Annotated in this window: 41 protein-coding genes (1 of these 41 running past the window's edge); 9 read left to right on the forward strand and 32 right to left on the reverse strand. The window is 68.1% G+C overall.

Annotated elements, in window-relative coordinates:
* The 3 genes in view from D3654_RS10395 to D3654_RS10405 are tightly spaced (at most 59 nt apart) and all read left to right on the forward strand, a layout consistent with a single transcriptional unit that may run on beyond the window.
* Positions 1-498 carry the 3' portion of an aldo/keto reductase gene (locus D3654_RS10395; protein ID WP_120521422.1) on the forward strand. It extends 381 nt beyond the left edge of the window, so the window shows 498 of its 879 coding nt (coding positions 382-879); its start codon lies off the left edge, out of view; its stop codon occupies positions 496-498.
* A gap of 59 nt (positions 499-557) precedes the next feature.
* Entirely contained in the window at positions 558-1,502 is a 945-nt protein-coding gene (locus D3654_RS10400; RefSeq protein ID WP_120521423.1) for an alpha/beta fold hydrolase, read from the forward strand.
* Positions 1,499-2,584: a glycosyltransferase family 4 protein gene (locus D3654_RS10405; RefSeq protein ID WP_120521424.1), complete on the forward strand. Its 1,086-nt coding sequence runs from the start codon at positions 1,499-1,501 to the stop codon at positions 2,582-2,584. Before D3654_RS10400 ends, D3654_RS10405 begins: the two co-directional genes overlap by 4 nt.
* Positions 2,585-2,593: 9 nt before the next feature.
* Here D3654_RS10405 and D3654_RS10410 read toward each other — a convergent pair whose 3' ends face one another.
* From D3654_RS10410 to pyrR, 13 genes are all read right to left on the reverse strand, one after another.
* Positions 2,594-4,723, reverse strand: coding sequence for a primosomal protein N' (locus D3654_RS10410; RefSeq protein WP_205571781.1), 2,130 nt, complete (start codon positions 4,721-4,723; stop codon positions 2,594-2,596).
* A 99-nt stretch (positions 4,724-4,822) separates the two neighbouring features.
* Positions 4,823-6,049: a methionine adenosyltransferase gene (metK, locus tag D3654_RS10415; RefSeq protein ID WP_120521425.1), complete on the reverse strand. Its 1,227-nt coding sequence runs from the start codon at positions 6,047-6,049 to the stop codon at positions 4,823-4,825.
* A 75-nt stretch (positions 6,050-6,124) separates the two neighbouring features.
* On the reverse strand, positions 6,125-7,387 hold the full coding sequence (coaBC, locus tag D3654_RS10420) for a bifunctional phosphopantothenoylcysteine decarboxylase/phosphopantothenate--cysteine ligase CoaBC (protein ID WP_120521426.1): 1,263 nt from the start codon (positions 7,385-7,387) through the stop codon (positions 6,125-6,127).
* Positions 7,388-7,413: 26 nt separating this feature from the next.
* On the reverse strand, positions 7,414-7,674 hold the full coding sequence (gene rpoZ, locus D3654_RS10425; protein WP_074591496.1) for a DNA-directed RNA polymerase subunit omega: 261 nt from the start codon (positions 7,672-7,674) through the stop codon (positions 7,414-7,416).
* Between the two features lie 39 nt (positions 7,675-7,713).
* On the reverse strand, positions 7,714-8,286 hold the full coding sequence (gene gmk / locus D3654_RS10430; protein WP_120521427.1) for a guanylate kinase: 573 nt from the start codon (positions 8,284-8,286) through the stop codon (positions 7,714-7,716).
* A gap of 21 nt (positions 8,287-8,307) precedes the next feature.
* On the reverse strand, positions 8,308-8,634 hold the full coding sequence (gene mihF, locus D3654_RS10435) for an integration host factor, actinobacterial type (RefSeq protein ID WP_205571778.1): 327 nt from the start codon (positions 8,632-8,634) through the stop codon (positions 8,308-8,310).
* Between the two features lie 163 nt (positions 8,635-8,797).
* Complete coding sequence (gene pyrF, locus D3654_RS10440; RefSeq protein WP_120521429.1) at positions 8,798-9,664, reverse strand: orotidine-5'-phosphate decarboxylase; 867 nt, start codon at positions 9,662-9,664, stop codon at positions 8,798-8,800.
* The gene (gene carB / locus D3654_RS10445; RefSeq protein ID WP_120521430.1) at positions 9,657-12,965 is read right to left on the reverse strand and encodes a carbamoyl-phosphate synthase large subunit; all 3,309 of its coding nucleotides are present in this window, start codon (positions 12,963-12,965) and stop codon (positions 9,657-9,659) included. Before carB ends, pyrF begins: the two co-directional genes overlap by 8 nt.
* A complete protein-coding gene (gene carA / locus D3654_RS10450; RefSeq protein ID WP_120521431.1) occupies positions 12,965-14,209 on the reverse strand; it encodes a glutamine-hydrolyzing carbamoyl-phosphate synthase small subunit in 1,245 nt (414 codons plus the stop codon). Before carA ends, carB begins: the two co-directional genes overlap by 1 nt.
* A gap of 4 nt (positions 14,210-14,213) precedes the next feature.
* Positions 14,214-14,732 (reverse strand): PH-like domain-containing protein, encoded by a 519-nt coding sequence (locus D3654_RS10455; protein WP_120521432.1) that lies wholly within the window; start codon positions 14,730-14,732, stop codon positions 14,214-14,216.
* Entirely contained in the window at positions 14,732-16,081 is a 1,350-nt protein-coding gene (locus tag D3654_RS10460) for a dihydroorotase (RefSeq protein WP_120521433.1), read from the reverse strand. Before D3654_RS10460 ends, D3654_RS10455 begins: the two co-directional genes overlap by 1 nt.
* A complete protein-coding gene (locus D3654_RS10465) occupies positions 16,081-17,106 on the reverse strand; it encodes an aspartate carbamoyltransferase catalytic subunit (protein ID WP_120521434.1) in 1,026 nt (341 codons plus the stop codon). The genes D3654_RS10460 and D3654_RS10465 overlap by 1 nt, the downstream gene beginning before the upstream one ends.
* Positions 17,103-17,684, reverse strand: coding sequence for a bifunctional pyr operon transcriptional regulator/uracil phosphoribosyltransferase PyrR (pyrR, locus tag D3654_RS10470; RefSeq protein WP_120521435.1), 582 nt, complete (start codon positions 17,682-17,684; stop codon positions 17,103-17,105). Before pyrR ends, D3654_RS10465 begins: the two co-directional genes overlap by 4 nt.
* A gap of 189 nt (positions 17,685-17,873) precedes the next feature.
* On the opposite strand from pyrR, the gene D3654_RS10475 reads away from it, so the two are divergent.
* Positions 17,874-19,127, forward strand: coding sequence for a PrsW family intramembrane metalloprotease (locus tag D3654_RS10475; RefSeq protein ID WP_120521436.1), 1,254 nt, complete (start codon positions 17,874-17,876; stop codon positions 19,125-19,127).
* A gap of 127 nt (positions 19,128-19,254) precedes the next feature.
* Here D3654_RS10475 and nusB read toward each other — a convergent pair whose 3' ends face one another.
* The 14 genes from nusB to D3654_RS10545 form a co-directional block, all read right to left on the reverse strand.
* The gene (gene nusB / locus D3654_RS10480) at positions 19,255-19,665 is read right to left on the reverse strand and encodes a transcription antitermination factor NusB (protein WP_074591478.1); all 411 of its coding nucleotides are present in this window, start codon (positions 19,663-19,665) and stop codon (positions 19,255-19,257) included.
* The gene (gene efp / locus D3654_RS10485; RefSeq protein ID WP_074591477.1) at positions 19,665-20,228 is read right to left on the reverse strand and encodes an elongation factor P; all 564 of its coding nucleotides are present in this window, start codon (positions 20,226-20,228) and stop codon (positions 19,665-19,667) included. The genes nusB and efp overlap by 1 nt, the downstream gene beginning before the upstream one ends.
* Before the next feature lie 161 nt (positions 20,229-20,389).
* On the reverse strand, positions 20,390-20,911 hold the full coding sequence (locus D3654_RS10490) for a tetratricopeptide repeat protein (RefSeq protein ID WP_120521437.1): 522 nt from the start codon (positions 20,909-20,911) through the stop codon (positions 20,390-20,392).
* Positions 20,908-21,999, reverse strand: a complete 1,092-nt coding sequence (aroB, locus tag D3654_RS10495; RefSeq protein ID WP_120521438.1) for a 3-dehydroquinate synthase — start codon at positions 21,997-21,999, stop codon at positions 20,908-20,910. The genes D3654_RS10490 and aroB overlap by 4 nt, the downstream gene beginning before the upstream one ends.
* Positions 21,996-22,514 (reverse strand): shikimate kinase, encoded by a 519-nt coding sequence (locus D3654_RS10500; RefSeq protein WP_120521456.1) that lies wholly within the window; start codon positions 22,512-22,514, stop codon positions 21,996-21,998. The genes aroB and D3654_RS10500 overlap by 4 nt, the downstream gene beginning before the upstream one ends.
* Positions 22,515-22,561: 47 nt before the next feature.
* A complete protein-coding gene (gene aroC, locus D3654_RS10505) occupies positions 22,562-23,761 on the reverse strand; it encodes a chorismate synthase (protein ID WP_120521439.1) in 1,200 nt (399 codons plus the stop codon).
* A 29-nt stretch (positions 23,762-23,790) separates the two neighbouring features.
* Entirely contained in the window at positions 23,791-24,645 is an 855-nt protein-coding gene (locus D3654_RS10510; protein ID WP_120521440.1) for a shikimate dehydrogenase, read from the reverse strand.
* Positions 24,642-26,426 (reverse strand): endolytic transglycosylase MltG, encoded by a 1,785-nt coding sequence (gene mltG / locus D3654_RS10515; RefSeq protein ID WP_205571783.1) that lies wholly within the window; start codon positions 26,424-26,426, stop codon positions 24,642-24,644. The genes D3654_RS10510 and mltG overlap by 4 nt, the downstream gene beginning before the upstream one ends.
* A complete protein-coding gene (gene ruvX / locus D3654_RS10520; protein ID WP_120521457.1) occupies positions 26,407-27,012 on the reverse strand; it encodes a Holliday junction resolvase RuvX in 606 nt (201 codons plus the stop codon). The genes mltG and ruvX overlap by 20 nt, the downstream gene beginning before the upstream one ends.
* Before the next feature lie 11 nt (positions 27,013-27,023).
* Complete coding sequence (alaS, locus tag D3654_RS10525) at positions 27,024-29,702, reverse strand: alanine--tRNA ligase (RefSeq protein ID WP_120521442.1); 2,679 nt, start codon at positions 29,700-29,702, stop codon at positions 27,024-27,026.
* Positions 29,703-29,811: 109 nt separating this feature from the next.
* On the reverse strand, positions 29,812-30,042 hold the full coding sequence (locus tag D3654_RS10530) for a DUF6167 family protein (protein WP_280960107.1): 231 nt from the start codon (positions 30,040-30,042) through the stop codon (positions 29,812-29,814).
* A 35-nt stretch (positions 30,043-30,077) separates the two neighbouring features.
* Positions 30,078-30,452, reverse strand: a complete 375-nt coding sequence (locus D3654_RS10535) for a DUF948 domain-containing protein (protein ID WP_120521444.1) — start codon at positions 30,450-30,452, stop codon at positions 30,078-30,080.
* Positions 30,453-30,597: 145 nt separating this feature from the next.
* Positions 30,598-31,224, reverse strand: a complete 627-nt coding sequence (gene rpsD / locus D3654_RS10540; RefSeq protein ID WP_074590894.1) for a 30S ribosomal protein S4 — start codon at positions 31,222-31,224, stop codon at positions 30,598-30,600.
* 228 nt (positions 31,225-31,452) lie between these two features.
* A complete protein-coding gene (locus D3654_RS10545; protein ID WP_120521445.1) occupies positions 31,453-32,913 on the reverse strand; it encodes a replication-associated recombination protein A in 1,461 nt (486 codons plus the stop codon).
* A gap of 43 nt (positions 32,914-32,956) precedes the next feature.
* Between D3654_RS10545 and D3654_RS10550 the strand changes: the two genes are divergently transcribed.
* Both D3654_RS10550 and D3654_RS20475 read left to right on the forward strand, forming a co-directional pair.
* Positions 32,957-33,616 carry an acVLRF1 family peptidyl-tRNA hydrolase gene (locus tag D3654_RS10550; RefSeq protein ID WP_120521458.1) on the forward strand — a complete coding sequence of 220 codons (660 nt, stop codon included), beginning with the start codon at positions 32,957-32,959 and terminating at the stop codon, positions 33,614-33,616.
* Positions 33,617-33,736: 120 nt separating this feature from the next.
* Positions 33,737-36,022 (forward strand): beta propeller repeat protein, encoded by a 2,286-nt coding sequence (locus D3654_RS20475; RefSeq protein ID WP_162943705.1) that lies wholly within the window; start codon positions 33,737-33,739, stop codon positions 36,020-36,022.
* 29 nt (positions 36,023-36,051) lie between these two features.
* Here D3654_RS20475 and D3654_RS10560 read toward each other — a convergent pair whose 3' ends face one another.
* From D3654_RS10560 to hisS, 4 genes are all read right to left on the reverse strand, one after another.
* Positions 36,052-36,837 carry a GNAT family N-acetyltransferase gene (locus D3654_RS10560; RefSeq protein WP_425359404.1) on the reverse strand — a complete coding sequence of 262 codons (786 nt, stop codon included), beginning with the start codon at positions 36,835-36,837 and terminating at the stop codon, positions 36,052-36,054.
* 80 nt (positions 36,838-36,917) lie between these two features.
* A complete protein-coding gene (aspS, locus tag D3654_RS10565) occupies positions 36,918-38,699 on the reverse strand; it encodes an aspartate--tRNA ligase (RefSeq protein ID WP_120521447.1) in 1,782 nt (593 codons plus the stop codon).
* 91 nt (positions 38,700-38,790) lie between these two features.
* Positions 38,791-40,071 carry an APC family permease gene (locus D3654_RS10570; protein ID WP_120521448.1) on the reverse strand — a complete coding sequence of 427 codons (1,281 nt, stop codon included), beginning with the start codon at positions 40,069-40,071 and terminating at the stop codon, positions 38,791-38,793.
* 13 nt (positions 40,072-40,084) lie between these two features.
* Positions 40,085-41,428 carry a histidine--tRNA ligase gene (gene hisS, locus D3654_RS10575; protein ID WP_120521449.1) on the reverse strand — a complete coding sequence of 448 codons (1,344 nt, stop codon included), beginning with the start codon at positions 41,426-41,428 and terminating at the stop codon, positions 40,085-40,087.
* A 205-nt stretch (positions 41,429-41,633) separates the two neighbouring features.
* On the opposite strand from hisS, the gene D3654_RS10580 reads away from it, so the two are divergent.
* The 3 genes from D3654_RS10580 to D3654_RS10590 all read left to right on the forward strand — a co-directional run bounded on the left by D3654_RS10580 (position 41,634) and on the right by D3654_RS10590 (position 44,645).
* Entirely contained in the window at positions 41,634-42,431 is a 798-nt protein-coding gene (locus D3654_RS10580) for a peptidylprolyl isomerase (RefSeq protein WP_120521450.1), read from the forward strand.
* Positions 42,432-42,495: 64 nt separating this feature from the next.
* A complete protein-coding gene (locus D3654_RS10585; RefSeq protein ID WP_120521451.1) occupies positions 42,496-43,947 on the forward strand; it encodes a DUF349 domain-containing protein in 1,452 nt (483 codons plus the stop codon).
* A 95-nt stretch (positions 43,948-44,042) separates the two neighbouring features.
* Complete coding sequence (locus tag D3654_RS10590; protein ID WP_120521452.1) at positions 44,043-44,645, forward strand: hypothetical protein; 603 nt, start codon at positions 44,043-44,045, stop codon at positions 44,643-44,645.
* Between the two features lie 14 nt (positions 44,646-44,659).
* Here D3654_RS10590 and D3654_RS10595 read toward each other — a convergent pair whose 3' ends face one another.
* On the reverse strand, positions 44,660-47,053 hold the full coding sequence (locus tag D3654_RS10595; RefSeq protein ID WP_120521453.1) for a RelA/SpoT family protein: 2,394 nt from the start codon (positions 47,051-47,053) through the stop codon (positions 44,660-44,662).
* Positions 47,054-47,170: the final 117 nt, after the last annotated feature.

A 47,170-nucleotide genomic window follows, 5' to 3' on the forward strand; every position in this document is an offset into this window, starting at 1 on the left:
TGGCCGTGCGCCGGCCGCGGGCTGTTCCAGGAAAGCTACAAGGCCATGGAGACCCTCTACCGCGAGGGCCGTGTCCGGGCCATCGGCGTTTCCAACTTCCAGGCCGCGCACCTGGAGACCCTCATGTCGTCCGCGGAAGTGGTTCCGGCGGTCAACCAGATCGAACTCCACCCGTGGCTGCAGCAGGGCAAACTCCGGGCCCTTCACGAGCAGCTGGGCATCCGCACCGAGGCCTGGAGCCCGCTCGGCCGCGGCCACGTGCTGGCGGACCCGGCCATCCTGGCGCTCGCCGAAAAGCACGGCAGGACGCCGGCCCAGATCGTGATCCGCTGGCACCTGCAGCTGGGCAACATCGTCATCCCCAAGGCGAGTTCCGGTTCCCGCATCGAGGAAAACTTCAGAGTGTTCGACTTCGAGCTGCCCGCCGAAGACATGGACGGCCTGGCCTCCCTCGAACGCCACCACCGCACGGGCTCGCACCCGGACAACGTCAACTAAGAGCGCCGCCCATGAAGAGCGCTGCCAACTAGACCCCCAGCCGACTTAGGATCCTACGCATGGAACAACTGGACACCGGCCGCTCCGGCCCCGCACCGGACCCGCAGGCGGCGTTCTTCAGCCCGTCCCTCGCCGGACGGACCCGCGCCTCGGACCTGGAGCTCGACGGCGGCACTGTCGCCTACTGGTCCTACGAACCGGTCCGCGCCACACCCGCCACCCGCACGATCCTGGTGATCCACGGGTTCCGCGGCGACCACCACGGGCTGCTGCGCGTGGTCGACATGCTGCCGGAGATGCGCATCGTTGTTCCGGACCTTCCTGGGTTCGGCAGTTCCGACGCCTTCGCCCGGGACGAGCACACCGTGGAGCGCTACGGGAAGTTCATCTCCGACTTCATGGCCGCCCTCGGCCTCGGACGCGACACTGTGCTGTTGGGGCATTCCTTCGGCTCCATCATCGCCAGCCATTTCGTCGCGGCGCACCCCGGCGCCGTCACTCCCCTGGTGCTGATCAACCCCATCGCCCTCCCCGCGCTGGAGGGCCCCAAGGGCCTGATGACCAAGCTCGCCGTGTTCTACTACCAGCTGTCCGCACGGCTGCCGCGGCGGCTGGGCCTGGCCCTGCTGCGGAACCGGCTGATCGTGCGCGTCATGAGCGAAACCATGGCCAAGACCCGCGACAAGCCGCTGCGCGGATTCGTGCACGCCCAGCACGATGCCTACTTCTCCGCCTTCGCGGACCGGAACAGCCTGCTCGAATCGTTCAAGGCCTCGGTGTCCAGCCACGTGGCCGAGGCGGCGCCCCGGCTGCGGCTGCCGGTCCTGCTCATCGCCGGCGAAAAGGACGAGATTGCCACCCTGCCCGCGCAGCACAAGCTGCTGGAAGCGCTGCCGGACGGCCGCCTCGTGGTGATTCCCGGCGTCGGGCACCTGATCCACTACGAGACGCCGGAACCCGCAGCCGCCGCCATCCGCACCTTCCTGGAGGAACATCCCGCGTGAAAATCGTCATCGACGCCCGGTTTACCCGGACCGACCACCACGACGGGATCAGCCGCTACGGCTCAAGCCTCATCGCGGCCACCGCGAAGATCGCCGACGTGACCATGCTGATCAGCGATACGCGCCAGCTGGCCTTGCTGCCGGACGTGCCCCATGTGCTCGTCAACAGCCCGCTCTCGCCGATGGAGCTCTTCGTGGCCCGGGAGGTCAACAAGCTCGGGGCAGACGTGGTGGTGTGCCCCATGCAGACCATGGGCACCCTGGGCCGTAAGTACGGGCTCGTCCTGACCCTGCACGACCTCATCTACTACGAGCACCCCGCTCCCCCGGGCTTCCTGCCCGCGCCAGTGCGGCTGCTGTGGCGGCTCTACCACAAAGCCTTCTGGCCACAGCGGGTCCTGCTGAACCGGGCCGACGTCGTGGCCACCATCAGCCACACCACCGAAGCCCTCATGGCCAAGTACCGCCTGACGAGGCGGCCGGTGCGGATCGTCGGGAACGCACCGCAGCCGGGCCAGCAGCCGCGGGACCCGGAGGCCGGTGCCGACAAGTCGCTGCTCTACATGGGCTCGTTCATGCCGTACAAGAACGTGGACACCATGATCCGAGGCATGGCCGGCCTTCCCGGATTCACCCTGCACCTGCTCAGCCGGATCACCCCGCAGCGCCGTGCCGAACTCGAGGCCCTGGTGCCCGCCGGGGCGGACGTCCGCTTCCACAACGGCGTCACGGACGGGGAATACAGCGACCTGCTTGCCAAGGCGACCGCCTTGGTGAGCCTGTCCCGCGCCGAAGGCTACGGACTTCCCCTGGTCGAGGCCATGGCCCTGGGCACCCCCGTGATCGCCAGCGACATCCCGATCTTCCGGGAAGTGGGCTCCGACGCCGCCAGCTATGTGGACCCGGATTCGCCCGCCGCGTTCACGGCCGCGGTGCAGGAACTGCAGGGCGCGCAGTTCTGGCAGAAGCGCTCGCGCCGTTCGGTGGAGCGGGCAGCTGACTTCAGCTGGGAGGATTCGGCCCGGCAGTTGCTCGCCGTGGCGGAAGAAGTCGTGGCCCTGCGGGGCCGGAAGCGGCGCTGAGCGCTTCGGTTACAGCACGTCCACGCCGTCGAGCCTGAGCTGCACGGGGCCCGCGGTCCGCTTCGCCGCACTCGCGGCCTTCACGGCGCGCATCTCCTTGGTGGCCTGCGCCGCCTGGCCGTAGGGAATGAACAGCAGGGTGCGGACGTCGGCCTCCTCGGGCTGGCTTCCCTGCCGGGCGGCCGACACCGAGAGCGGGGACGGCCCGACGGCGCGCAGCTCCAGCGAGCGGCCGAGGGCACCGGTGAAATGCACGACGTCGGCGCGCGGCCCGGTCACGGAAGCGACGCGTACCGCGGGCGGCAGTTTCAGTTCCTGGCGCAGGGCCAGTTCCCGGGCGGCGAAGCCGGCAGGGTCCCAGCGCAGCAGGGCACCGGTGGCCGTGCTGTCGTCAGCGGTGACCACCACCAGCCCGCCGTCGGACGCCGGACGGACCAGGGCGGCCGCGTTGAACCAGCGCCGCACGGTGTCCTCCCCGGCGCGCAGGTTTTCACGCCGGAGCAATGAAGCGCCGTCCAGGAGCAGTGCCGCCGCGTAGCCGGCGTCGGCCACGGGTTCGGCGCCGATCGTGGCAACCACCAGCGCAGGCGCTGTTCCGACCCTGGCCTTCACTTGGTCTCCCGACGACGTGATGACCGTCTTCCCCGGAAAGGCGCGGCCGAGTTCCTCGGCAGTCCGCAGCACCCCGGCGGCACCGCGCCGCAGCCGCCGTCCGCCGCAGTGCCTGCAGTGCCATTCGGGCGCAGGAGTGGAGCACCAGCGGCATTGCGGCGGCGAGGAAGGCCCCGTGACGGCGAGGGGCCCCTGGCAATTGGTGCAGCGCGCCGGTTCCCGGCAGTCCTCGCACACCAGCGACGGGGCGTAACCGGCACGCGCCACCTGCACCAGCACCGGTCCGCGTTCCAGCCCTTCCTTCGCGGCGCGCCACGCCGCTCCGGGCAGCCTGGCGATGCGGGCCAGGGGGTCCCGCTCCTGTTCGAAGCTGTCGGCGGTGTTCAGGACGCGCGGGGTCCTGCTGCGGACCACAGGCCGCGGGGCTTCGACCGGCACTGCCCAGCCGGTGCCGACCAGACGCTGCAGTTCGGTGCTCCGGCTGTGCGCGGCCATGAGGCAGGCCGCTGATTCCTGTTCGCTGCGCAGCAACAGGACCTCGCGGCTGTGGGCGTAGGGTGCGCGCTGGTCGATGTGGAGGTCGTCGCCGTCGTCCCAGCACACCACGAGGCCGAGGTCCTGCACGGGCGCGTACGCCGCCGAGCGGGTGCCGACAGCCACTCCCGCGTCGCCGCGGAGCAGCCTCAGGTAGCTCCGGTAGCGCGGCGTCTGGCCGTCCTCGGCGGTGAGCCGCGCGACATCCGCGGCGGGGAGGACCTCCAGGAGGGCCTGCTCCATGCGGTCAAGGTCCCGGTGGTCCGGAACGACGACGACCGCGCCCCGCCCCGAGGACCGCACGGCGGCGACGGCCGCCGCTACCAGGCGGGGCCAGCCGTCCGGGCCGTAGCCCTGCACGGCCGTGAGGACGGCGTGCGGGGATCCGCCAGCCGCTAGGTGCTGGAGGAAGGCGGTGCCGTTGCCGTAGGAGGCCCAGCTTCCGGCGGTATCGCGCCGGATGGCCGTGATTTGTTCCCCTTCTGTGCCCGATTTCGGGGCGTCGTGGAGTTCGTCCCCGGCGAGATAGCCCTTCTCTAGGCCGGCAACGCGGGGCGGGATGGCGGTGCGCAGCACATCGCTGAGCGTTCCGGCGTACCGGCCGGCGACGGCGGACGCGAGGGCCAGCAGGGACGGGCCCAGCACCGGGACCTCCGAAACCACTTTAAGCAGGGGAACGAGCGCCGGTCCGCCCGGGTCGTATCCCTTCCGCTCGAGGATGTAGCCGCTGAGTTCCTGGCCGTTGAAGCGCACCTTGACGCGGACGCCGGGCAGCGCGGAATCCGCCAGTTTGGCGGGCACGCTGTAGTCGAAGGGCCTGTCCAGGTGCGGCAACGGAGATTCAATCAGCACCGCGGCCACGGGATCCACCGCTGCCGGCTCGGGGCCGCCCGCGGCGGACTGTGCGGGGAATCCCTGCAGCAGGGAGGGCTGGCGTGCCGACGCCGCAGCGGAAGGGTTCCCGGCCAGGGGGAACAATCCGTCCTCGCCCATCGTGGTCACCCCCTGTCCTCCGGCTCCGGCCCTTGCTTTGCTGGCACCAGCAAAGCAAGGGGCACTGACATTTTCAGTGCAGCGTCGCCGGCGGCCGGGTCAGGCGTTGAAGAATTCCTTCAACTCCGCCACGCGGTCCAGGCGTTCCCAGGTGAAGTCCGGCTCGTCCCGGCCGAAGTGGCCGTGGGCGGCGGTCTTGGTGTAGATCGGACGCTTCAGGTCGAGGGCGTCGATGATCGCGCGGGGGCGCAGGTCGAAGATCTCGGCGATGGCTTCGCTGATGCGGGCCGGATCGACGGTTTCGGTGCCGAAGGTCTCCACATAGGTTCCCACCGGGCGCGCCTGGCCGATCGCGTAGGCGATCTGGATCTCGGCGCGCCGGGCCAGGCCCGCGGCCACCACGTTCTTGGCGACCCAGCGCATGGCGTAGGCGGCCGAACGGTCCACCTTCGACGGGTCCTTGCCGGAGAAGGCGCCGCCGCCGTGGCGGGAGAAGCCGCCGTAGGTGTCCACGATGATCTTGCGGCCGGTGAGGCCGGCGTCGCCCACCGGGCCGCCGATCACGAAGGCGCCGGCCGGGTTGAGGATGTTCAGGGCACGGGACGTGTCCAGCTCGGAAGCTTCCAACACCGGCTTGATGACGTGCTCGGCAAGGTCGGCGCGCAGGAGTTCGAGCTTGGTTCCCTCGGCATGCTGGCTGGAGATGACCACCGTTTCGACCGAGACGGGACGGTCGCCGTCGTACCCGACGGTCACCTGGGTCTTGCCGTCCGGCCGCAGGTACGCCAATTCGCCGCTCTTGCGGACGTCGGTGAGCCGCTCGGAGAGGCGGTGGGCCAGCCAGATCGGGGTGGGCATGTAGGAGTGGGTTTCATCGCTGGCGTAGCCGAACATGATGCCCTGGTCGCCGGCACCCTGGAGGTCGTAGTCGTCCTCCTGGCGGCCTTCGCGGGCTTCGAGCGAGTTGAAGACGCCGCCGGCGATGTCGTTGGACTGCTGGCCGATGGACACCGACACGCCGCAGCGGGCGCCGTCGAAGCCGTTGGCCGAGGAGTCGTAGCCGATGCCCAGGATGGTCTCGCGGACGATCTGCGGGATTTCGACGTAGGCGTCGGTGGTGACTTCACCGGCAACATGCACCAGGCCCGTGGTGGCCATGGTTTCCACCGCGACGCGGGACTCCGGGTCGGCGGCAAGGAGGGCGTCGAGGATCGCGTCGCTGATCTGGTCGCAGATCTTGTCCGGGTGCCCTTCGGTGACTGACTCTGAGGTGAAGAGCCGGAGCTTGGACGGATTTCCGTGGGCGTGGTGCAGGGGTAAAGTCACGTGACTACCTTACTTGGTTGAGGGACAACGGCCGGTGCCGTGTGTCCCCGTGCTAAGGATGCTGCCGATGCGGCGTCAGCCGGCGGGCGAAACGCGGTCGAGCTCGGCGGCGATCCGGTCAATGACGGCGGCGGCGACGTCGGCCTTGGACCCGGCGGCCGACTGCGGCACGGCGCCATGCCCGGAGAGGATCACCACGGAGGTCTCATCCTGGCCGAAGACCCGGCCGATGCCGACGTGGTTCACCACCAGCAGGTCGCAGCCCTTGCGGGCGAGCTTGGCGCGGGCGTGTTCCAGGACGTCGCCATCGGCGTCGCCCGTCTCCGCGGCGAAGCCGACGATGAGCTGGCTGCCGTGCGTCCCGCCGGCGTGGGCACTGCCGCGTTGTTCGACAAGTTCGCGGAGGATGTCGGGGTTCCGCACGAGCCGGACCAGCGGTGCGTCCTGGTCGTCCTTCTTCTTGATTTTCGTGTCAGATACCTCGGCGGGCCGGAAGTCAGCCACAGCCGCGGCCATGATCACGACGTCGGACTCCGGCGCGGCGGCCAGCGCCGCCTCCCGCAGTTCGAGCGCCGATTCGACGCGGACCAGCTCCACGCCCGACGGCGGTTCGACGTCCATGTGGGCGGCCAGGAACCGTACCCGGGCGCCGGCGTCGAGGGCGGCCTGGGCGAGGGCAGCGCCCTGCTTGCCCGAAGAGCGGTTGCCCAGGAAGCGCACGGGATCGAGGGCTTCGCGGGTGCCGCCTGCGGTGATGGTGACGGTGCGTCCGGCAAGGGGCCCGGGCGTTAACGGGGAAACAGCGACCGCAGCGGCGCCGGCCAGGGCCAGCGCGGCGTCGAAGATCGCTTCAGGTTCCGGCAGCCGGCCGGGGCCGGAGTCGGCGCCGGTCAGGCGCCCGACGGCGGGTTCCAGCACGGTGGCGCCGCGGCTGCGCAGGGTTTCCACGTTGGCCCGGGTTGCCGGGTGCTGCCACATTTCACTGTGCATGGCGGGGGCGAAAAGCACCGGGCCATGCGCCATGAGGAGCGTGTTGGTGAGCAGGTCGCCGGCCTGGCCGGTGGCCGCCTTGGCGAGCAGGTCCGCCGTCGCGGGGGCCACCACGATGAGGTCCGCCTCGTGGCCGAGCCTGACGTGGTTGACCTTCTCGACGTCGTCGAACACGCTGTTGCTCACGGGCTTGCCCGAGAGCGCCTCCCAGGTGGCCGTCCCGACGAAGCGGGTAGCCGCTTCGGTGGGAATGACCGTGACGTCGTGTCCGGCTTCAGTAAAAAGCCGGAGGAGCGATGCAACCTTGTAGGCTGCGATCCCTCCCCCGACTCCGAGGATGATGCGCACGTGGCCCCCGTCTACAGGCTGACTGCCTACTCGGCCGATTCGATCGGCGTGGATACGAGCAGGCCCTCGTTGATCTCGCGCAGTGCGATGGAGAGGGACTTCTCGTTCAGCTTGGTGTCAACGAGCGGGCCGACGTATTCGAAGAGGCCCTCGTGCAGCTGTGCGTAGTACGCGTTGATCTGGCGTGCACGCTTGGCGCCGAAGATCACCAGGCCGTACTTGGAATCGGCGGCCTTAAGCAGCGAGTCGATCGGCGGGTTGATGATGCCTTCAAGGTTCGTGGACACGAATTCTCCAAATTCTAGCGGGCTGACAGTTCCCGGCGCTTAGCGCTGGTGCGGGGTAAGCCCCATGAGTGAAACAAGCTCGTCCGCTGCCCGTCGGACGTCATCGTTGATGACGGTGTGGTTGAACTCCGGTTCAGCGGCAAGTTCCAGTTTAGCGGTTTCCAGGCGGCGCTGCTGTTCTTCCGGGGTTTCCGTGCCGCGTCCCACCAGGCGGCGCACCATTTCCTCCCACGAGGGCGGTGCCAGGAAGACGAAGTTGGCGTCCGGCACCGCGTCCTTGACCTGGCGCGCGCCCTGGAGGTCGATCTCGAGCAGGACGGACTTGCCTTCGGCGATGGCCGCCTCAACGGTGCTGCGCAGGGTTCCGTAGCGGTTGTGACCGTGCACCACGGCCCATTCGAGGAGCTGGCCGTCCGCGACCAGGGAATCGAACTCGTCGGCGCTCTTGAAGAAGTAGTGAACGCCTTCCGTCTCCCCCGGGCGCGGCGCCCTGGTAGTGGCGGATACCGACAGCCAGACTTCCGGGTAGTTGTCGCGGATGTAGGTGGATACGGTTCCCTTGCCGACGGCGGTGGGGCCTGCGAGGACGGTCAGTCCCGGTTTCTTGCTCACGTGATCCTTCGGGGTGAGGCGCTAGACGCCGTGTTTGTCTTCCATAAAATCTATCAGCGCCCGGGATTGGTGGACGCCAAGGCCCCGGAGCCTGCGCGAGGCCGCAATGCCAATCTGTTCCATGATCGCGGCCGCCCGGACGGGGCCGACGCCCGGTACGGCTTCCAGCAGCTCGGCCACCCGCATCCGGGCCAGGGCTTCGTCCTCGGCCGCGAGGCCGATCAGCCCGGCGATGTTCAGCTCGCCCTTCCGGAGGCGTTCCTTGGCCTGGGCCCGGTGCGCCCTGGCTTTGGCCGCCTTCGCAAGGGCATCGCTACGTTCCTGTGCAGACAAAGCCTTCAGAGCCACTGGTCTCCCCATTCTGTGCACCACTGTGCCCGCAGCGCAGTGGACTACCCCGAAGCTACCGGCATCCGCGCCGTGAAAGCAACGCGGAGCCGGTGCCCGCCTGGTGGCGGGTACCGGCTCCGTGTGCAAGGAGCGCCCGACGGCGGCCCGCACCTGGCGTGGCTCAGCTGGCGAGCAGTCCGTCCCGGGTTTCTTCGGTGGCCGCGCGCAGCCCGGCGACGGCGGGACCGGCGGCCAGGATGCCGCGGCTGGAGGTTGCGAGGACGGCCGGATACGCGGCACCGAAGGTGCTGCGAAGATCCGCGGCGGTGGCCCCCTGGGCGCCCAGCCCGGGCGCCAGGAGCGGCCCGTTGACCGCGTTGAGGTCCAGGCCCAGGTCCGCCAGGGCACTGCCGATGGTCGCGCCGACCACCAGGCCCACCGAGCCCAGCGCGCCGTCGTAGCGCCCGTTTTCGACGGTGGCCGCTTCCACGATGCGCTTGGCCACGGATTCGCTGCCGCCCACGTGCTGCACGGACTTGCCCTCGGGATTCGAGGTCAGTGCCAGCACGAACACACCGCGTCCGTACTCGGCGGCCAGGTCCAGGGCGGGGCGCAGCGACTCGAAGCCCAGGTACGGGCTCAGGGTCACGGAATCGGCCGCGAGGGCCGAACCGTCACGCAGCCAGGCATCCGCGTAGGCAGCCATGGTGGAGCCGATGTCCCCGCGCTTGGCGTCGGCGATGCTCAGCACCCCGGCGTCGGACGTGGCGGCCAGCGTGCGCTCCAGCACAGCCATGCCGGCCGAGCCGTGGCGTTCGTACAGGGCCACCTGCGGCTTGACCGCGGCAGCGAGGGAAGCGACGGCCTCCACGACGGTGAGGGAGAAACGCTCGAGTCCGGCGACGTCGTCGTTCAGTCCCCAGTCGGCCAGCAGCCCCGGGTGCGGGTCGATGCCGACGCAGAGCGGACCGCGGGCGGCCATCGCGGCGGCCAGCCGGGAACCGAAGGATTCCCGGCCGGTCCGCTGGTCAACCGTGGACTCAGGCATTGACCGATTCCTTGGCTGCGGTCAGGTTGGCCGCGTGCTCCTGCAGGCTGGTCACGGACCATTCGTAGGTGCGCTGTGCCTCGATCGCCTGCACGGCGGCGTTGAATTCAGCCACCGTGGTGATGCAGGGAATGCCGATCGAGGTCGCGGCGGCACGCAGTTCGTAGCCGTCGGAACGGGCCTCGCCGCCGGAGGGCGTGTTGAAGACCATGTCGATCTCACCGGCAACGATGAGGTCGGCGATGGTGCCTTCGCCTTCGGCGCTGGAGCCTTCGGCCACCTTGCGCACCGGGGTGGCCTGGATGCCATTGCGGCGCAGGACGTCGGCGGTGCCGCCGGTGGAGACGATCTCGAAGCCGAGGTCGGAGAGGCGCTTGACGCCCATGATCACCGAGCGCTTGTCGCGGTTGGCGACAGAGACGAAGACCTTGCCTTCGGTGGGCAGCGCGTTGCCGCCGCCAGCCTGGCTCTTGGCGAACGCGGTGTCGAAGTGCTTGTCGATGCCCATGACCTCGCCGGTGGAGCGCATTTCCGGGCCGAGCAGGGAGTCGACGACCTTGCCTTCCAGGGTGCGGAAGCGGCTGAACGGAAGCACGGCTTCCTTCACGGCGATCGGCGCGTCGAACGGCAGGGTGGAACCGTCACCGGTCTCCGGCAGCATCTTGTAGGCGCTGCGGAGCTGGTTGATGGTGACGCCGGTGCCGATCAGGGCCGCGGCCTTGGCCATCTGCACGCCGGTGGCCTTGGAGACGAACGGCACGGTGCGGGAGGCACGCGGGTTGGCTTCCAGCACGTAGAGCACGTCCGAGGCGAGGGCGAACTGGATGTTGATCAGGCCGCGTACGCCCACGCCTTCGGCGATCGCGCGGGTGGCAGTGCGGACCCGGTCGATCACGTTCTTGCCGAGGGTGATCGGGGGCAGCACGCAGGCGGAGTCGCCGGAGTGCACGCCGGCTTCCTCGATGTGCTCCATGATGCCGCCGAGGTACATGTCCGTGCCGTCGAAGAGTGCGTCGACATCGATTTCGACGGCGTCCTCGAGGAAGCGGTCGATCAGCACCGGGTGGTCCGGGGTGATCTCGGTGGCGTTGGCGATGTAGCGGGAGAGGTTGGCTTCGTCGTAGACGATCTCCATGCCGCGGCCGCCCAGCACGTAGGACGGGCGGACGAGGACCGGGTAGCCGATTTCGTCGGCGATCTTCTTGGCGTCCTCGAAGGAGACGGCGGTGCCGTTCTTCGGGGCGATCAGGCCGGCGCTGTCCAGCACGCGGGAGAACTCGCCGCGGTGCTCGGCCAGGTCGATGGCCTCGGGCGAGGTGCCCAGGATCGGCACGCCGGCGTCGGCCAGCTGCTGGGCGAGTTTCAGCGGGGTCTGGCCACCGAGCTGGACGAAGACGCCCATCACGCCGCCGGTGCGCTCTTCGGCCGCGATGACTTCGAGGACGTCCTCGAGGGTCAGCGGTTCGAAGTAGAGGCGGGTGGACACGTCGTAGTCCGTGGACACCGTTTCCGGGTTGCAGTTGACCATGACGGTCTCGTAGCCGGCCTTGCGCAGCGCCATGGAGGCGTGGACGCAGGAGTAGTCGAACTCGATGCCCTGGCCGATGCGGTTCGGGCCCGAGCCGAGGATGATCACGGACGGCTTGGCGTGCAGGCCCACCTCGTCCTCCTCGTCGTAGGCCGAGTAGTGGTACGGGGTGTAGGCGGCGAACTCCGCGGCGCAGGTGTCCACGGTCTTGTAGACGGGACGGATGCCGAGGGCCTGGCGGACGCCGCGGACCACGGCTTCGCTGTTGTGCGTCAGGGCACCGATCTGCTCGTCGGAGAAGCCGTGGCGCTTGGCGTTGCGCAGCATCTCCTCGGTGAGGGCGCCGGCCTTGCGGATCTCCTGGGCGGTTTCGTTGAGCAGCTGCAGCTGGTCCAGGAACCACGGGTCGATCTTCGTGGCGGCGTACAGTTCCTCGACGGTGGCGCCGCCCAGCAGGGCGCGCTGGACCTGGTAGAGGCGGTCCGTCGTCGGGCGCTTGGCCTTTTCGACGAGTTCGGCGACTTCGTACTCGGGCACGTGGCTGAAGTCCAGCTGCGAGCCCTTCTGCTCCAGGGAGCGGAGGGCCTTCTGCAGGGCCTCGGTGAAGTTGCGGCCCATGGCCATGGCCTCGCCCACGGACTTCATGGTGGTGGTGAGCGTCGGGTCTGCGGCCGGGAACTTCTCGAACGCGAAGCGCGGCACCTTCACGACCACGTAGTCCAGGGTCGGTTCGAAGGACGCCGGGGTTTTCTGCGTGATGTCGTTCGGGATCTCATCCAGGGTGTAGCCCAGGGACAGCTTGGTGGCGATCTTGGCGATCGCGAAGCCTGTGGCCTTGGATGCCAGAGCGGAGGAGCGGGAGACGCGCGGGTTCATTTCGATGACGACGACGCGGCCCGTGTCCGGGTGGATGGCGAACTGGATGTTGCAGCCGCCGGTGTCCACGCCGACTTCGCGGATGACCGCGATGGCCACGTCGCGCAGCTTCTGGTACTCGCGGTCGGTCAGGGTCAGGGCCGGGGCCACCGTGATGGAGTCGCCGGTGTGCACGCCCACGGGGTCGAAGTTCTCGATGGAGCAGACCACAACGACGTTGTCGTTCTTGTCGCGCATCATCTCGAGCTCGTATTCCTTCCAGCCGAGGATGCTCTCTTCGAGCAGCACCTCGGTGGTGGGGCTGTACTGCAGGCCCTGGCCGACAATGCGGCGCAGGTCGTCCTCGTTGTACGCCAGGCCGGAGCCGAGGCCGCCCATGGTGAAGGACGGGCGGACCACCATCGGGTAGCCGAGGTCCTCGGCGGCGGTGAAGGCCTCTTCCATGGTGTGGATGATGTGGCTGCGGGCGGATTCGGCGCCGCAGCGTTCCACGACGCCCTTGAACTTCTCGCGGTCTTCGCCGAGCTCGATCGCGGCGATGTTCGCGCCGATCAGTTCCACGTTGTACTTGGCCAGCACGCCGTTCTTGTCCAGGGCGATCGCCGTGTTGAGGGCCGTCTGGCCACCCAGGGTGGGCAGGACGGCGTCGGGGCGCTCCTTGGCGATGATCTTTTCGACCACCTCCGGGGTGATCGGCTCGACGTAGGTGGCGTCGGCGAATTCCGGGTCGGTCATGATCGTAGCCGGGTTGGAGTTCACGAGGATGACGCGCAGGCCTTCCTCCTTGAGCACGCGGAGGGCCTGGGTTCCGGAGTAGTCGAACTCGGCTGCCTGGCCGATGACGATCGGGCCGGAACCGATGACAAGGACGCTCTTGAGATCTGTACGCTTCGGCATTACTTGGTGTCCTCGCTGGTCTGAGCCGATGTGGTCTGGGCGGAGTTCTGGGTGCTGTCCATCAGGTCGATGAAGCGGTCGAAGAGGTACGCGGCGTCGTGCGGACCCGCGGCGGCCTCGGGGTGGTACTGGACCGAGAAGGCGGGGATGTCCAGGCAGGACAGGCCTTCAACCACGTTGTCGTTGAGGCTCACGTGGCTGACCTCGACGCGGCCGTAGCGCTCCTCAGGCGCCGTGCTGGCCCCGTCCATGGGGGCATCGACTGCGAAGCCGTGGTTCTGCGAGGTGATTTCGACCTTGCCGGTGCGGCGGTCCATCACGGGCTGGTTGATGCCGCGGTGGCCGTACTTGAGCTTGTAGGTGCCGAAGCCGAGGGCCCGGCCGAGGATCTGGTTACCGAAGCAGATGCCGAAGTACGGCAGCTTCTCGTCCAGCACGGAGCGCAGCAGCTTCACCTGGGCGTCGGCGGTGGCAGGGTCGCCGGGGCCGTTGGACATGAAGAAGCCGTCCGGGTTGACGGCCTTGACGTCCTCGAGGGTGGCGGTGGCCGGGAGCACGTGGACGCGGACGCCGCGTTCGGCGAAGCGGACCGGGGTCATGGCCTTGATGCCGAGGTCGATGGCCGCGATCGAGAAGCGGGCGTCGCCGTCCCAGCCGTGGTCCTTCGGTTCCACCACGTAGGCTTCGTCGATGCTGACTTCCTCGGCCAGGCGGGCGCCTTCCATCGGGGCGCTGGCCTTGACAGTGGCGAGCAGTTCGCTTTCGGCGGCCTTGGCGGCTTCGCCGGAGAAGATTCCGGCGCGCATGGTCTTGTTTTCGCGCAGGTGGCGGGTGATGGCGCGGGTGTCCACGCCCTGGATGCCAACGATTCCCTGCTCCACGAGTTCGGCGTCGAGGCTGCGTTCGGAGCGCCAGTTGGAGGGGCGGCGGGCAGCGTCGCGCACCACGTAGCCGGCAACCCAGATCTTGCGGGATTCGGCGTCCTCGCTGTTCACGCCGGTGTTGCCGATGTGCGGTGCGGTCTGCACCACGAGCTGGCGGGCGTATGAGGGGTCGGTGATCGTTTCCTGGTACCCGGTCATTCCGGTGGCGAAAACGGCTTCACCCAGGGCAGTGCCCGTGGCACCGTAGCTGCGGCCGCGGAACACGCGGCCGTCTTCGAGGACCAGCACTGCGGGAGCGGCGCTTGCCGCTGCGCTGGCGTCAACGTCGTTCGGATGTGTCGCTGCGTTGTTGTCCGTCACTGTCTTACTTTCCACTATCGGCTTGCGCCTGGGGGTTTGCGGAGATCAATTCTTGAAGTGCGTTGATGAGCGGCTGTTTGTCGGCGGCATGCCGGGTACGGAATCCCGTATCCAGTGTGCGGCTTCCCAGAGTCCAGCTGATGACCACGAGTCCGTCCTTCTCGACGAACTTGCCGGCCATCCCGCTGTCCTGTCGCTGGGCTAGGAGTGCCTGGCGCGGCACGAACAGCGGCTGGGAGCCTTCCCGGTCGAACAGCACGCCTTCCGGGTGCACGCTCGCTTCGGCGTTGCCGCGCAGGCCCAGGCCGTGGACCGCAATCCGGTCCAGCCAGTCCCCCGCCGTCGTCGTGGCCACGTACTGGCCCTCGACGACGACGGCGGCCGCGCCCAGTTCCGCCGGAACGGCCGGGGGCTGTTCGACGTCGGCCTGCCGCCGGAGCCGGGAGCGCCAGCCGAGCCAGATGAGCGTGAACGCCACGGCGCACAGCGCCAGGACGAGCAGCAGGGAGGCGAGCTCGTTCATCAGTTCCCGCTGACCGCGCTGGCGGTCTCCGGGTGGCGGTAGGGTGCGTTCAGTTTGCCGTCGAGCACCGTGGGGTGGCCCTTGAAGAAGGTGGCGATCACGGCGCCGGGCAGTTCCCGGCCCTTGAACGGGGAGTTCCGGCCCATGGTGGCCATCTTGTAGGGGTCCACGGTCCAGCGGGCGGCGGGGTCCACGAGGATGATGTTGGCGGGTTCGCCGGCTTCGAGCGGGCGGCCCTGGTCTTCCAGGCGGCCGATGCGTGCCGGGACGGTGGAGGTGACGCGGGCGAAGTCGGCCCAGCCCATCAGGCCGGTTTCGATCATGGTTTCCTGGACCACGGACAGCGCCGTTTCCAGCCCGGTCATGCCCATGGCCGCCTGCGCCCATTCGCATTCCTTGTGCTCGCTGGGGTGCGGGGCGTGGTCGGTGCCGATGACATCGATGGTGCTGTCGGCGAGAGCCTCGCGCAGGGCCAGGACGTCCGTTTCGGTGCGCAGCGGCGGGTTGACCTTGTAGACGGGGTCGTAACTGCGGACCAGTTCGTCCGTGAGGAGCAGGTGGTGCGGGGTGACCTCGGCGGTGACGTCGATGCCGCGGGACTTGGCCCACCGGATGATCTCGACGGAACCGGCGGTGGAGACGTGGCAGACGTGCAGGCGGGAGCCGACGTGCTGGGCGAGCAGGACGTCGCGGGCGATGATGCTTTCCTCGGCCACGGCCGGCCAGCCGCCCAGGCCGAGCACTGCGGAGACGGCGCCTTCGTTCATCTGGGCCCCGGCGGTGAGGCGCGGTTCCTGCGCGTGCTGGGCCACCACGCCGTCGAACGCCTTCACGTATTCGAGCGCGCGGCGCATGAGGACGGGATCGTGGACGCAGATGCCGTCGTCGGAGAAGACCCGCACCTGGGCGCGGGAATCGGCCATGGCGCCGAGTTCGGCGAGCTGCTCGCCGGCCAGGCCGACGGTAACGGCGCCCACCGGGCGGACGTCCACCCAGCCCGAGGCGCGGCCCAGGCTGTGGACCTGCTCGACGACGCCGGCAGTGTCCGCGACTGGGTTGCTGTTGGCCATGGCGTGCACGGCGGTGTAGCCGCCGAGGGCGGCGGCGCGGGTGCCGGTCTCGACCGTTTCGGCGTCTTCGCGGCCGGGCTCGCGCAGGTGGGTGTGGATGTCGACCATGCCGGGCAGGGCGACAAGTCCGGCGGCCTCGATGACGGTGGCGTCCGCCGCGGCCTCATGCGTGGCCGCGCCGTTGCCGCGGGCGGCGATGACGCCGTCGTGGATGAGCAGGTCCTCAGCGTCCCCGCCGAGGATGGCAGCGCCACGGATCAGGTAAGTGTTCTCTGCCATCAGTGGCTCTCCTTGGTGGACTGGGTGGTTGCGCCGGGCTGGGCGGATGCGGGAACTGCTTCGCGGGTGTCCCCGGAGAGCAGCAGATACAGGGCGGCCATGCGGACCGAGACACCGTTGCGCACCTGGTCCAGGACCGTGGAGCGCGGCGAATCGGCGGCGGCCGAGGAGATTTCCAGGCCGCGGTTCATCGGGCCCGGGTGCATGATGATGGTGTCCTTGAGGCCGAGTTCGTCCAAGGCGCGCAGGCGGGTGTCGTCGAAGCCCCAGCGCCGGGAGTACTCGCGGGTGGACGGGAAGAACGAGGCGTTCATGCGTTCGCCCTGCACCCGGAGCATCATCATGGAGTCCACGCCGGCCTGGAGCGTCTCGTCGAGGTTGTAGCTGACCTTGCAGGGCCATTCCTCGACGCCGATCGGCAGGAGCGTGGGCGGCGCCACCAGGGTGACGTCCGCGCCCAGGGTGCGCAGCAGCCAGACGTTGGAGCGGGCCACCCGGGAGTGCAGGACGTCGCCGGCGATGGCAACCCGCATTCCGCTCAGGTCCGTGCCCTGGGATTCGGTGCCGTGCAGGCGCGCCCAGTGGCGGCGCATGGTGAAGGCATCCAGCAGTGCCTGGGTGGGGTGTTCGTGGGTGCCGTCACCGGCGTTGATGACGGCGGCGTCGATCCAGTCCGTGGCGGCCAGGCGGTGCGGGGCACCGGAGGCCCAGTGCCGGATCACGACGGCGTCGGCACCGATCGCGGCGAGGGTCTGGGCGGTGTCCTTGAGGGATTCGCCCTTGGACACCGAGGAGCCCTTGGCGGCGAAGTTGATGACGTCCGCGGACAGCCGCTTGGCGGCGGCCTCGAAGGAGATGCGGGTACGGGTGGAGTCTTCGAAGAAGAGGTTCACCACGGTGCGGCCGCGCAGGGCCGGGAGCTTCTTGACTTCGCGTTCGCCGACGGCGGCCATTTCCTCGGCGGTGTCCAGGATGCGGATCGCGTCGGTGGCGCTGAGGTCCTGGGTGGAGAGCAGGTGCTTCATGCGCCGGCCTCGATCACTACCTCGTTGACCGGGGCGCCGTCGACGGTGTCGAGTTCCTCGAGGTGCACGCGCACCTTTTCGGAGGAGGCGGTGGGCAGGTTCTTGCCCACATGGTCGGCCCGGATGGGGAGTTCCCGGTGCCCGCGGTCCACCAGGACGGCGAGGCGGACGATGCGCGGACGGCCGAGGTCCACGATGGCATCGAGGGCGGCGCGGATGGTGCGTCCGGAGTACAGGACGTCGTCGATCAGCACCACGACCTTGTTGTCGATACCGGACTTCGGCAGCTTCGTGGGGTACGGGGGGCGGGCCGGCTGGCGGGAAAGGTCGTCGCGGAACATCGTGACATCGAGCTGGCCGACGATCGCGGCGGCGTCGACAGCAGGGTCCGCGGCGGCGATCTTGTTGGCGAGGCGGACTGCCAGCGGGTAGCCGCGGCGCGGGATGCCCAGCAGGACCAGGTCCTTGGAACCCTTGTTGGCCTCGAGGATCTCGTGGGCGATACGAGTGAGTGCACGGTCAATATCGCCCTGGTTCAGTACAACCCTGGACGGCACCGGTGCTGCGACATCAGTCATCGCTCGTCTCCCCTTTCCCCGCCTCACAGGACGGAATTAAAAAAGGAACATTTGCCTTCCAAAAGTATCACAGCGGCGCCCGGCGTCCGCCGGTGTGAAGGCGGCCTTCATGAGTTTTCGCTCACAGCGGCCGGGCCGTCGAGCGGGGCACGCTTTGGCGGGAGCGGAACGGCAAATAGGCTCGTTCGCATGACGACGAACCACCCCGGCCACCCCGGCGGCCCGCAGCCGGATCCACGAGTGCTCATGGAGGCCGGCGCCAACCCGACGTGGTTCGGCCGCGTCGATCCCCGCAACTACCGGCCGGCCCCGGGCACCCCGGGCGGCGTACCGGGCCAGCCCTGGCTGCCGCCGCTGCCCGCCCCGCGACGCCGGACGACGGGCACGCTTCCCCTGCTGATCGCCGGGGCCATCCTGGCGTTCGCGAGCCTCCTGCTGATCGTGCCGTTCCTGCTCGGGAACACCGGCGTCGCCGGCTTCGGGATCGGTTTCGTGGTGTCCCTGCTGCCCCTTTCGGCCGTGCTGCTGACGGTGTCCTTCATCGACCGCTGGGAACCCGAACCCAAGCGGCTGCTGGCCTTCGCGTTCACGTGGGGCGCGGCCGTGTCCATCGCCGGGACCTTGCTGATCCAGCCGCTGTTCGCGGTGGTGGCACCGCGGACCAGCGAGGCGGACTTCCGCTTCTTCATGGCCACGGTGGAGGCCCCGATCGTGGAGGAGTTTACGAAGTCGCTGGGGCTCCTGCTCCTGCTGCTGGCCGCGCGGAAGTACTTCGACGGCCCCGTGGACGGCGTGGTGTTCGCCTTCACGATCGCCGGCGGCTTCGCCTTCACGGAGAACATCCTCTACTTCGGCCGGGAGATCGCGGAGTCAACGAATCCGGGGACGGACCTGGTGCGGATCTTCATTCTGCGCGGCATCATGTCGCCGTTCGCGCATGCCATCTTCACCGGCACCACGGGCCTCATCATGGGTTTCGCGGCCCGGAAATGGCACACCGGCCACTCGGTGCTCGCCTTCGTCGTGGGGCTGCTTCCGGCGATGTTCCTGCACAACCGCTGGAACAGCATGGGCGGGGACTTCCTGGTCGAATACATCCTGGTGCAGGTTCCCATCTTCCTGGCCGCCGTCGTCGGGATCATCCTGCTGCGGGTCGCGGAGAGCAAGCTGACCCGGCAGCGTCTGCTTGAGTACGCACGCGCCGGCTGGTTCTCCCCCGTGGAGGTCGACATGCTCGCCACCGGTCGGGGCAGGCGGCAGGCCGTCCGCTGGGCGCAGGGACGCGGCAGGGAAGCGCAGATGCGGCAGTTCGTCAGGGCGGCCACGGCCCTGGCCTGCACAAGGCAGCGCATCCTGAGCGGGCGCGACGTCGGGCAGCACCAGGCGGACGAATTCCGCCAGCTGGCCGAGGTGCCCGCCCTGCGGGCCGCCGTGTTGGGGTAAAGCGTGCTGGGCTGAAGAGTGTTGGGGTGAAGCGTATTGGGCTGAAACCCCAGGACAGCGAAGAAGGCGGGCATCCCTTCGGGGATGCCCGCCTTCTTGTGCGCGTTACCGTGTATGCTGCGGGCGGCTACGCCAGCAGCGACGGCTTCAGCTTCTGGAGCCGGCCAAGGAGCCCGTTGATGAATGCCGGTGACTCATCGGTGGACATGGTCTTGGCGAGGGCCACTGCTTCGCTGACGGCGACGCCGTCGGGGACGTCCTCGTTGTAGAGCAGTTCCCAGGCGCCGATCCGCAGGATGATGCGGTCCACCGACGGCATGCGCTCCAGGGTCCAGCCCTGGGCATACGTCTGGAGGAACTCATCGATGGTGGCCTGCTTGGCCAGCACACCCTCCACGATGTCCATCGTGTAGGGGTTGACGATCAGGTCGGTCTTTTCGCGCCGGGCCCTGAGAACCTCAAGCGCAGGGGCGGAACGCTGTTCCGCCTCGAAGAGCACCTCGAGGGCCCTGGTGCGGGCCTTGCCACGGGCGCTCACTAGTCGTTGACCCGGCCCAGGTAGCTGCCGTCGCGGGTGTCGACCTTGACCTTGGTGCCCTGCTCGAGGAACAGCGGAACCTGGATCTCGTAGCCGGTTTCCACGGTGGCGGGCTTGGTGCCGGCGGAGGAACGGTCGCCCTGGAGGCCCGGCTCGGTGTAGGTGATTTCGAGGACAACGCTCGGCGGCAGTTCGAGGTACAGCGGGGCACCTTCGTGCATGGCGATCAGGACCTGCTGGTTCTCCAGCATGAAGTTCTTGGCGTCGCCGACGACCTCGCCGGACACGGTCAGCTGGTCGTAGTCCTGGACGTCCATGAAGACGTAGTCTGCGCCGTCCTGGTACAGGTAGGTGTAGTCGCGGCGGTCAACCGTGGCGGTCTCGATCTTGGCGCCGGCGTTGAAGGTCTTGTCGACCACCTTGCCGGAGAGAATGTTGCGCATCTTGGTGCGGACGAAGGCACCACCCTTGCCGGGCTTGACGTGCTGGAACTCGATGACGTTCCAGAGGTTGCCCTCCAGCTTCAGGACGGTTCCGTTCTTGATGTCGTTTGTGGTAGCCACTCGTATCCTCTTGGTTTGTTGCGCCAGACCGCTATGCCCGCCAGGGATGCCATACAGGCCGCCGGCGCTAATTTGTCAAAAATCCCGTACTTCGTGAAAAGTCCTCAACCATTCTAGCGGCAATGTCCAACTGCCGCCGTCGCGAGGCTGCGGGACAGGGCTCAGGAGGCCAGTTCGAGCACGTTCCGGGCACGCTGCAGGGCAACCGCCGAGGAATAGATGAGGGACGCGTCCGCGGCCTGGGCGACCCGCAGGTCCAGCGCCTTGGAGAACGATTCGGCGGCGGCGGAGACATTGCCGGCCACGAAGTGGGCCCGGCCCAGGAACTGGTGCACCAGCGGCTCGCGGCTGGTGCCGTGGACTTCGGCCAGGAGCTGGCGGAACAGTTCCACGGCACGGTCGAAGCGGTTCGTGGCGCGGTGCAGTTCGGCCTCGTAGATCCGCAGCTTGAAGGACTCCGGGTCGTTGCAGCGCGCCTCGGCCAGTTCCTCGGCGGCGTCGCCGAAGTGGCCTTCGAGCAGCAGGGCCATGATGCGGTCGGCGGGGTCCGTGGATTCGGCCAGGGCGGCTTCCATGGCGTCTTCGTTGACGACGTGCGGCAGCAGGGTGTCCGGGTTGACGCGGACGCCGGGGAATCCGCCGGTGGGCCAGTCCGTCATGCCTTCTGGGGTGATCAGTGTCATGATGCGATTTCCTGGTAGGCGGCAAACAGCAGGGAGGTGTCCGGCACGTCGAGGATGCCGGGCTTGGCGATACCATCGAGGACCACGAAGCGCAGGAGGTCTCCGCGGGACTTCTTGTCCCGGCGCATCCCGTCAAGCAGGCCCTGCCAGCGGTCCTTACGGTAGGTGACCGGAAGCCCGAAGCCCTCGAGGATGCTGCGGTGCCGGTCGGCGTCGGCGTCGGAAAGGCGCCCGACGCTGCGGGAAAGCTCGGCGGCGAACATCATGCCCACCGACACGGCGGCGCCGTGCCGCCAGGAGTAGCGTTCCACGAGTTCAATGGCGTGGCCCAGGGTGTGGCCGTAATTCAGGATTTCCCGCAGTCCCGATTCCTTGAGGTCTTCGGAGACGACCCTGGCCTTGACGGCGATGGCGCGCTCGATGAGTTCACGCACGACGTCGGACTCGGGGTCCACCGCTTCGGAACCCTTGTTCTCAATCAGGTCCAGGATGGCGGGGTCGGCGATGAACCCGCATTTGATGACCTCCGCCATGCCGGAGATGAATTCGTTCTTCGGCAGGGTGCGCAGGGTGTCGAGGTCGGCCAGGACGGCGGCCGGCGGGTGGAAGGAACCCACCAGGTTCTTGCCTTCGGCCGTGTTGATGCCGGTCTTGCCGCCAACGGAGGCGTCCACCATGCCGAGCAGGCTGGTGGGCATGTGCACCACCTTGACGCCGCGCAGCCAGGTGGCCGCGACGAAGCCGGCGAGGTCCGTCACGGCCCCGCCGCCCACGGAAACCACCGCGTCGGAGCGGGTGAAGTCATTCTGGCCCAGCACCTGCCAGCAGAACGCGGCCACCTGGATGTGCTTGCCTTCCTCGGCGTCCGGAATCTCGGCCGTGACGGCGGTGAAGCCGGCGGCCTCCAGTTCGGCGCGGACGGCATCACCGGTGAGGCGCAGCGCCCGGGGGTGGATCACCAGGACACGCTTGACCCGCTCCCCCAGCGTTGCGGGAAGGGAGGACAGCAGGCCGCGCCCGATCACGACGTCGTAATTGTCTGTGGCGGCCTGTCCGGTGACCTTGATGATGGTTGATTCAGTGCTCATTGTTGAACTTCCTCTTTCAAGGCCATGAAGCTTTGCAATCCTTCTTCGACCCGCAGGGCAATCTCCGCGACCGTGCCGCTGCGGACGTCGATGGTGATGTCCGCCAGGCGGGTGTAGACGGGCCTGCGGGCGTCGAACAGGGTCTGCCAGCGGGCCATCGCGTCGCCGGCGAGCAGCGGGCGGCCGCTGTTCCGGGCGATGCGTTCGGCCACCGTGTCGGCGTCGCACTCGAGGTAGACGGCGGTGCAGCCGCCCAGCAGCTGCTGGGTCCCCGAGTCGAGGACGGCGCCGCCGCCCAGCGAGATGACAGCGCCGTCCTGCCGGGAATCCTCGACGGCGCGGGCCACCGTGCGTGCCTCGATTTCGCGGAACGCGTGCTCGCCGCGGCCGGCGAAGATGTCCGCGATCGCACCGTGCTGTTCGACGATGACGGCGTCCGTGTCGATGAACGGCAGGCCCAGGTGCTGTGCGAGCTGCTGGCCGATGACGGACTTGCCGACCGCCATCGGACCCATCAGCACAATCACGGACCGGCTGCCGGCGCCGGAATTACCACGGACCACTAGTTGCCGACCGTGTCCAGGGTTGCCGGGATGTTCTCCAGGTAGGCCTTCAGGTTGCGGGCAGTCTCGGCCACGGAGTCGCCGCCGAACTTCTCGGTGACGGCCTCAGCCAGCACCAGGGCCACCATCGCCTCGGCGACCACGCCGGCGGCGGGAACGGCACAGACGTCCGAGCGCTGGTGGTGGGCCTTGGCGGGTTCGCCGGTGCGCACGTCGATGGTCTTCAGGGCACGCGGAACCGTGGCGATCGGCTTCATGGCGGCGCGGACGCGGAGCACCTCGCCGATGCTCATGCCGCCTTCGACGCCGCCGGCGCGGTTGGTCTTGCGGATGATGCGGCCGTCTTCGTCGCGGACGATCTCGTCATGGGCGGCCGATCCGCGGCGGGCCGCGGTGCGGAAGCCGTCGCCGACTTCCACGCCCTTGATGGCCTGGATGCCCATGAGGGCGGCGGCGAGCCGGGCGTCGAGCCGGCGGTCCCAGTGGACGTAGCTGCCCAGTCCCGGCGGCAGGCCGTAAGCGAGGACCTCGACGACTCCGCCGAGGGTTTCGCCTTCCTTGTGCGCCGCGTCCACCTCGGCCACCATGGCGTCCGAAGTTTCACGGTCGAAGCAGCGCAGCGGGTCCGAGTCCAGGGCCAGGACATCGGAAGGCAGCGGCAGGGGACGGCCTTCCGGGACCGACACGCTGGCGATGGACACGGTGTGGCTGACGAGTTCGATGCCGAGCTGCTTGAGGAAACGCGCCGCGACGGTGCCCAGGGCAACGCGGGTGGCGGTTTCGCGGGCGCTGGCGCGTTCCAGGACGGGGCGCGCCTCGTCGAAGCCGTACTTCTGCATGCCGGTGAAATCGGCGTGGCCAGGACGGGGCCGGGTCAGCGGGGCGTTGCGTGCCTGGTCGGCAAGCAGTTCCGGGTCCACCGGATCGGCGGACATGATCTGCTCCCACTTGGGCCATTCGGTGTTGCCGATCTGGATCGCCACCGGGCCGCCCTGCGTGACGCCGTGGCGGACACCGCCGAGGATGCTGACTTCGTCCTGCTCGAACTTCATGCGGGCGCCGCGGCCGTAGCCTAGGCGGCGTCGGGCCAGCGCCTCGCGCAGGTCATCACTGGCAAGTTCCACACCGGCGGGGACGCCTTCAACAATTCCGAGCAGTGCCGGCCCATGGGATTCTCCGGCAGTCAACCAACGCAACATATATCCAATCCTGCCATGTAAGGGGGTTACTAGACCCGCCGGGGAAGCCCGACTGAGTCGCACATCACATCTATGACATCGGCGCCGACGCTGCGGCCGCTGAACAGTCTGATCTGCTCGACCGCCTGATACAGGAGCATCTCCAGGCCCGGGACCACCGCTCCGCCGCGCCGCTGCCATTCTTCGGCGATCCGGCTGGGCCACGGGTCATAGGCGACGTCCAGCAGGACCCCGCCACCTGTGCCGGGGCCGAGGGCCGCCAGGGCGTCCGCGATGCCGTCGGCCGCCCGCGGCGGCAGGGTGGAGATCACCAGTTCCGCCGCGGCGATACCTTCGGCGGCACCATTCATGGGGAGCAGCTCGATGGCCAACCCGACGGCGTCGGCGGCCTTGACCGCTTCACCCGCCCGTCCGGCGTCGCGCACGTACACCCGGGCGCCGTCGCAGCCGAGCTCGCGGAGCGCCGCGATTGCCGCGGCGGACGTCCCGCCGCCGCCGAGCACGGCGGCGTCTGGCCGCTCGGTGACGCCCGCGTACCCGACCGCGTGGACGATCCCGGCGACGTCGGTGTTGTAGCCGATCCGGCGGGGCGCCCCGCCGTCGTTCTCGAAAGCGACCGTGTTGATCACGCCAAGGTGCGCACCGGCGCCCCGCACCTCGTGCACTTCCGCGACCATCGCCGTCTTCAGCGGCATCGTCACGGACAGGCCGCACCAGTCCGCTTGGGCGGCAACGCCGGCCATGAACTCCGGCAACTGCGCGGCGGTCACGTCGATCGCCGTGTAGCTGATGTCCTCGCCGAGCCGGGCATAAGCGGCACGGTGCAGGGCCGGCGACTTGGAGTGGCCGATGGGGTGGCCCAGGACCGCGGCACGGCGGCTCATACGCACCGTCCCGGGTTGTCGGTGCACCATGCGGTGTACAGCTCCACGTACTTGTTGTGCTCGGCCAGCGTGCTGGAGAACTTTGTTTCCTTGGTGTCCAGGTTGATCGTCACCCAGTACAGGTAGTTGTTCGCAGCGGGCTTGGCGGCGGCGTCGATGGCCGTCTTGCCGGGCGAACCGATCGGACCCACCGGCAGGCCGGCAATGGCGTAGGTGTTGTACGGGTTGCCCTTGTCCGCCTTCTGCTCATCCGTCAGGTGGAAGGTCTTCGTGCCCAGGCCGTAGGTGACCGTGGCATCGGACTGGATCAGGCCGTTCGTCTCCTTGTTGCTCGGCTTGAGCCTGTTGTAGATCGCCCCGGCGACATTCCGGTAGTCGGCCTGGCCGCCCTCGGCCTGAACGATGCTTGCCACGATGATGGCCTGGTACTGCTTGGTGGGGTCCGTGATGCCCTGTGCCTTGAGCTCGTCCATGGTTCCCGTGACGAGCTTCTGCAGGATGTCCTTCGCGCTGGTTCCCAGCGGGAAGCGGTACTCACCCGGGGCGAGGAAGCCTTCGAGGTTCTTCGCCTTGGCGGGCACGCCGAACTGGCCCGGGCTGTTGCTGAGCGCCTTGAGCTGGTCCACCGGGATGCCCGAGCCTTGTGCGATGGCATCCAGCGACTCGTTGATCCGCAAGCCCGCGCTCAGGGCGAAGTAGATGACGCCGGCCCCCTTGTCCACGAGGACCGCTACGGCGTCCGAGTTCTTCATTTCCTTGCGGAAGGTGAAATCGCCGGGCGACAGTTCGCCGCCGGACGCCGAGAAGGCCTGGAGGAACGTGGCGGAGTCGGCAACGATGCCTTCGCTCTGCAACTGGTCGGCCACCTGCTTCGGCCCTGCGCCGGGCATCACCGTGACGGACACGGATCCGGTTCCGGGTCCGGGGTAGTCCGTCACCCTGTCCATGCCGAGCAGCGGTTTGAGGAACTGGGCGCCAAGCGCCACGGCGGCGACAAACACCGCGAAAGTCAGGAACAAGGCCAGCCCGCGGCGGCGGCGCCGGACCTTCTTGGATGCCTTGGGTTCGGGCTCGACGGCGGCCAGCACCGGGTGCGGCTCGGTCTCGTCGTGGTGGACTTCCTCGTGGAAGTCCGCGTAGCCGCCATGATGGTGTGCGGCGCCGACGTGGTGCGCCCCGTCGTAGTGGCCGTGGTGTTGGTCCTCGTAGGCGTACGCCGGTTCCCCGGGATGAGCTTCGTGTGCCTCGTGGCTGTCATCGGCGGACAGGCCGTCGTAGGCGGAGTGCGCGTGGCCGGCAGGTTCCCCGGCGGCGTCCTGGTGCACGGGGAGTTCCGGATCCGCCGCGGGTTCCGGGTGTTCGTCGTGCGCGGCGGGTTCCGCGTGCAGCGCAGCTTCCACTTTCGCCGCGGGTTCGTCATCCACGACGGGTTCATTCACCGGCTGGGGCGGCACGACAGGCCGGTGCGCGGGTACGGCGGGCACCGCGCTGGTCGCAGGGGCCGGGTCAGCAGCTGTCTCAGCGTCAGCGGCAGGTGCGTGGTGCCCCACCGGGTCCGGCTGCCTGGCGGGAGGCACCGGCTCCGGATGCTCGGCGGCATCCGGGAAAGCAAACGGCTCGCCGAAATCCGGGGTCTCGGGGACCTCGGAAGCAGGGAGGGGGACCAGCAACTGCTGCTGGGTTTCCAGATAGCGCTCCCTGGCCCGCAGTTCGCGGCGCGTCAGGGGGCGTCCGGCGGGCTCGGGTGTTTCACCGGAGGGGTCATGATTGACCGGGCTCACGATTGCCTTCCGCTCGTTGGGAATCTGTCTCAGTTGCTGGACCAGACCCGCCCGCGCCGGCTCCCCCGGTCTGCGCGGACTCTTCGGCCGGAGCGGGCGCTGACACGCGCCTGCCGACATCCTGGCCCCTGGATTTCTGCATCTCGATGGCGTGCTGCAGGATTCCGGCCGCAGCAAGCTGATCCACCACTTTACGGTGATCCTTGCTGCTCAATCCAGCTTCGTGCAGGTTCCGATGGGCCGAAACCGTGCTGAGGCGTTCGTCGATCAGGTGGACAGGAATGTCCAAACCGGCCCGGCCCAGCGCCTCCGCGAGCAGCATTGCGTACTCTGTGGCCATGCGCGCGGACGGACCTTCCTGGCCCTTCAGGGTCCTCGGAAGTCCGACGAAAATCTGCACGGCACCGCGTTCGCTTGCCTGCCGGACGATGACTCCGACGTCGGAATTCTTCTTCGCATCCCGGCTCAGCGTCCTGAGCGGACTGGCAAGGATGCCGTCCGGGTCACAGGCCGCAAGCCCGACCCGGACGGTTCCGACGTCGACCCCCAGTTTCACTCCCCGGGGGTAAGTACCGTGGTCCGGCATGGAGTCCGGGATCACCGCGCGGCGATCGCGTCCACGACGGCAGCGAGGGCAGGCCCGACCTTGGCTGCGTCCGTGCCGCCGCCCTGGGCGACGTCGTCCTTGCCGCCACCGCCGCCGCCGAGGATGCCGGCGGCCACGCGCACGAGCGCACCGGCCTTCACGCCGGCGCCGCGGGCGGCGTCGTTGGTGGCAACGATGATGACCGGGCGGTCGTTGCTGACGCCGGCCACCGCGACGGTGGAGGCCTCGGATCCGAGGCGGTTGCGCAGGTCCATGGCGAGGCCGCGGAGGTCGTCCGCTCCCCCGACCTGGCCGGCGTCGTGGGCGATGACACGTACGCCTGCCGCGTCCTTGGCGCTGGCGAGCAGGTTCGCTGCCTGCGCGGCGAGCTGCTCCTTGCGGAGGCGGTCGAGTTCCTTCTCGGTGGCCTTGAGCTTGTTCAGCGTTGCGGAGATGCGGTCGGCGAGCTGGCCGGACGGGACCTTCAGCATCTCGGTCAGCTCGGTGACGAGGGCACGCTCGGCGGCCAGGTGGCGGAAGGCGTCGAGGCCGACGAATGCCTCCACGCGGCGGTTTCCGGACCCCACGGACTGTTCGCCCAGCAGCGAAAGGCTGCCGATCAGCGACGTGTTGGCCACGTGGGTGCCACCGCAGAGTTCACGGGACCAGGCGCCGTCGATCTCCACGACGCGCACTTCGCTGCCGTAGTTCTCGCCGAACAGGGCCATGGCGCCGAGGGCCTTGGCTTCGGCCAGGCCCATGACCTTGGTGTCCACGCTGAAGTTGTTGCGGATGGCGATGTTCGAGACCTCTTCGATCTCGGACCTGGTGGCCGGGCTGAGGCCCTCGCCCCAGGCGAAGTCGAAGCGCAGGTAGCCGGCCTTGTTGAAGGAGCCGCGCTGGGTGGCTTCCGGGCCGAGGATCTGGTGCAGGGCGGCGTGGACGATGTGCGTGCCGGTGTGCGCCTGCTCGGCGGCGTGGCGGCGTTCGCGGTCGACGGCGGCGCGCACCAGCGAGGCTTCCGCGATCTCGCCTTCGCGGACGATCGCCTTGTGCACGCTCAGGCCCTTGACCGGGCGCTGGACGTCGAGGACCTCGACGACGAAGCCGTCGCCGGTGATGAGGCCCTGGTCGGCGGACTGGCCGCCGGCCTCGGCGTAGAACGGGGTCTCGGCGAGGACGAGCTCGATCTCGTCGCCGGTGGAGGCGTGGGCGAGGCGCTTGCCGCCGCTGACGATGCCGCGGACGCGGGATTCGCCTTCCAGCTCGCCGTAGCCGGTGAACACGGTCGCGCCCTCGGCCAGGAGTTCCTGGAACACGGCGACGTCCGCATGGCCGCCCTTCTTGGCCTTGGCGTCGGCCTGGGCGCGCTGGCGCTGTTCGAGCATGAGGCCGCGGAAGCCGGCTTCGTCGACCTTGAGCCCGGCTTCTTCGGCCATTTCGAGGGTGAGGTCGATCGGGAAGCCGTAGGTGTCGTGCAGGGTGAAGGCGTCCTCGCCGGAGAGCGGGGTGCCGGCGGCCTTGGAAGCCACCACGGCTTCCTCGAGGCGGGCGGTGCCCGACGCGATGGTGCGCAGGAAGGCCTTTTCCTCGGCGTAGGCGATGCGGCTGATGCGTTCGAAGTCGGTCTCCACCACGGGGTAGACGCCCTTCATGGCGTCGCGGGAGGCAGGCAGGAGGTCGGGCAGGCACGCCTTTTCGACGCCGAGCAGGCGCATGGCGCGCACGGCGCGGCGGATAAGGCGGCGCAGCACGTAGCCGCGGCCTTCGTTGGAGGGGACCACGCCGTCGGAGATCAGCATCAGGGCCGAACGGATGTGGTCGGCCACGACGCGCATGCGGACGTCGTCGGTGTGGTGCGGATCGTCGTCGGACTCGGCGGAGGTGTATTCCTTGCCGGAGAGCTCCGCGGCCTTGTCGATGACCGGGCGCACCTGGTCGGTCTCGTACATGTTCTCGACGCCCTGCAGGATCATGGCGAGGCGTTCCATGCCGAGGCCGGTGTCGATGTTCTTCTTGGGCAGTTCACCCACGATGTCGAAGTCCACCTTGGAGCGCACGTTCTCGATCTGGTACTGCATGAACACGAGGTTCCAGATTTCGATGTAACGGGTCTCGTCGGCCAGCGGGCCGCCCTCGATGCCGTAGGCGGGTCCGCGGTCGTAGTAGATCTCGGAGCAGGGGCCTGCGGGGCCGGGCTGGCCGGTGGACCAGTAGTTGTCGGCCTTGCCCATGCGCTGGATGCGCTCGGCCGGGATGCCGGTGTTCTTCAGCCAGAGTTCCTTGGCTTCGTCGTCCTCTTCGTACACGGTCACCCAGAGGCGCTCGGCAGGCAGGCCGTAGCCGCCGTCGTCAACGCTCTTGGTGAGCAGTTCGAAGGCGAACTTGATGGCGTCTTCCTTGAAGTAGTCGCCGAAGGAGAAGTTGCCGCACATCTGGAAGAAGGTGCCGTGGCGGGCGGTCTTGCCCACCTCTTCGATGTCGCCGGTGCGGATGCACTTCTGCACGCTGGTGGCGCGGGTGAAGGCGGGCTCTTCGCGCGCAGTGAGGTACGGGATGAAGGGAACCATGCCGGCCACGGTGAAAAGCAGCGAGGGGTCGCTGGACACGAGCGACGCCGAAGGAACAGCGGTGTGGCCCTTGCTGACAAAAAAGTCCACCCAGCGCTTGGTGATCTCCTGCGACTTCATTAGCTGATTACTTACCCTTCTGAAACCTGACTCAATGCGCGGGCGGCAGACGCCGTTCCCGCAGCTTCCAATTCTGCCCTGTTGTTGGCGGTAGGGCGAACCGCGGCGGCTAGCGGCGGGCGGCGCCGTCGTCATCCAGGCCCAGCGCGGCCCGGAGTTCGCTCTCCCGTTCGCCCATCCCTGCCCGCACGGCATCCGCGAAGTCGTAGATGCCGTCGGCCAGCCTGCCCACCGCGCGGTTGAGCCCTTCGGCACCGAGGCCTTCCTTGGCTTCGCTGATCTTGCGGAATGCGATCACGCCGATCGCGACCCCGATTCCCATCCAGACGATTCTTTTCACGATGTTCCTGACTTACGGGTGCTGGTTGATGGGGTTCAGCGGCTGCGGCGGCCGGACGAGGGCTTGCGGCGGGCGGTAAACGCGGAGCGGACGCCGTAGCTGAAGGCGGCCACCTTGATGAGCGGGGAACCAAGCGTGGCGGCGACCAGCGAAGAAAGGGCCGAGATGTTGGCCGAGGCGTCCGAGACGTTCGAGGCGATGCCGTCGACCTTCTTCAGCTGCTGGTTGGTGGTGGAAACGGTGGCCGTCACTTCGTCCATCAGCGGAGTGGCACCGTCGCTGATGCTGCGGATGGAGGTGCGGACCTCATCGAACACCCGGCCGAGCTTGAGGATCGGCACCGCCAGCAGGAGGACAAGGAGGGCGAAAACCCCGGCCGCGATCAGTCCTGCGATATCGCCACCAGTCATGTTCTCTCATCTCCTTGCGTCGCGTGTTTGGCGGGCCGGCCTGCGGAAACTCCGGCCGCCGTCCTGCTGTTCTCCCCCAAGTACCTTACATACAAAGAAGCCCGCGGCGCGTGCCACGGGCTTCTTTGTATACGTTCGCTGGAATTTAGCGTGCGTAGAATTCGACGACGAGCTGCTCTTCGCAGGTCACGGGGACCTCGGAGCGCTTCGGGCGGCGAACCAGGCGTGCCTGCAGGGCGTCAAGCTTGACGTCCAGGTAGGCCGGAACCTGGGGCAGAACGTCGCGGTGCGCACCTGCTGCTGCAACCTGGAACGGGGCCATGGTTTCGCTGCGGCTGTGGACGTGGACGAGCTGGCCTTCGGAAACGCGGAACGACGGGCGGTCCACGCGGACACCGTCAACCAGGATGTGGCGGTGCACAACCAGCTGGCGGGCCTGGGCGATGGTACGGGCGAAACCGGCGCGCAGCACGAGGGCGTCGAGACGCATTTCGAGCAGTTCGATCAGGTTTTCACCGGTCAGGCCCTTGGTGCGGCGTGCTTCTTCGAATGCACGGGTCATCTGGGCTTCGCGGATGCCGTACTGGGCGCGCAGACGCTGCTTTTCGCGCAGACGAACGGCGTAGTCGGAGTCCTGCTTCTTGCGGGCGCGACCGTGTTCACCGGGGCCGTACGGACGGCGCTCCATGTACTTGGCGGCCTTGGGAGTCAGGGCGATGCCGAGCGAACGCGAAAGGCGTGCGGTACGGCGAGCACGAGTGTTGTTAGCCACTTGTGTCCTTCCAAATTACTGCGGTGTGTTGATGTAACTGGCCTCCATGTGGGAGAGCATCGGCCAACCGCCGCCTTTTGCTACTGCTCCGCGGCACAGCACCGTCAAAGAAAATCTTCGACGGAGGTTGCGCCCGGACCATGCCAGACAAGCATCAATCCTAGCATCCCGTGGCAAGGGCGGCCGCCGGGCGTGCCCGGGCTTCCAGGACTTGTCCGGCTAACGCGGCTACTTCCCCCGGACGATCTTCCGCAGCCGCTCGAGCCGGGGCGCGATCTCCCGCTCGGCACCGTTCGCGGTGGGGTTGTAGTAGTCCTTGCCTACCAGGTCGTCCGGCGGGTACTGCTGGGTGGCCACCCCGTGCGGGGCGTCGTGCGCGTATTTGTAGCCCTGTCCGTGGCCCAGGCCCTTGGCGCCCTGGTAATGCGCGTCGCGCAGGTGCATCGGGATTCCGCTGCCCAAACCTGCCCGGACGTCGGCGATTGCGGCGTTGATGCCCATGTAGGCGGCATTGGATTTGGGTGCGGTGGCGAGGTGGACCACGGCCTCCGCCAGGATGATCCTGCCCTCGGGCATCCCGATGAGCTGGACGGCCTGGGCGGCGGCGACCGCCGTCTGCAGTGCGGTCGGGTCCGCCATGCCGATGTCTTCGGACGCGGAGATCACGATGCGGCGGGCGATGAAGCGCGGGTCCTCCCCGGCTTCCAGCATGCGCGCCAGGTAGTGCAGGGCGGCGTCGACGTCCGAGCCCCTGATGGACTTGATGAACGCGCTGGCCACGTCGTAGTGCTGGTCCCCCGCCCGGTCATACCGCACGGCGGCGGAATCCAGCGCGCGTTCGGTGTGCCGGAGTTCGACGAGCAGCGCGGAGTCCGCGTCGGCAGCCGCGGCGCTGCCGCCGTCGTCGTCCTTTTCGGTGCCGCCCTGGCCGGGATGGTCGTGGCGGTCACCGAAGGCGACGCCGGCAGCCGCCTCCAGCGCGGTCAGCGCCCGGCGGGCGTCCCCGGCCGAGAGCCGGACCAGGTGTTCGAGGGCTTCCGGGCTCAGCTCGACTGTCCCGCCGAGGCCACGCGGATCGCTGACGGCACGCAGCAGCAGTCCTTCAATGTCCTGGTCGGTGAGCGGCTTCAGGGTCAGCAGCAGCGACCGCGACAGCAGCGGCGACACCACGGAGAAGGAGGGGTTTTCGGTGGTGGCGGCCACCAGCACCACCCAGCGGTTCTCGACGCCGGGCAGCAGCGCGTCCTGCTGGGCCTTGTTGAAGCGGTGGATCTCGTCGAGGAAGAGGACCGTGGTGGTCTTGTACAAGTCCCGCGCCGTCAGGGCCTCGTCCATGACCCGGCGGACGTCCCGGACTCCGGCAGTGATCGCTGAGAGCTCCACGAACTTCCGGCCCGGGCCGCGGGCAATGACATGCGCGAGCGTGGTTTTGCCGGTGCCCGGCGGACCCCAAAGAAGCACGGAACTGGGACCGGCCGGGCCCGCGGCGTCGGCACCTGCAGCGAGCTGGCGCAGCGGCGATCCCTGCCCCAGCAGGTGCTGCTGGCCGACTACTTCGTCGAGGTTCTTCGGGCGCATGCGGACGGCCAGTGGCGGAGCCTGCCTTCCGTTGTCGCCCGTGTCCTGGTCCGTGTAGCGGCTGCCGGTGTCGTCCACGCTTTCGGCGCCTGAACCAAAGAGATCTTCCACACGGACTAGGCTACTCATGGATTCCGGAGAAGGAGGCATCGCGATGGACAGCGCCCGATCGAAGGCGGCACCGTCCCGGACCGCGATGGTTCCCGCAGCCAGGCTCGCCGGCTGGGTGGAGCGTTTCGCCGCCAGCCACGGCAGCGTCCAGGAAGAACCGGACGACGGCGGTCTGCTGCTTCGGGCGTCCGACGGCGCCACTGCCCTGCTGCAGGCACCCTGGCCCGACGACGGGCGGCCCGGACGCGGGGCCGACGGCGTGGAGCGGCTGATCTCCCTTGCCTCCCAGGAGCGGAAGATCGGCCTCGTCCTGGTGCGCCGCGGCGGGTTCGCGGTGGGCGTCGCCAGCGGAGGGAAGATCCTGGCTTCCAAGACCGGCAGCCGTTACGTACAGTCCCGCTCCTCGGCCGGCGGCAGTTCGCAGCAACGGTTTGCCCGGCGCCGGGCCAACCAGGCCGACGCCCTCATATCCGCCGCTGCCGCACATGCCGCCATTGTTTTCGCGGGCCACGCCGTGGAATACCTCCTGCCCGGCGGGGATGCCGCCCTGGCGGCTGCCGTCCTTGCCGATCCGGCGCTGCGGGACTACGCGCAGCGGAGCCGCTTGCCGTTCGTGGCGGTCCCGGATCCGAACGCCGGCGTGCTCCGGCAGGCGGCGGCAGATGCCTGTTCGCTGAGGATCCTGGTCACGGACCCCGCGTAGCCAGGGTCTCCTGCGGAGTTATCCACAAGCGGGCCACTCCCCCGCGCGAACCATGCGCCCGACTGCCTAGACTCCAGAGGAGCCGGGGGCCGCGGGTCCCCAACATTCTTGGGGGAAACGATGAAGACCACACCGCGCCCATTTGCCGTCCTGGCGGTCCTGCTGCTGCTAACAGCCACAGGGTGCACGGATGCATTGTTCAAGGATCCGAGCCGCCTGGAATTCAATACCAGCGGCATGGAATCGGACGCAGCAAAGACCCCGTTCCTGCGCATGGGCACCGATGTGCTTGAGAGCGACGGGACGAACGTGATGCTTGCCGCCGGTGGCCGCGACGCGGGAGGCGCACGGCGTCTGGTGTGGAACTCCTCCGACGCAGGTCGGACTTGGGTACCGGCCCTGTTTGACGGCGAGGAACTCAACTCGCGTCCCTACGCCTTCATTCGTGGAAACGGCCAATGGCTTGCCCTGATACCCGAGGACAATCGACTGCTCGGCTATTCGAGCAAGGACGGACGCGCTTTCAGCAAGACTGGGGGTGCGTTGGAGCTGCCGCAAGGTAGCACGAAACTTGGCGCGCTTTGGACCAAGAATGCGTGGACCGTGGTGACCGCCAAGAAGTCACGCATAACGATTCATCGAAGCGGCGACGGATCGGGTTGGACATCGATTACGCCGAAAGGCCTCCCCGGTACCGAAGACACATCCATCTACGCAGCCGCGGCCAGTGCTTCGACTCTTGTCTTGGGCGGGCAAACAGACGGGCCGGGCGGGAAAATCCGCGCAAGAGCCTTCGCTTCGGATGACGGCGGAAAAACCTGGCGCGACATCAGCCCCGACGCTTCAAAAGCGGCACCGCGAAACAGCGGCTTCCGCTCGGTTTCCTGGGACGGCAAAGCCTTCCGGTTCCTTGGCTTCGGTTGGCCTGAAGACTCATGGCCTGGCCAAACCGCTCGGGGCTTGGACGCGTCATGGGCACCTGGCCGGGCGCCCAAGGGCAACTGGAACGTTGCGCTTGATACCTCGTGGGCGGACGGCGAGGACGACTTCCCCTGGGTTTTTGGACGATCAGCTGCGCCAAACCGGCAGGGCATGCTTACGGTGGCCGGCAATGGCGGAGGAGCGGAATACAAATTTCTGCAGCGCGCAACTGCGGGAGGCTGGAAGGAAACGGCCCTGCCCAAAATCGGCCGGGAACAGTTCCTCTATCCCGAAGATACGGCACAGGTACCGGAAGGCACGCTACTCGCCGCTAATTTCGGCGCCGGTGGGACATTCCGGCCGCGGATCTACTTGTTTTCCGGGAACGGAACAGCACAGGAGCGCAGCCCGCAGCTTCAACCGCTCGCACCCGGTGCGCCCGTTGTTTCCCGCTTTGTCTCCGCTGAGGGCAGGACTTTCGCGCTCGGTTCGATCGGCCGTCGGACCGCCCTGTGGGAATCGACTGACGGAAAGGACTTTTCCCACCACACCGTCCTGACTCTCGGTGCCACGCAAATGTTCACCAGCATGAGCAGCACTCCTCACGGCGACATCATGTCCGGCATGGAAGACGCCTGGAACAACAGCGACACGTTGATCTGGTCCCGCAAACCCGGCGGCGTGTGGAGCGGTTACAGCGGAGACATTTTCAGCGCCGAAGCCGGCGTGGACCACGCGGCTGTCGAATCCACTTTGTCCACCGTTCATGGATTCCTCGTTGCCGGAAGCTACGCGGGCGAGGACGGATCTTCAACGAGCGCGGGCCTGGCAATGTCCAAAGACGGCCGGAGCTGGAAGCGTATTGACGCGCCGTCCTTTGCGGGCAAGGAGGATAACGACCGCGCCATCCACGTGTTGATGGAAACGCCCGGAAAGACCTTCCTGGCGGGCGGCTTCATGGAAAAGGACATCAAGAACGCCCCGGTAGTGTGGCGCTCCGCCGATGCGAAGTCATGGACGCCGGTGGCATTGGCCAAGGTGAAAGGCTTTACCGATTCCAAGGTTCTCGGGCTGGCTGTTGGCCGGACCATGACGGTGGCCCTGGTCTATGCGGAGCAGGAAGGCAAGGGCACGCGCTACGTCCTCTACAGCAGCACCGACCAGGGCAAGACCTGGACGTCGGGCACCGCCCTGCCTGAGGCACTCGGCAGGGAAGCCTACGGCCCGGTTCATCTGCTCCAAAACGGTGACGGATTCGCCGTTACCGGAACAATGGGCACACCGCAAGAGCAAAAGCCGTTCCTGTACACCAGCCCCGACGGCAAGGAATTCCAGGCCAAGGAGCTCAAGCACGAAGCATTTGGCAACGGCAGCGTCGCCATCGATGCGGCCACCATCCAGCACGGCAAACTTCTGCTCAGCGGATTCGCGGGAGAACCGGACAGCCGCGCTCAGTTCGCCCTGACCATCAACATGCCGCGGTGATCGGTGCCCCTGCTAGCAGCCGGACTGTGTCAGCAACCGCTCAAAACCCGCTGCAGAGGCGCCTGGCGGTACAGGTACCGTCCCTGCTCAGCGAAGCCGGCCCCGGCATACAGCGCCTGCGCCGGGGCGTTGCCGGCTGTCACCATGAGCCAGAAGCTCCCGGCTCCGCCGGCAGCACCGGCGGCGAGCAGCGCATCCAGGATCTTCCGGGCGAAGCCCTGGCGGCGGTGCTCCCGGCCGGTGGCCATGCAGTAAAGCCCGCCCCAAGCTGCCGCACCCGGCGGCAAGGCGAGGCGGCCGACGGCGGCGGGCACGCCGTCGTCGGCCCTCACCAATGCGTAAAGCGAAGGACAGCCGGCGAGGATGCCGCGGACGATCTCCCGTTCCGCATCTCCGCCGCGGCCGTCTACGGACCACCAGAGACTCAGCCATTCCTCCGAGGGCGCGGCGGAGATTTCGACGCCGGGCACAACCCCGGGCAGGATGCCTTCCGCCGCGCGGGTCATGATGAGGGTTTCCGACTGGCGGGTGAAGCGTCCGGCGTCGAGCAGGGCATCCAGCTCGGCGCTGCGCGGAGAGTCGAACACCTGGAAGATCAGCGGCAGCCGGCGGCTCCGGTACCACAGCGTCGCGGCGGAAAGGGCGGCAGTGTCCGCGACAGCAACGCGCGGCCACACCGAGTTGGCACGCTGGGTAACGCCGCCCGCTGCGCGCATCACCCAGCCGGCCAGTTCCTCCCGGTCCGGAGCCGGCCAGGCCCGGTCCATGAGTTCCTCAAGCAGTCCCGCGTCCGCCATGGTCGTGTCCTGCACCATCGCTCTCCTCCATTAAGAGTCCACTGAATGCCGAAACTCCCCGCTCCGCGGGTGCGGGGCGGGGAGTTTCGGGATGTTCGCTATTCCGGCTTGGCTGCGGGCTTGGCTTCCGGCTTGAAGTCCACGCCGGCTTCCTTGCGCTGCTGTGCCGTGATGGGCGCAGGCGCGGCGGTCAGCGGGTCGAAGCCGCCGCCGGACTTCGGGAAGGCGATGACGTCGCGGATCGAGTCGACGCCGGCCAGCAGCGAGACGACGCGGTCCCAGCCGAGGGCGATGCCGCCGTGCGGGGGTGCACCGTACTTGAAGCCTTCGAGCAGGAAGCCGAACTTCTCCTGCGCTTCTTCATGGCTGATGCCCATGACCTTGAAGACGCGTTCCTGGATGTCGCTCTGGTGGATACGGATGGATCCGCCGCCGATCTCGTTGCCGTTGCACACGATGTCGTAGGCGTAGGCCAGCGCGGCGTCCGGGTTCTCGTCGAAGTTGTCCAGGAATTCCGGCTTCGGCGAGGTGAAGGCGTGGTGCACGGCCGTCCAGGCGGAGTAGCCCAGGGCCACGTCACCGGACGCGGTGGCCTGGGCAGCGGGTTCGAACATCGGGGCGTCGACGATCCACACGAAGGCCCAGTCCTTCGGGTCGATCAGGCCGGTGCGGTGGCCGATCTCCACGCGGGCTGCACCAAGCAGCGCACGCGACGGGGACGCTTCACCGGCGGCGAAGAAGATACAGTCGCCCGGCTTCGCGCCGACGGCATCCGCAAGACCGGCACGCTCGGTGTCGGTCAGGTTCTTCGCCACGGGGCCGGCGAGCTCGCCGTCTTCCTTGCACAGCACGTAGGCCAGGCCCTTCGCGCCGCGCTGCTTGGCCCATTCCTGCCAGGCGTCCAGGGTGCGGCGGGGCTGCGAGGCGCCGCCGGGCATGACGACGGCACCGACGTAAGGCGCCTTGAAGACACCGAAGTTGGTGTCCTTGAAGAATTCGGTCAGTTCCGTCAGCTCGAGGCCGAAGCGCAGGTCCGGCTTGTCGGAACCGTACTTGGCCATCGCGTCCCAGTAGGTCATGCGGCGGATCGGGGTCGGGACCTCAACATCGATCAGCTGCCAGAGCACCTTGATCAGGGCTTCGCCGAGCTCGATGATGTCGTCCTGCTCAACAAAGCTCGCCTCGATGTCCAGCTGCGTGAACTCCGGCTGGCGGTCCGCACGGAAGTCCTCGTCGCGGTAGCAGCGGGCGATCTGGTAGTACTTCTCGAAGCCGCCCACCTGCAGTAGCTGCTTGAAAAGCTGCGGGGACTGCGGCAGCGCGTACCAGGAACCCGGCGCCAGACGGGCGGGGACCACGAAGTCGCGGGCGCCTTCCGGCGTCGAACGCGTCAGGGTGGGGGTTTCGATCTCCACGTAGCCCTGTTGGTGCAGCAGTTCGCGGGCAACACGGTTCGCTTCAGAGCGCAGGCGCAGGTTGCGGGCCGGGCCGGGCCGGCGGAGGTCCAGGTAGCGGTGCTTGAGGCGCGCTTCCTCGCCCACTTCGACGTGCTCGTCGATCTGGAAGGGAAGCGGGTCCGAGGTGTTGAGGATCACGACCTTTTCGGCGATAACCTCGATCTCACCGGTGGCCAGGGCCGGGTTCTCGTTGCCTTCCGGGCGCTTCTCGACCGTGCCGATGACCTGCAGCACGTATTCGTTGCGGAGCCCGTGGAAGACCTCTTCTTCGCGGACGACCACCTGGGCGACACCGGAAGCGTCACGCAGGTCGACGAAGGCCACACCACCGTGGTCACGGCGGCGGCCCACCCAGCCTGCCAGGGTAACGGTCTGTCCAATGTGCTCGGAACGCAGCGATCCGAGGTCATGTGTGCGCAGCACAGCATTCCTTTCAGCATGATTTTCGGCCGATCGTGGCGAAACGATCCCGTCTGAGTTTACCCGCCCGGATGCTGGGCAGCCGCCACCGGGCTCAGGACCGGGCGGCCACAAGCCGCAGCCGCACCAGACGGTACAGGATTCCGGCGGCGAACACCGCCACCCCCGCGAGCAACGACGACGGCGGAAGCGTCGCCACGAGCAGCACGCACGCCAGCGCCCCCAGGACCTGGAGGGTCTTCGGGTACCGCCGCTGCCCGCCTTTTTGCGTGAAGGCGGCGAGGTTCGCCACCAGGTAGTAAAGGAGCACGCCGAAGGAGGAGAAGCCGATCGCGCCGCGCAGGTCCGCCACCGCGATCACCACGCAGACAACGACGGCGAGGACCACTTCGGCCCGGTGCGGAACTTTGAAGCGGGGATGCACTGCGGCGAGCCAGACGGGCAATTCGGCGTCGCGGGCCATGGCCAGCGTGGTCCGGCCGATGCCGGCGATCAGGGCCAGCAGGGCGCCGAGCGCCGCGAGGCCGGCAGCGACCGACACGAGGGGAAGAAGCCAGGTCCATGGCCCGGAAGCGACGGCGGCAGACAGCGGTGTGGCACTGCCGGCCACTCCCGCGGGGCCGAGGACCGCGAGGAGGCCGGCAGCGACGGCGGCATAGACCAGGACGGCGATGCCGAGCGAGGCGGTGATCGCCCGGGGGATGGTGCGCTCGGGCCGGATGACTTCCTCGCCCATGGTCGCGATCCGGGCGTACCCGGCGAAGGCGAAGAACAGCAGACCCGCCGACTGCAGGATCCCGTACCAGCCTCCGGCGAGCAGGCCGCCGTCGAACATCCCGCCGAACCCCGGCCCTGCGGGAGATGCCGCACCGGCAAAGCACGCAGCCACGAGCAGCAGCAGCACCAGGAGCACAGCGGTAACGATGATCCGCGCCAGCCGGGCCGTGCGGGTCACGCCGCGGTAGTTGACCGCAGCCAGGCCCAGCACCGCGGCGATGGCGAGCGGCCGCTCCCAGCCCGCAGGCGCCAGGTAGGCGGCGAAGGTGAGGGCCATCGCCGCGCTGCTCGCTGTCTTGCCGATCACGAAGCCCCAGCCGGCCAGGAAGCCCGTCCACTCCCCCAATTGCTTCCGGCCGTAGAGGTACGTGCCGCCGGAGGACGGGTACGCGGCGGCGAGCTGGGCCGAGGAGGTGGCGTTGCAGTAGGCGACGAACGCGGCGATCACCAGGCCGACGAGCAGCCCGGCACCCGCGGCCTGGGCCGCAGGGGTGAAGGCTGCGAACACGCCGGCGCCGATCATCGAGCCGAGGCCGATGGTCACCGCGTCGGCGGTGCCGAGGCGCCGGGCGAGAGTTCCGCCCGCGTTGTCTGCCATCGCCGCGCTGCCGTCAGGCAGTGGTGATGCGGACGTTGAGATCCTCGGCCGGGGGCGACCAACTGGCCGGGTCCGCGTCGGTCTGCTCGCCGCTGCGGATGTCCTTGACCTGGTGCTTGCCGTCGTCGTCGGTGAACCAGACGAAGGGGATGCCGCGGCGATCGGCGAACTTGATCTGCTTGCCGAACTTTTCGGCCTTGGCGGCGACCTCGGTTGCGATTCCCCGGGCGCGCAGCTGTGCGGCCACGTCCTGGGCGCCTGCCCAACTGTCGTCGTTGTTCAGGGCGACGAGGACCGCGGTGGGGACGGAGCGGGAGGCCGTGGCGAACTCCTGGCTGAGGATGCGGGACACCAGGCGGGTGACACCGATGGACAGGCCGACGCCCGGGAAGGTGCGGTTGCCCTTGCGGGCCAGGGCGTCGTACCGGCCGCCGGAGCAGATGGAGCCCAGCTGTTCGTGGCCGACCAGCACGGTTTCGACGACGGTGCCGGTGTAGTAGTCCAGGCCGCGGGCGATGCTGAGGTCCGCGAGCACCTTGCCCGGGGCGCGCTGCACGGCGGCTTCGATGACCTGTTCGAGTTCGCTGAGGCCTTCCTCGAGCAGTTCGTGGCTGACGCCGAGCGCACGGACCTGCTCCACGAATGAGGTGTCCTCGGTGCGGATCTTCGCCAGGCTGAGGGCGAGCCGGGCCTGGTCGTCGCTGGCGCCGAGTTCGCTCTTGAGGAGTTCGGCGACCCTCTCTTCGCCGATCTTCTCTAGCTTGTCGATGCTGCGCAGCACCCCGGCTGTGTCGTCAAGGCCGATGCCGCGGTAGAAGCCTTCGGCCAGCTTGCGGTTGTTGACGCGCAGGCGGAAGTCGGGAATCGGCAGGGCGCTCAGGGCCTCGGCGATCACCAGGGCGATCTCGACGTCGTAGCGGAAGGGCAGTTCGCCGTCGCCGACCACGTCGATGTCAGCCTGGGTGAACTCGCGGGCGCGGCCTTCCTGCGGGCGTTCGCCGCGCCAGACCTTCTGGATCTGGTAGCGGCGGAACGGGAAGCTCAGGTATCCGGCGTTCTCGACGACGTAACGGGCGAACGGGACCGTCAGGTCGAAGTGCAGGGCAAGGGAGTGGTGGTCACCCTTCGCGGCCCGGGATTCCTCTTCGTCTTCCTGGAGCCGGCTGAGGCCGTAGACCTCTTTGTCGATCTCGCCCTTGCGCAGCAACTGGCCGACCGTTTCGACCGCGCGGGTCTCAATGGAGGAAAAGCCGTGGAGTTCGAAGACGCGGCGCAGCGTGTCGAGCACATGCAGCTCCACCAACCGCTCCTGGGGAAGCCACTCGGGGAATCCGGACAGGGAGGCGGTACGTGCCATGGTGGAATTTTCTCCTCAAACGTTGCGCGCAGCGGGACGGACCTGGAACCGGCGCCGAATCGGCAGCCGTGTCCTGCCTGCGTCCAGTCAGTCATGCATAAACTATGTGCGGCAGCCAGTTTATGCTTCCCGGCACCCGCACATCCAATGCAGGGCACGGGCGGGCCGCCGTGAATCGTAGCTGACCAGACAAGCAGGAGGACTCTTGGCAACAAGGCCGCGGGAGACCCGTGAAGCCAAACGGCGCATCCGGCAGATGGAGGCCAAGCGCGAGCTCCGGCAGGAGCAAGGCAAACGCCGCCGCTTTGACAATATTGTCGCGGCCGCGGGCGGTGCCGCCCTCCTGGCTGCCGCCGTCGTCCTGCAACTCACGGTCTTCAACTCGAACCCGACGGAGGCCGAATACGCCGCCGCGCAGGCGGGCCTGAACACCCCGTCGGCCAGCCCGTCGCCGTCGAACGGACCGGACATTCCCAAACCCGACACCGCGGCCGGCAAGACCTTCACGGGCGAGCTGAAGCTCAACGGCGCCGCGGTCGGCGTTTCGCTGGACGGCACGAAGGCCCCGCAGGCCGCTGCCGTCTTCAAGTCCCTGGCCGACTCCGGCTATTACAAGGGACTGTTCTGCCCCCGCGTCACTACTGGCGATACGTTCGCCCTGCTGCAGTGCGGCGGCAAGCAGCCGACGGATACCAGTGACGACAGCAACTACCGCTGGGGTCCCTTGGAGAACACCCCGGCGGACAACAAGTACCCGGCCGGCACCATCGCGGTGGCCCGCAGCGGGGACAACGCCTACGGAAACGGGCACCAGTTCTTCATCGTCTACAAAGACACCGTCATCCCGGCGGACAGCGCCGGCGGCTACACGATCGTCGGGAAGGTGACCAGCGGCCTGGACGCCGTAGCGAAGATCGCCAAGGCAGGGACCAAAGACGGCGGATCCGGCACAGACGGCGCCCCTGTGGCAACAGTCACGATAGACTCGTTTTCCCTGAAGTAAACAGCCGGGCCACCCCGCGCGGCGCCTTACCTTAGTAATCCCTCCAAGCGAAAGACTTTTAGCGGTGACACACAGTCAGCAATCCGACGAAACTGCAGTAACGGCCAACGAAGCGGAGCAGCTCCCTGCCACGGAGACGCCCACCCCTGTTGCATCGGAGGCGCCGCGCCCGGCCGCCCCCTCGCCGGCGGCGTTCGCTGCCCGCCCGAAGGCCGCACCGAGCGTCATTCCCGCGGCGCCCGCTCCCGCACCGTCCGCCGTTTCGCTGGCGGAGGCATCCAAGTGGGGCCGCGCAGAGGATGACGGCCACGTCTTCCTGACCATCGACGGCGGCGAGCAGCCGGTGGGCCAGTACCCCGGCGTGAGCCGTGAGGAGGCCCTGGGCTACTTCGCGCGCAAGTTCGAGGACATCCTGGCCCAGGTGGTGCTGCTGGAACACCGCGTCGAGTCCAAGGCCCCGGCCACGGATATGCAGAAGACCGTGAACCACCTGCGCGAGCAGCTGGCCGAGCGCAACATGGTGGGCGACATCCGCTCCGCCGAGGCACGGCTCGACACTCTCACCGCGCAGATCGCCGAGCTCGAGCAGTCCGAGAAGGCCGCGCACGAAGCCTCGCGCGCCGCTGAGCTGGCCGCCCGTGAAGCCATCGTCGCCGAGGCCGAAGCCATCTCCGGCCAGGACCCGGCCCAGGTGCAGTGGAAGACCTCCAGCGCCCGGATGAACGAGCTCTTCGAAAGCTGGAAGACGGCACAGAAGAACGGCATCCGCCTCGGCCGCAGCAACGAGGACGCCCTGTGGAAGCGGTTCCGCGCGGCCCGCACCGTGTTCGACCGCCACCGCCGCGCCTACTTCTCCCAGCTGGACAGCACCAACTCCGCCGCCAAGGCGGCCAAGGAGAAGCTGATCGCCGAGGCAGAAGCGCTGTCCGACTCGACCGACTGGGGCTTCACGGCCGGCGAGTACCGCCGCCTGATGGACCAGTGGAAGGCCACCCCGCGTGCCAGCCGCAAGGACGACGACGCCCTGTGGCTCCGCTTCCGCGCCGCTCAGGACGTCTTCTTCAGCAAGCGCCAGGCTGCCAACGAGGAAATCGACCAGCAGTACGCTGCGAACCTCGTGGTCAAGGAAGAGCTGATCGCCGAGGCACAGGCCCTGCTGCCGATCTCCGACCTCGCCGCCGCCAAGAAGGCGCTCCAGTCCATCCGCGACCGTTGGGACGAGGCCGGCAAGGTTCCGCGCGCCGACATGGGCCGGATCGAAGCGGGCCTGCGCAAGGTGGAGGACGCGGTCCGCGAGGCTGAAGACGACAAGTGGCGCCGCAGCAACCCGGAAACCAAGGCACGCACCAACAGTGCCCTCGCCCAGCTCGAATCCGCCATCGCCGGGCTGAAGGACGACCTCGCCAAGGCCGAGCAGTCCGGGGACGCCCGCGGCATCAAGGAAGCCCGCGAAGCCCTCGAGGCGCGGCAGGCCTGGCTCGACCAGATCCAGCGCTCCGCCAGCGACCTCGGCTAGGCGTTCAGAACTGCCTGTACAGGCCCGGTTCCGGTTATCCACATAACCGGAACCGGGCCTGTACGCGTTAAGGGGCAGAAGGCAATGATGGCTCAATGAGCGCGCCAACGCCGACGGAGCCGGGGCCTCCGTTCCAGGAGCTGTACTCCCCCAACGATGTGTTCAGTCACGCCGAACTGCAGTCCATGGCGTTCGACGGCGTGCTCCAGCCGTTGTACGGCGAAAGTTTCACCGCACCGGGCGTGAGCGCGACGCCGCGGTTGCGGGCACGGGCGGCCGGCCTGGTGGTGCCGGAGAACATCCGGCAGAAGGTGGTGGCCGGGCGCATGACGGCGGCTTGGATCTTCGGCTGCGGAACCGTCCCCGAGCGCCTCTCGCTGCTGGTGGACGCCAAGCACCGGGTCTCGAGCCTGCGGTCGACCCGGGGCTGCATCCTGCACGAGGTCAGGCTCGGGCCATTGGATGTGGTGAGCATCGGCGGACTCCTGGTCACCAGCCCGCTGCGCACCGCCGTCGACGTCGCCCTCCATGTGGAGGCCGAACGTGCCGTTCCCGCGCTCCAGGCGCTCCTGGACAAGGCCGAACTGGGAATCCGCCTACGCCTGCTGGTCCTGGCCGTCGAAGCTAGCCCGCGGGTGCCGCACAAGAAGGCGGCCTTGGCCAAGCTCGCGCTGCTGTCGGCACCTGCGGCGGCGTGAGCCTCGCGTGGCTGCTAGCTGCGGCGCCGGTTACCGGTGGTGCGGTAGACGTCGAAGACGCCGTCGATCCTGCGGACCGCGCTGAGGACGTGGTGCAGGTACTTAGGGTCACCCATTTCGAACGCGAAACGGGAAATCGCCACACGGTCGCTGGAGGTGTGCACGGAGGCGGCCAGGATGTTGACGTGGTTGTCCGAGAGCACCCGGGTCACATCGGACAACAGCGACTTCCGGTCGAGGGCTTCCACCTGGATTTCGACGAGGAACACGCTGGACTGGGTCGGCGCCCATTCCACGTCCACGATCCTGTCCGGCTCGTCCCGGAGCCCGGCCACGTTGGTACAGTCCGTCCGGTGCACGGAGACGCCCGAGCCGCGGGTGACGAAGCCCAGGATGGGATCGGGCGGCACCGGGGTGCAACAGCGTGCCAGCTTGACCCAGACGTCGCCCACGCCGCGGACGATGACGCCGGAATCCGAGTAGCGGGTCTTGGCCACCTGGGTGGGGACGCTGACCTCGTCCAGTTCCTCGTCCGGCGATTCCTGCCCGCCGAGGTGCTCCATGAGCTTTTCCATGACGGACTGGGCCGAGGTGTGCCCGTCCCCGACACCGGCGTACAGGCCGGAGATGTCCACGTAGTGGAAGTCCTCGGCCACGGTGGACAGCGCGTCGTGGGTCATGAGGCGCTGCAGTGGCAGGTTCTGCTTGCGCATGGCGCGGGTCAGGAGGTCCTTGCCGCGTTCGATCGCTTCCTCGCGGCGTTCCTTGCTGAACCACTGCCGGATCTTGTTGCGGGCCCGGGCGCTCTTGACGAAGTGCTGCCAGTCCTGGCTGGGGCCTGCGCCTTCGGCCTTGGAAGTGAAGATCTCCACCCAGTCGCCGTGGTTGAGTTCGCTGTTGAGCGGTACGAGTTTGCCGTTCACCCGGGCGCCGATGGTCCGATGGCCCACCTCGGTGTGAACCGCGTAGGCGAAGTCCACGGGGGTGGAGCCGGCCGGCAGGGCCATGACCTCGCCCTTGGGGGTGAACACGAAGACTTCGCGGGCGTTGATTTCGAAACGCAGGGAATCGAGGAACTCGCCCGGGTCGGAGGTCTCCTGCTGCCAGTCGACCAGGGAACGCAGCCAGCCCATGTCGCCGTCGCGGGGGCTGCCGGGTCCGACGGCGGTCCGGTTGGGCTGGTCCTTGTACTTCCAGTGCGCGGCCACGCCGTATTCGGCGCGGCGGTGCATCTCGTGCGTGCGGATCTGGATTTCCACCGGCTTGCCGCCGGGCCCGATCACCGTGGTGTGCAGCGACTGGTACATGTTGAACTTCGGCATCGCGATGTAGTCCTTGAACCGGCCGGGCAGCGGGTTCCAGCGCGCGTGCAGGGTGCCGAGTGCGGCGTAACAGTCCCGGACGGTGTCGACCAGGACGCGGACGCCCATCAGGTCGTTGATGTCGTCGAAGTCCTTATCGCGGACCACCATCTTCTGGTAGATGGAGTAGTAGTGCTTGGGCCGGCCGGTGATGGTGGCCTTGATTTTCGCCAGGCGCAGGTCGTCGGCAATCTGGTTGCGGATGACGCTGAGGCTCTTCTCGCGTTCCGGGGTCCGGTCCCCCACCATGCGGACGATTTCCTCGTACACCTTGGGGTACAGGGCCGCGAAGGACAGGTCCTCGAGTTCCCACTTGATGGTGTTCATGCCGAGGCGGTGGGCAAGCGGCGCGAAGATTTCGAGGGTTTCGCGGGCCTTGCGCGAGGAGGATTCGGCGGAGACGAAGCGCCACGTCCGGGCGTTGTGCAGGCGGTCCGCGAGCTTGATCATCAGGACGCGGATGTCCTTGGCCATCGCGACGACCATCTTGCGGACGGTCTCGGACTGGGCGGCGTCACCGAACTGGACCTTGTCCAGCTTGGTCACGCCGTCCACCAGCATCGCAACTTCGGGTCCGAAATCCCGGGTGAGGTCGCCCAGGGTGTACGGGGTGTCCTCAACGGTGTCGTGGAGCAGGGCCGCGGCGAGGGTGGTCCCGGTCATGCCAAGTTCGGCCAGGATGGTGGCGACGGCGACGGGATGGGTGATGTAGGGATCGCCGCTCTTGCGTTTCTGGCCCTGGTGGCTGCGCTCGGCGACCGCGAAAGCCCGCTGGATGAGGTCGAAATCTTCCTTCGGGTTGTTCGCCCGGACGGTGCGCAGGAGGGGTTCGAGGATCGGCGAGTAGCTGGCGACGCCGCGGCCGGTCAGGCGCGCGAGCCGGGAGCGGGTCCGTTCGCGCCGGCCGGGGAAAGTCGGGCGGATGCCGAAGCTGTCCACAGGCACGCCGCCTGCGGTGCCTGCCGACAGCGCAGGGGCAGTTCCGGAGGCAGGGCCCAAGCCGCTGTCCCCGCCTGCCGGTGGCGCCGACGTCGTACGTTCCTCCACAGAAGTCCCCTCACGAACGGATTAATTATCCCAGTCTATTCCTGCCGGGGCATCCGTTTGGAACCGCCGGCAACATGACGGAAACGCGAAGGCCGGCCACCGCGGCATGCGGTGGCC

Origin of the sequence: Arthrobacter celericrescens, from assembly GCF_003614925.1 — a bacterium.
Classification (GTDB): Bacteria; Actinomycetota; Actinomycetes; order Actinomycetales; family Micrococcaceae; genus Arthrobacter; species Arthrobacter celericrescens.

What these genes read in the sequence shown, in the direction of transcription:
- D3654_RS10455 (WP_120521432.1), bottom strand. Translation starts at nt 14,732, where the DNA reads ATGAACGAGCTCGCCTCCCTGCTGCTCGTCCTGGCGCTGTGCGCCGTG.
- ruvX (WP_120521457.1), bottom strand. Translation starts at nt 27,012, where the DNA reads ATGCCGGACCACGGTACTTACCCCCGGGGAGTGAAACTGGGGGTCGAC.
- D3654_RS10410 (WP_205571781.1), bottom strand. Translation starts at nt 4,723, where the DNA reads ATGGGCGAGGACGGATTGTTCCCCCTGGCCGGGAACCCTTCCGCTGCG.
- D3654_RS10510 (WP_120521440.1), bottom strand. Translation starts at nt 24,645, where the DNA reads ATGAGCCGCCGTGCCGCGGTCCTGGGCCACCCCATCGGCCACTCCAAG.
- D3654_RS10560 (WP_425359404.1), bottom strand. Translation starts at nt 36,837, where the DNA reads ATGGTGCAGGACACGACCATGGCGGACGCGGGACTGCTTGAGGAACTC.
- D3654_RS10500 (WP_120521456.1), bottom strand. Translation starts at nt 22,514, where the DNA reads ATGGGTCCGATGGCGGTCGGCAAGTCCGTCATCGGCCAGCAGCTCGCA.
- alaS (WP_120521442.1), bottom strand. Translation starts at nt 29,702, where the DNA reads ATGAAGTCGCAGGAGATCACCAAGCGCTGGGTGGACTTTTTTGTCAGC.
- pyrR (WP_120521435.1), bottom strand. Translation starts at nt 17,684, where the DNA reads ATGACTGATGTCGCAGCACCGGTGCCGTCCAGGGTTGTACTGAACCAG.
- carB (WP_120521430.1), bottom strand. Translation starts at nt 12,965, where the DNA reads ATGCCGAAGCGTACAGATCTCAAGAGCGTCCTTGTCATCGGTTCCGGC.
- D3654_RS10570 (WP_120521448.1), bottom strand. Translation starts at nt 40,071, where the DNA reads ATGGCAGACAACGCGGGCGGAACTCTCGCCCGGCGCCTCGGCACCGCC.
- D3654_RS20475 (WP_162943705.1), top strand. Translation starts at nt 33,737, where the DNA reads ATGAAGACCACACCGCGCCCATTTGCCGTCCTGGCGGTCCTGCTGCTG.
- D3654_RS10490 (WP_120521437.1), bottom strand. Translation starts at nt 20,911, where the DNA reads ATGACACTGATCACCCCAGAAGGCATGACGGACTGGCCCACCGGCGGA.
- D3654_RS10465 (WP_120521434.1), bottom strand. Translation starts at nt 17,106, where the DNA reads ATGAAGCACCTGCTCTCCACCCAGGACCTCAGCGCCACCGACGCGATC.
- D3654_RS10550 (WP_120521458.1), top strand. Translation starts at nt 32,957, where the DNA reads ATGGACAGCGCCCGATCGAAGGCGGCACCGTCCCGGACCGCGATGGTT.
- aroC (WP_120521439.1), bottom strand. Translation starts at nt 23,761, where the DNA reads ATGTTGCGTTGGTTGACTGCCGGAGAATCCCATGGGCCGGCACTGCTC.
- aroB (WP_120521438.1), bottom strand. Translation starts at nt 21,999, where the DNA reads ATGAGCACTGAATCAACCATCATCAAGGTCACCGGACAGGCCGCCACA.
- hisS (WP_120521449.1), bottom strand. Translation starts at nt 41,428, where the DNA reads ATGGCACGTACCGCCTCCCTGTCCGGATTCCCCGAGTGGCTTCCCCAG.
- D3654_RS10590 (WP_120521452.1), top strand. Translation starts at nt 44,043, where the DNA reads ATGAGCGCGCCAACGCCGACGGAGCCGGGGCCTCCGTTCCAGGAGCTG.
- D3654_RS10460 (WP_120521433.1), bottom strand. Translation starts at nt 16,081, where the DNA reads ATGGCAGAGAACACTTACCTGATCCGTGGCGCTGCCATCCTCGGCGGG.
- pyrF (WP_120521429.1), bottom strand. Translation starts at nt 9,664, where the DNA reads ATGCCTGAGTCCACGGTTGACCAGCGGACCGGCCGGGAATCCTTCGGT.
- D3654_RS10400 (WP_120521423.1), top strand. Translation starts at nt 558, where the DNA reads ATGGAACAACTGGACACCGGCCGCTCCGGCCCCGCACCGGACCCGCAG.
- D3654_RS10535 (WP_120521444.1), bottom strand. Translation starts at nt 30,452, where the DNA reads ATGACTGGTGGCGATATCGCAGGACTGATCGCGGCCGGGGTTTTCGCC.
- D3654_RS10475 (WP_120521436.1), top strand. Translation starts at nt 17,874, where the DNA reads ATGACGACGAACCACCCCGGCCACCCCGGCGGCCCGCAGCCGGATCCA.